This window comes from Nocardia sp. NPDC050630, assembly GCF_044457245.1.
Taxonomy (GTDB): Bacteria; Actinomycetota; Actinomycetes; order Mycobacteriales; family Mycobacteriaceae; genus Nocardia.
Window position 1 is genome coordinate 149,936 of the sequence record NZ_JBITGN010000002.1, and the last position, 43,089, is coordinate 193,024.

Sequence of the window (43,089 nt, forward strand, 5' to 3'; positions counted from 1 at the left end):
CGCGCCGCGCATCACGGTCGGAGGCGGTGTGCAGGCTGTATGCGAAGAATCCGGTGCCGATCACCAGCGCGATCGCCACGACCGCGGCCGCGACGGCAGCGGCGACGAGAACCCAGCGCGGCGGAGCGGACTGCGCAGCGCCATCGACAACCTCATCGGCGACGTTGGGTATCTCCAGCGTCGTCACCGGTTCGGCATCCTCGCTCGGACTGTCCGACTCGGCCTTGGTCACCTTGACGGTGACATCGACGGCTTTCGACAGCTCGACACCTTCGGTCTCGAGCGGGAGCGTGTCCTCCGGCGGCGGACCCGCCGAACGCACCGCCCGTCGCCTCGGCCGAGCCTTGACCACACTGGATTCACTCATGCCCGCACCTCGCTGACGCTCGGTTCCGGCATGCGCGAAGCACCCTGTGACATTGTTCGTTCGCTGCGCTCTCTCACTGCTGCTCCTGAAGCATCGCCTGCCAACTCGACGGTATCGTGCCGGATCCGTCCTTTCCGATATCCCCCTGACGGTACGTGCGTCCGTCCGGTCCCATGAACGTCCCACTGCCGGGATCCAATGTCGTACTGTGCGCGGCCGGGTGGGTCGACCCCTGGTCGCCGATCGGGTCGCCCGAGGGCGTCACCGGCTGCGGTGCACCGAATGCCGGGTTATTGCCTTCCGGCACATAGCCATTCGGATCGCGGCACAGCTCCGGCGATGGCGCCCGCTTACCCGGCACCTCCATACACGGCGTATTGCGGATACCGCGCACGGCCTCCTTGGCGTTCTGCGCCACCTTGCAGTACAGCCCCGGCTGCGTATCCGGAGTGTCGAGCTGGGCGGGCGAGCGGCGCTGTTCCGGCGTGAGGAAGCCGGTGGTGCAGCCGGGCGGATCGTTGAGCTCCAGATGGAAGTCCACGACGGCACCGTATTCGACGGGGCCGCGGATGGCCGTCAGGAACGCGGCGGTCAGCGGCGGAAAAACCACCAGGATCTGTTCCAGACCGGAGTGATAGGTCACCGCGACCTGACCAACGCTGACCAGATTCGACAGCAGAATCGGCAGGGTCGGGCGCAGGTCCTGGAACAGCGAACTCACCTGCTGCGCCGCACCGGGCGTCTTCTCGATGACATTGCGCAATGCCGGATCGTGGGCGCGCAGCTGGTCGGTGACCGTTGCCAGGTCCTGGGTCCACGACCGGATCGCCGCATCGGACTGATTCTGCGTATCCAGCAGCGGTCCGATCTTTTCCAGCAGATCCTTGGTCGGCTCGGCATTCGCCTGGGCCTCCTGCACCAGCAGCGATGCGGAATCGATGAACTTCTGCAGATCCGGTCCGGCCCCGTTGAAGGCTGTGAACGCATCGTCGATCACCTGCCGGAGCTTGGTATCGGCAATGCTGGACAGCAGACGATCGGAGCGATCGAGCACAGTGCCGATATCCTCGGGCAGCTTGGTGCGTTCCACCGGAACCACCGACCCGTCGGAAAGGTTGCCGCCCTTGGCATCAGCGGCCGGTACCAGATCGACGTACTGCTCACCGATGGCCGAAACACTGCGCACCCACGCGTCGACATCGGCGGGGATCTTGTAATCACTGTCAATGGACAGCTTCGCGTCCACACCCGCCGGGGTGAGCCGAACTTCTTCCACCTTGCCGACATTCGTGCCGCGGTAGGCGACATTGGCGGTCGGATACAGCCCGCCGGTGGCCAACAATTTGACCGTCACCTCATAGCGACCGATGCCGAACATAGCGGGCAGTCCCACGTAGGTACCACCCATCACCACCAAGCCGATCACCGTCAGCACCGAGAAGATGGCCAACTGGATCCGGACGAAGCGCGTGAGTTTCATCGGCCCGCACCTTCCTGCCCGACGGGCGGAACAGTGAGGCCGGGAATCGCGGGCAGACCCGGAATCGGGGGCAGCCCAGGGATACTCGGCGTCGGAGCCGGTGTCGCCGGTGGCTGCAACGGTGCCGTCGCCGGATTGCTATTGCCCTCCGCCGAACCGGCCAGACCGCCGAGTGCGCCCTCGACCCCGCCGAACCGACCGCCGAGCGGGGTGCCGGTGAGGAAGTTCGAATCCAACCGCTTGCCCGTGATATCGACGGTCATGAGCAGGTTCATGTAATCGCCCTTGACCGCGTGATCGAGATTCTTCATCGGGAAGGGGAAGGTGAAGATCAGCTTCATGACCTCGACCAGACTGTTCCCGGTGCTGGCCAGCGTCTCCAGCACGGGTGCCAGATTCGCCAGATTCGCCTTCAGATTGTCCCCTCCCTGCGCGATGATCCGCTGCACCACATCGCTCAGATCACCGAGGGCGGTAAGGGTATGCGTGATGTTCTCGCGCCGATCGGCGAGCACGGTGAGCGCCGGATGGATCTGTTCGATCGCCGCGGCCACCTGATCCTTCTGCTTGGCGAGCGTGCCGGTGAACCGGTCGAGTCCCCCCATCGCATCGATGATGTCTTTGGTCTGCGAATCCAGTGTGGTGGTCAGCTCGGTCAGCTGCGGCAGCAGATCCCGGATCGCATCCTCGCGACCGTTGAATGCGGCATTGAGTTCGTGGGTAATGGTTTCGAGCTGACTGATGCCACCGCCATTGAGCACCACCGACAGCGATGACAGGGTCTGCTCGGTAGTGGGATAGACATCGGCGCGATCCAGCGGGATCAGATCGCCGTTCTTCAGCTCACCCTGTGCCGGAACATCTTTCGGCGCGGCGAGTTCGAGGTGATTGCTACCGAGCAGACTGGTCTGCCCGATTCGGGCGGTCGCATTGGCTGGCAGCCGCACATCGTGGTTCAACCTGACGGTGACCAGCGCGTGCCAGCCTTCCACCTCGATCTTCGACACCGTGCCGACCGTCACGTCGTGCACGCGGACCGGCGAATTGCGGGTCAACGTGGTGACATTGGGCATCTGGATCTCGACTTCATAGGCATTCGGATCACTTCCGGCGGTACCGGGCATGGGCAGCGAATTGAGCCCGTCCCACTCGCAGCCGCTGACGCCGAGCACGACGGCCAATCCGATTGCCGCACCGGCCATTCGCGTGCGCATCATCGCCCTCCTCCCGGAATGGCCAGCCCGGCGATACCGTTCGGCACCGTGACCGGATCCGATTGCGGCACCGAATCACTCGGTCCGCGCGCGGCCAGACTCGGCGGGCTGTAGACGAGCTGATTCGGGAACGCGGTCTGGTTGGAAACCGGATTGGCAAGCAGCGGTGGGTAATTCATCATGAGCTGCTGGATGACCGGTGCCAGATATTGGCGGCACAGGGCAGCGCTCTGATCGGAACCGTTGGCGTCGTTCGCCTCGACCGCGCCGCACAGGAAGGCGAAGGGGTTGGCGAAGTTCGGCGCGACGACGGCACCGGTGAGGCTGCCCTGGGCCGGATCGTAGATCTGATAGAAGTTCACCAGAGACGTCGGTCCGGAATGCAATACCTGCTCGAGCTGGGGCCGCTTATCCGCGAGGATCTGGGTGACCTCGGCCAGCCGCTGCACACCTTCGGTCAGCGCCCCACCGCGCTCTTGAATGAACCGCTGTACATCACCGACGGCGATGTCGAGATTGTCCAGTCCGGCGCCGAGATCACCGGAAACATTCGCGAGCACCGACGAGACCGAGGCGAGTCGACCGCCGAATTGCACGATCTGGTCGTTGCTCTTGGACAGCACATCCACGAACTGCTGCAGATTGCGGATGGTGCCGAACAGATCGGTGCGCCCGTCCGACAACGTGCTCAACGTATGCGACAGCTCGCGTAGCGTATCGCGCAGCGCCTGCGCATTGCCACTGCCGAGATTGTCGGCGGCGGTATTCACGAACCGTCCGAACGAACCCTGCTTATCGTCGCCGACCGGTCCCAACGTGGTTGCCAACCTGGATAATTCGGCCTTGATGTCATCCCATTCGACCGGAACCGCGGTGTGCTCGATCGGAATCACACTGCCATCGTGCATCTTCGGCCCACCGGTGTAGGCCGGGGCCAATTGGATGAACCGCGCCGACACCAGCGATGGCGAAATGATGACCGCCTTGGCATCCGCGGGGATCTCGATACCGCGATCGAGCGTCATCGCGACGCGGACCTGGTCCCTACCGGGATCGATGGAGTCGATCCGGCCGACCGCGACCCCGAGCACCCGCACCTCGTCACCGGCGTACAGGCCGGTCGTGGACGGGAAATAGGCGGTGATCGAGGTCCTTCCGATCCGCGATATCAGTGACCACCCGCCGGCGATCACCAGCGCGGCGATGACGACCAGCGCGAGCACCCGCACCCACCGCGGTGCCGAACGAACAGTGCGCATTGCATTCATCGCGGCGGCTCCTGAATCGCGGGCTCGATCGACGGCAACGCGGGGTCGGTCAGATATGCGCGGAAGGAATCGGGCACATGCTGCGGCCAGACCAGCGCGTCGACGAGTATCTGCAGGCCGCGCGTAGTCGCGTTCGAGACATATGCCTGGAAGTACGGACCGCTGCCGACCTGTTCACCGAGCGCGGCCGAGAACGGGCCGAGTCCATCGAGCGCTTTCGACAGGTTGTCTTTATTGGATTGCAGCAGTGCCAGCACCGAATTCAGCCGGTCCAGTGTGGGTTTCAGCTGTGCCTCGTTGTCGTTGACAAGGCCGGTCAGCTGCTGGGCCAGCCCATTGATGTACACGATCAACTGACTGAGCGCGCCGCGCCGCCGATCCAGTTCGCCGAGCAACTCATTGCCGTCGACCAGCAGCGCATTGATCTGATTGCTCCGGTCAGCGAGCACCTTGGTGACGTTCTGCGCCCGGCGGAGCAACTCGGTCAGCGCCTGATCTCTGGCATTCAGGCTGCGCGAGAGTTGCGTGACACCGTCGAGTGCCGACCGCAGTGGGGCCGGAGTATTGGCGAAGGTCGTGGACAATGCGTCGAGGGTCTGGTTGACCTGGTCCATATCCAGGCCCTTGACGGTATTCGTCAGATCGCCGAGCGCGTCGGTGAGCGAATACGGCGAGGTGGTGCGGTCCAACGGAATGGTGTCGTCGGTGCGGGTCGAACCGCTGCCGGCCGGAGTCACCTCGAGCGATTTGCGGCCGAGTACCGTATTGGTTTTGATAGCGGCACTCGACTTATTGCCCAGCACGATTTCCTCGTCCAGTGTGAACCGCACGTAGACCTTCGCACCATCCAGCTTCACCTGCTCGACGCGTCCCGACTTCACACCCGCGACCTGCACGTTGTCACCGGGAACCAGTCCGCCCGCATCGGCGAAGTAGGCGGTATAGGTCGCGCCGGAGCGAATGAAAGGCAGCCGGTCGACCTGCAGTGCGGACAGCGACACCGTGGTCGCTACGACAATGCCGATAATGCCGAGCGAGACTGCGCGTGATCGGGTTTCGTTCATCGGGTCTTCGCACACCTTCCCGTCGTCTGCAACCCGGGCAGGGTGATGTGCAACGGCTTGCCGTCCGGCCCGTCGACAATGAAGTTCGTGCCGCACACGTACATATTCAGGAACGATCCGTAGGAACCGATCCGGACCAGCTTCTTATAGGTTTCGGGCAGCCGATCCAACACCCACTGAATGGTGTCGGAACCGTCGTCGAGCGTGGCGGCGAGGGTGCCGGTCTGCTCGATGGTGGTCTTCAGATCCGGGCGGGCCTGCTGCAGCAGATCGGTCAGGTCCCCGGTCGCGCCGGCGATCCGCGGCAGGGCGGCGCCGATCGGATCCTTATCGGCGGCCAAACCGCTGACCAGCCGCTGCAATTCCTCCAGGGTGGTGGCGAACTGCTGATCGCGGTCATCGATCGTGGCGAGCACGGTCTTCAGATTCTCGATCACGCTGCCGATCAACGCATCTCGATCGGCGAGGGTTTTGGCGAACGATCCGGAACTGTTCAGCAGCGCGACGAGCGTGCCGCCCTGCCCTTGGAAAACCTGGAGCAGCGCCTCGGTCAGATCGTTCACCTGGGCCGGGTCGAGGCCGCGCAACAGCGGTTTGAAGCCACCGAGCAACATATCGAGATCGAGTGCGGGCGAGGTGCGTTCGAGGCCGATCGTGGCGCCCTTGGACATCACCTTCGCGGTGCCCGGCCCCTCCAGCAGTTCGAGATACCGGTCCCCGACCAGGTTTTCGTAGCGGATGGTCGCCTTGGTGCTGGTGTAGAGCCGGTACTTGCTGTCCACATCGAAGTCGACGTGCGCGAGATTGTCCTTGCCGACATGCACCCCGGTCACCGAACCCACCGGCACACCGGCGATTCGAACCTTGGCGCCGTCCAATATGCCGGAGGAGCTGGTGAAGACCGCGTGATAGCCGCTCTCCTTGGCGAAGCGCATCTGACTGAACACCACCACCAGTCCGGCCAATACCAGCGCCATCACCAGCGTGAAGATGGTCAGCTTGACGGTTGTCGCGCGCGGTTTCACAGCTGCCCCACCCCCGGCAATCCGGCGAAAAGCAACTGGAACACCTTGGGCCCGTTCAGATGTGTGGTTGTCGAGGGCGTCCACACGTGCCCCTCGGAGGTGTCGGTGACCACGAAGTTCGCGTGGCTGTCCGGTACTCGGTCCAGCACGCCCTCGCAGTGGGGCCCGCCGGTGGCGTTCACCTTCGGTAGATCCTGCGGGTACTGGTAGGCATCGGCACCCGGCATGAAACTCGCGTTCAGCGGCACCGCGTCGTACCGTCCGCCGAAGATGTCCTCACCGATCGGGAGCACATTGGCCAGGCCGACGACCAGACAGTACAGCGCGGGCTTGTAGTCATCGAGCAGCTGGGTGGTCGGACGCAGCAGATCCAGCGCCGTCACCAGCGGCTGTTCGTTCTCGTGCAGCACCGAGCCGGTGGTATCGGCCAATCCGATGAGGTTGACCAGCATGGCATCGACGTTCTCCTGCTCCTCGACGAGCGTTGCGGCCGTCACGGTCACGTTGTCGGTCGTGCGCAGCAGATCCGGCACGGTATCGGCATACAGGTTGGTGACGCCGGTCGAGGAGACCAGATCCCGTTGCAGCGCGGGCAGACTCGGATTGATATCGCGCAGGTAGGCATCGCTGCGGGCGAGCAGATCACCGAGCTTCTCACCACGCCCCTGCAGCGCGGTGCCCAGTGCCGACAGTGTGGCATTGAGCTTTTCGGGCTCGATCTTCGCCAGCACATCGGTCAGATGCTGGAACAGCGTATTGAATTCGACGGTCACGGATTCGGCCGTCACGGTCGATCCGGGCTTCAGCGGTGTCGACGAAGGCTGGTCCGGCGCAGTGAAATTGATGTACTTGGCGCCGAATACCGTGGTGGACTTGATATCCACGGTCGCGTTGGACGGAACCATTTTCAGCAGTTCGGGATCCATCGCCAACGTCAGCTCGGCGCCCTCGGCGGTCTGCTTGATCTGCGAGACCCGTCCGATCTCCACACCGCGGATCTTCACCTTGGCGTCGGGATCGAGCACCAAGCCGCTACGTGGTGCCTCCACCATGACGGTCACCGTCTTGGTGAATCCGCCGACGAACATAACCATCGCGACGGACACGATCACGACCAGCGCGATCACCATGCCGAGCCCGGCGAGCTTGAGCCCGAGCCCGCCGCGCAGTGCCGCGCTGAGGCCGCTTCCCGATTGCTTCGTTGCCATACCGCTCTACCCGGAGAGATGGAAGTTGCCGGAGGTGCCGTAGATGGCCAGCGAGATCAGCAGTGTCACCGTGACCACCGCGACCAATGAGGCCCGCACCGCATTGCCGACCGCGATCCCGACCCCTACCGGTCCGCCCGCGGCGTTGTAGCCGTAGTAGGTGTGAATCATCATGACCGCCAGGGCCATGAAGATTGCCTGGGCGAAGGACCAGAGGATGTCGCTGGGGATCAGGAAGGTGGAGAAGTAGTGGTCGTAGACGCCCGCCGACTGCCCGTAGATGACCACGGTGGCGAATCGGCTGGCGATGAACGAACAGATCACCGCGAGCGCGTACAGCGGCACGATCGCGATCATGCCCGCGAGCACCCGGGTGCCGACCAGATACGGCACCGGCCGGATCGCCATGGACTCCAGTGCGTCGATCTCCTCGGCCACTCGCATGGCGCCCAGCTGCGCGGTCGAGCCCGCGCCGATCGTTGCCGCCAAACCGATTCCGGAGATCACCGGCGCCGCGATGCGCACATTGATGAATGCTGCGAAGAAGCCTGTCAATGCCTCGACGCCGATATTGCCGAGCGAACTGTAACCCTGCACCGCGATGGTGCCGCCGGTGAACAGCGTGAGAAATCCGACGATGACAACCGTGCCGCCGATAACCGCCAATGCGCCTGTGCCCATGCTGATTTCGGCGATCAAACGAATGGTCTCGGTGCGATAGTGCATCAGTGCGCGTGGGATGGAACCTATTGTCTGCGCATAGAACACCGCATGTTTACCCAGCGAATCGAGCGAGTTCGAAAAGCGACGCACTCGCCGAACGGTACGCGGGAAGCGGGATTGGATTACGAATGCCATCGGCTCACCGCGCCGCGAACTTGATACCGACGGCGGTGACCACGACGTTCACCACGAACAGGGCCATAAAGGCGAAGACAACGGTCTGGTTCACCGCATCACCGACACTCTTGGGACCGCCTTTGACATTCAGGCCGAGATAACAGGCCACCAGTCCGGCGATCAGCCCGAACAAACCGGCCTTCACTTCGGAGATAACCAGCTCGGGCAGATGGGTGAGCAGCGTGATGCCATTGACGAAAGCGCCCGGATTCACATCCTGCAGCAGCACCGAGAACAGGAAGCCGCCGACGATGCCGATGGTGCACACCAGGCCGTTCAACATCAATGCCACGAACATCGAGGCCAGCACCCGCGGCACAACCAGCCGGTGCACGGGGTCGATACCGAGGACGCGCATCGCATCGATCTCTTCGCGAATGGTTCGCGCCCCGAGATCCGCGCAGATCGCGGTGGCGCCAGCGCCCGCCACGATCAATACGGTGACAATCGGCCCGACCTGGGTGACCGCACCGAATGCCGCGCCCGCGCCGCTGAGATCGGCGGCGCCGATTTCGCGCAGCAGAATGTTGAGCGTGAAGCTCACCAGTACGGTGAACGGAATCGCCACCAGCAGTGTCGGAATGATCGAAACACGTGCGATGAACCAGGCCTGATCAATGAACTCGCGCCCTTGGAATGGACGTCGAATGCTGGCCCGCGCAACGTCGGCGACGAGTTCGAAGAATCCGCCGACTGCCCGCAATGGCACAGCAAGGACCTCGTTCATGCACGATCCTCCTTGCTCATCCTGCTGATTCCGCTCATCGCACGATGCCCCGCCCTGGCCACATCGCCGCAACGATTAGAACATGTTCTCATTGCTGCAGGAAGCTTTTTGGCACATTTGAACTGCCATTTTTCTCAAATTCGGCCCATGAATTTGTAACAGGTGTCATTTGAGGGTGGCCTAACCCTTGTGAGGCGTCACACACCGTTGACTCCCATGTCTACCAAGCGCCGCACCGGCGATCAACAACTGGTCGAGTGATCAGCTGGCGTCCGATGGCACCTGCCATCACAGAGTCAGTTGTCTAGATCGATCAAAGAGGACGCTGAAAACGTACGCCCCGTGGGGCGCTGCGCGAAGTAACCGCCGAGCGTGGCGGCGAGATCATTTACCGACCACTGATCATCGGCGGCATCGAAGCGCTGTTCGACCACCGGTGCGGCCATCAAGGCCACCATCGGTCCATAGACGACGAACAGTTGACCGTTGACCGCGTCGGCGGCAGGTGAAGCGAGATAGGCGACCAAGCGCGCCACATGGTCGGGCGACAGCGGATCGACGCGGTCCCGCGGCGCCGCACTGAAGACCGCCTCGGTCATCGCGGTGCGCGCACGCGGCGCGATCGCATTGGCGCGCACGCCGAACCGAGACAGCCCGCGCGCGGCAGAGAGCGTCAGCGCGGTGATACCGGCTTTTGCCGCACCATAGTTGGCCTGCCCCTCGGGGCCGAGCAGGCCCGCTTCGGAAGAGGTGTTGACGAGCCTGCCGTAGATCGGCGCGCCCGCCGCCTTGGACTTGGCCCGCCAGTAGGCGCCCGCGTTGCGAGTCAAGAGGAAATGGCCACGCAGATGGACGGCGACCACCGCGTCGAAGTCCTCGTCGGACATGTTGAACAGCATGCGGTCGCGGGTGATGCCCGCATTGTTCACCACGATGTCGACGCTGCCGAACGCTTCCTCGGCGGTGCCGATCAGGGCGTCGGCGGTGGCGCGCTCGGCAATGCTGCCCGCGACGAACTCGGCCTTGGCGCCGAGTGCGCGGATATCGGCGAGCGTCTCGGCCACCGCATCCGACTCTGTCAGGTCGTTGACCACCACCGATGCGCCTGCCCCTGCCAAGGCCAGCGCCTCGGCACGGCCCAGTCCGGCGCCGCCACCGGTAACGATGGCCACCCGCCCAGCAAGGCTCACATCCGTGTTGTCCGCATCGCTCACAGCTGCACCTCGCTGGCGCTCGGCTCCGCCGTGTGTGATCCACACGCTGTGTTTTCGGTTCGTTCGCTGCGCTCACTCACGGGCCGACTCTAGAACGTGTTCTCACCAACGGCAAGCCATCGGCTACTGCAACTTCAGCGCCGCCTTCGGGCATTGGGCGACCGCATCCTCGACATCGGCGAGCCGGTCATCCGGCACGTCGGCCGACACGATGTGCAGCACGTCCTCGTCATCGAGTTCGAAGACGTCGGGGGCGATTCCGACGCAGATTCCGTTGGCTTCGCATTGATCCAGATCGACCGTGACCTTCATGGGAACTCCTTAAACGCGACTCTGGTCGAAGCGTAACAACACCAGGTCATATCGGGTACCGCCATTGTGCGGATTCGGTAGCAATACTGGAACATGTTTCAGTTCGTATGCAATGATCGGTTGACCGACATCGAACGAGCATGAGGACTGCCATGCGCATTGCGTATACGCCGCAGCAGGAAGAGCTCCGCGCGGAGCTGCGCGACTACTTCGCGCGGCTGATCACCCCGGAGCGCCGAGCCGCGCTGAGCGCGACCACCGGCGAGTACGGCCACGGCAACGTCTATCGCGAGGTGGTCCAGGAAATGGGCCGCGACGGCTGGCTCACCCTGGCCTGGCCCAAAGAGTTCGGCGGCCAGGACCGTCCGACCATGGACCAGCTGATCTTCACCGATGAGGCGGCCATCGCGGGCGCGCCGGTGCCCTTCCTCACCATCAATTCAGTGGCTCCGACGATCATGCACTACGGCAGCGAGGAGCAGAAGAAGTTCTTCCTGCCCAAGATCGCCGCGGGCGAACTGCACTTCTCCATCGGTTATTCGGAACCGGGCGCGGGCACCGACCTGGCCAGCCTGCGCACCACTGCCGTGCGCGATGGCGACGACTACGTGATCAACGGCCAGAAGATGTGGACCAGCCTGATCGCTTATGCCGATTATGTCTGGCTCGCGGTTCGTACCGACCCGACCGCCAAGAAGCACAAGGGCATCAGCATGCTCATCGTGCCGACCACTGCCGAGGGCTTCTCCTGGACCCCGGTGCACACCATGGCCGGACCGGACACCAGCGCCACCTACTACCAGGACGTCCGAGTGCCGACGAGTTCACTGGTCGGACAGGAGAACGGCGGGTGGGCGCTGATCACCAATCAGCTCAACCATGAGCGCGTCGCGCTGACCTCGGCCGGACCGCTCATGGTCGCGCTGAACCAGACCACCGAATGGGCGCGCGATACCAAAGCTGGCGACGGTTCCCGGGTCATCGACCAGGAATGGGTGCGGCTCAATCTGGCCAGGGTGCAGGCCAAGGTCGAATATCTGAAGCTGCTGAACTGGGAGATCGCCAGCCGGGCCGATGCGGGCGGCGATGCCGCGCCACGGCCGTGGGATGCCTCGACATGCAAGGTCTACGGCACCGAACTGTCCACCGAGGCCTACCGACTGCTGATGGAGATCCTCGGCCCGCAGGCCTATCTGCGTCAGGATTCGCCCGGCGCCGAGCTGCGCGGACGGTTGGAGCGGTTCCATCGCGCCGCACTGATCCTCACCTTCGGTGGCGGCACCAACGAGGTCCAGCGCGACATCATCGCGATGACCGCACTAAAGCAACCCGCCGCGGCGCGCTGAGCAGAAAGTAGAGACCATGGACTTCACACCCACCGAAGCTCAGCTCGATCTGACCCGCCTGACCGCCGAGGTCTGCGCCAAGTTGGTCACCGCGGACCGGATCCGCGAACTCGACACCGAGGGCCGCTTCGACGAACCGCTGTGGCAGTCGCTCGCCGAGACCGGCGTATTGGCCGCCGCACTGCCGGAAGCGGTGGGCGGCGGCGATTTCGGCGCGCTCGAGCAGACTGCCGTGCTGCGCGAACTGGGCAAGCATGTCGCCGCGGTGCCGTATCTGTGGTCGATCGTGGTGGGCGCGGGTGCGCTCGCGCGTTTCGGCTCGGACGCCCACCAGGATTGGGCGCGTCAGGCGGGTGCGGGCAGCATCATCCTCACGGCTGGTCTCGCCGAGGAGCACAACTGGGAGCCGACCAAGCCGACCACTGTGGCCCATGAGGCCGATGGCGGCTGGCGACTCACCGGCGCGAAGACCACGGTGCCGTATGCCGATCGCGCGGCCCGAATCCTGGTCCCCGCCACGGCTTCCGGCGCACCCGCGCTGTTCCTGGTGGATCCCGTCGATGCCACGGTGCAGGTGACCGCCCAGCGCGTAGTCGACTTCAGCGCCGAGTTCGGCGTCGAATTCCACGACACCCCAGCAGAATTGGTCGCGACGGTGGCCTCCGGCGCGGAGATCCTGGACTGGATCCTCACCCGCGCCTGGCTCGGTCTGAGCGCGCAGCAATTGGGCACCTTGGAACGCGCACTGCAACTGGTCGCCGAATATGCCCGCGAGCGTGAACAATTCGGCAAGGCCGTCGGCAGTTTCCAGGCCGTCGCGCAGCGCCTCGCCGACGCCTACATCGACGTCCAAGGTCTTCGGCTCGCGGTCACCCAGGCCGCCTGGCGGGTTTCGGAGGATCTGGCCAGCGCCGAAGCCGTGCACACCGCCAAATTCTGGGCGGCCGACGCCGGACATCGCGTGGCGCACACCGTGGTTCACGTCCACGGCGGCGTCGGCATCGACCGCGACCACATCGTGCACAACTACTTCACCGCCGCGAAGCACAATGAATTCGCACTGGGCGGGGCAAGTGACCACCTGCGGGCCATCGGCTCCCTGCTCGCGGAAACTCCCGCCTGACCGAGCGCTAGCGACTGCTTGCAGGTCGCTCGAAAGGGACGGTGCCCGCATCACCGAATCGGCCCGCCGGACCTGCCACCGGCGGGCCGATTACTGCGCGACGCAGCCGTCACGCGGCCGCATGATCCTCGAGCAACCCGACGAAAAGTTGTCGGGTCGGCTCCGGCAGTGTAGTGCGGAATCGTTGGACGTGGATTTCGAATGGCTTGCCGGTCTTGCGATTTCGAAGCCGGATGGCCGGGTCGCGGCGGCCGATGTGTACCCGCCCGGTATTCCACAGGCGGTGAAAGTCGGGCTGTGCGCCCAACTCGCGCAGTAGCAACTGGACATCGGCTCGTGCACCGGCACGGCCCGCATAGGAGCGAAAACGTCCGACCATCAGATCCGCCTCGTGCTCCCATTCCTCGATCACCAGACGTGCCAGCGGATCGGTGAACATCCAACGCAGCGCGTGTCCGTTCGGCCGCAGGCCGGGAAAGGCCGCATCGAAGGCATCGTTGCAGTCGATGACGCGCCAGCCGTCATCGAACGCTGCCGCGAGATGCGGGGTCAATGCGTCGAGCGTCTTGCGCACGGATGGGGGGACCGGGCCCGGCTGCGGCACAGCGCCGCTGAATCGCTGCTGCGCAAGGTGATAGAGATGGATGCGCTCGTCCGGATCCAGTGCGAAGACATCGGCGAGCGCATCGAGAATCGATGGGCTCGGATTGAACGCGCCGCCCTGTTCGATCTTGGCGAGATAGCCGACGCTGGAGTGGATCGCCTCGGCGAGCTGTTGTCGACTCAGACCACCCGGATGCGCCGCGGTCGGACGCTGCCGCCGCATCCGCACGAATTCGGCGAGCGTCGGCACCTGTAGTTCATCCATGTTCCTCCTTCGGGTCGCCGCCCATGAATGACGTTATGCCTTGCCGCTCAATCCTTCTGGACCAATTCGCCGCCCGCGACCTCGATGAGCGCACGAGCCGCGCGATTGATCCGTTCGGCGGCATCGTCGAGATCCGGCTGTCCGGCATCGAGCCAGGCGATCACCGCATCCAGGATGAAGGTGGGGATGACCTGCGCGGCCCAGTCCTGCCATGGCCCCGCCGGCACGGCATCTGTGAGATACCGCTGCGCGATCATTGTCGAATAGCTGCGGACCATATCGATGACATCGCGGAATTCGGGCTCGCGCACCGCATGACGGAACAGCAAGCGGAAGGCGTCCGGATCCGCGGCCGCCGCCCGCAGCAGCGCGGAAATGCTGGTTCCGTCCAGCTTTTCGGTACCGACGGCGGCGCCGAGCCTGGTGTAGGCCCGTTCCAGCACGGCCCGGTACAGATCGGCCTTCGAGTCGAAATGGCGATAGAGGATCACGTGCGTAATGCCCGCCTCGGCGGCGATGTCGGGCAGGCCCGTCCCGCTGAATCCGCTGCGGGCCACCGCGCGAGTGGCCGCGGCGAGGATCTGCTCGCGCCGCTGGGCGCGCGGCATGCGCCGGACGGGTTGCGCCGAAGTCTCGGCGGACGTTGGGCTTTCGGGCACGGCATCACCTCCTTGTTCAAGTGGAATAGTACAAGTAATTATGTTTAAGCTTGCTTGTACAAGAGCTAGTTAGCAAGGAGTGCGCCATGACCACCGACTCATCGGAACTCGCATGCCCCTTCACCGGAACCGCTGCCGCGGCCGGCTCGATCAGCCGCGTCCGCACCGCGACGGGTGACGAAGCCTGGAAGGTCAGCGGCTATCACAAGGTGAAGGAGCTGTTCACCGATGTGCGTCTCGGCCGCTCGCACCCGACACCGGAGACCGCGGCACGTTCGTCGGAATCGGTATTTTTCGGCCGCCCGTTCGGGAACTTCGAGACCGAACCCGCCGATAACGCGCGCATGCGCGGGCTGCTCAATCCGCTGTTCTCAGCCAAGCGGATGCGCGCACTCACGCCCCGGGTGGAGGCTTTCACCAGCCAACTGCTCGACGATATGGCCGAAAAGGGCGCGCCCGCCGACCTGCACAAGGCCTTCGCGGAACCACTGCCGCTGCTGGTCATCAGCGAACTACTCGGTGTGCCCTATGAGGATCGTGCGCAGTTCCGGATCTGGAGCGAGGCACTGTTCGACACCAGCGATGGCGCGAAGTCGGGACAGGCCGGGGCCGAATGGTTTCTGTACTGCAAATCACTGGTCGAACGGCTGCGCCGAGAACCGGGCGAGGGGGTAATCGCCAAGCTGTGCGAGGTACCGGACCTGGCCGACGACGCCATCGCGACGCTGGCCATGGGGTTGCTCTTGGCCGGGCACGAAACCACGGTCGTCGAGATCGGCCTGTGCACTGTGCAATTGCTGCGAAATCCGGCGCAGTGGCAGAAGCTGGTCGAGCGGCCGGAGCTGGTGCCAGCCGCGATCGAAGAGCTGCTGCGCGTACACGATTCCACCGCCTTCGCCCGGTATGCGCGCACCGATATGGAGATCGACGGCGTCACCGTCCGGACAGGTGATCTGGTGCTGCTGGACGTCGATTCGGCCAACCATGATCCGGAGATCTTCACCGACGCGCGCCAACTCGACGTGACCCGCGCGCAGGGGCAGCATCTTGCGTTCGGCTACGGCCTGCATTACTGCACTGGTGCGCCGCTGGCTCGCATCGAATTGCAGGTCGCCTTCGCTCAGCTGGTCTCCCGCTTCCCGACGCTACATCTGACCGTCGATCCGGACACCCTGCCGGTGCGCGAGAATGTGGTTACCAAGGGCCTGACCGCATTGCCCGTCGCATGGTGACCATAGCCCGGATCGGCACCGCGATCGTCTGCGTCTTTGTCGGTGCATTGGCTCCGTCTACCGCTGTGGCCGAACCTGTTTCGTGCGCCCCGGCCGCCGCGACCATCGCCGCGGCCGCGGTCGTGCGGGATGAGGATTGGGCGGAAGGCTTGGCCTATGACGCGCACGGCGACCTCTGGGTCTCGCGCGTGCGACGCAATGAGGTGGTGCGCTACGACCCGTCCGGGCGGGTGCGCGCAACCGTGGCCATCCCATTTCCCGGCGCGGTGAAACTCGGTCCGGACCATCGGATATACGTGACATACGGCAACTTCCTCACCAATCTGGTGCCGGGTTCGACCGGTGGCGGAGTCGTCCGCGTCGATCCCGAAGCCGAGATACCGGAAGCCGAGACCTTCGTCTCCGGACTCGGGATGGCCAATGGCGCGGCGTTCGACGCGGCGGGCAATCTTTTCGTCGCCGACACCTCGACCGGAGTCGTCCGGATTCGACCCGATGGGCACATTGACACCGAATGGTCCAATCAGGCAAAGCATTTCGGTGCCGACGGAATTCTTGTCGACGGCGATGCGCTCTACGTCACGCTGTATCTCAGCCCGAACGGCCGCATCTTGCGCATCCCACTCGACGATCCGTCGCACGCCACCGTGGTCGCGGATCTAGCCGCTGGCCCCGGTGCACCACCACTACCGGATGATCTCGCCATCGGCCCGGACGGCCTGCTCTACGACGCCACCACCGCGGGCCGACTCGTGCGCATCGATCCGACGAATCACTCGACGTGCACCGTGCTGACGGACGAGCCGATGACATCGATTGTCGTATCGCGAAGCAGTGAACGGGAATTCCTGGTCGGCACAGCCAGCGGCAATCTGCTGCGGGTGCGCCTGCCCGAATGACTCTGGACCGAGAACTACCTGAGGAGTGACCGTGGACATAAGCTGCCCCGCCACGGGCGACACCATCCAGCGCACGCGCACCGCGCTCGGCCATGAAGGCTGGTTGGCCACCAGCTACGCGCAGGTCCGGACGTTATTCGCCGATCCGCGCCTCGGCCGTGCCCATCCAACACCGCAAACCGCTGCGCGAGCCTCGGATTCGATGTTCTTCGGCGGACCACTCGGCAACTTCGAGACCGAACCCGCCGATCAGGCACGGCTACGCGAATTGGTAGTGCCGTTCTTCTCGCCGCGGCGGATGCGCGAATTGCGGCCCAGGGTGGAAGAACTCACCACCCACTTGCTCGACGAGATGGCCGCGCAGGGCTCCCCCGCCGACCTGCACACCGCCGTCGCGCTGCCGCTGCCACTGTTGGTCATTTGCGAACTGCTCGGTGTGCCCTATGCCGACCGCGATCAGTTCCGCGCCTGGACCGAGGCACTCGGCGAACAGCACGACGCCGCCAAGGTGCAGCAGGGTGTCGCCGGATTATTCGAGTACTTCATGACATTGGTCCAGCGCAAACGGCACGACCAGACCGACGACGTGCTGTCGCGGCTATGCGCCCGCGACGATCTGTCCGACCAGGGCATCGCCACGCTCGGCCTCGGCTTGTTGTTCGGCGGCCATGAGACCACGGTCGTCCAGATCGGCGTCGGCGCCAAACGGCTGCTGGAAAATCTCGACCAATGGCAGGCCATGGTCGACGATCCCGAACTGGTGCCGACCGCGATCGAAGAACTCCTTCGGACGGCGGATGCCACCCAGATGCCCCGCTACGCACGCACCGATATGGAGATCGACGGCAATGAGGTCCGCGCGGGCGATCTCGTTCTGCTGGACCTGACGGCGGCGAACCATGATCCGACGGTCTTCACCGATCCCGACCGCGTTGATGTGACCCGAAAGGACGGCTCCCATGTGACCTTCGGCTACGGTGCCCGGCATTGCATCGGCGCGCCGTTGGCCCGCATCGAATTGCACACCGTATTCACCCAATTGGTGACCCGCTTCCCGAATATGCGCTTGGCCGTGGACGCGGCCGCGGTGCCGATGCGCACCAGCAGCTTTACCGGCGGTGTCGAGGAGTTGCCCGTGATGTGGTGAAAACCGTTGATATAACGGGTTCTTGTTAGGCTGCTCGCTTTCGGGGGACGCAGTCTGACAGGAGCACGGTTATGCCCTTCGTAACCTCCGCTGGCGCGAAAGTGCACTTCGTCGACAGCGGAGGAGCCGGGCCCGCGGTGGTGCTCGGGCACGCGTTCTTCATGGATCACGAGATGTTCGCGGACCAGGTGACCGCGCTCGCACCGCGATACCGCGTGATCTCGATCGATGCGCGCGGACACGGACTGACCGAATACGACAACGGCGCATACAGTTTCTGGGATCTGGCCCGCGATGCCTGGTCGGTGGTCGACCACCTCGGCATCGACCGGGTGGTCGTCGGCGGTGTCGGGCAGGGTGGATTCACCGCGCTGCGCATGGCCCTGCTGTGCCCGCCGCGCGTGGCTGGACTGATCCTGCTCGGCTGTTCGGCGCAGGCGTACAGCGACGTGCAGCGGATCAGCTATCGCCAGGTTACCGATGCCTGGATCGGGGCGGGGCCGTTGACGGTGATCGCGAAGATGGTGGCGGGCTTGATCATCGGTGGTGATCGGGCCGATCATCAACCGTGGCTTGCCAAATGGCTGAGCGATGATCGGGAACGCGTCGCCGCGGCGGCCGACTGTCTGATCAATGTGGACGACGTCTCGGATCTCATCGGTGATATCACCTGCCCGGCATTATTGGTCCGCGGCGCCTTCGATCCGGCCTTCGACCACGACGCCGTGGATTTACTGACAAAGGGTCTCGGTGGTCCCGCGGAATTCCACACCATCGCGGGCGCCGCGCACACACCGAACCTCACACATGCGTGTGAAATCGACCAGCTGATGCTGCACTTCCTCGGTCGACTCGGCCGGTAGTACTACTGGCGAGGGGTACTACCGGCCAGGGGGTGGCCAACGCCTGGTCCGGCGAAACTCTTGCCCACCGGGGCGCCCGCTTGGTCTATTCGATACGGCGGCGCCGCCAATTCCGTTCCGGTCGAACGTGATTCACACATATGCAGTGGTGTCGCCATTGTGCGATCCCGGCGTGGGTAGGACATGCAATGAAGGTTTCTTTTCTTTTCGGTGGACAGGTCAGTCTGACCGCCGAGGTCATCGATGAGTTCTGCGAGCGGTGTCCGTCCATCGCACTCGCCTACGAAGAGGCCGCCGCCGTAACCGGATTGTCGGTGCACGGCCTGCGTGCCAGGGAATCGGCCGCGGAAATGGTGAGCGAACCGGAGGACCGGCACAGCCTCGGCGCATTGCGCCAGGCCGCCTTCGCACTCGGTCTCGCCGAGGATCTGGCCGCAGGCGGTTTCGAACCGGAGGCTGCCGGTGGACTGAGCCTTGGTGCGCTGATCAGCACCTGTGTGGCCGGAGCGGTGGAGCGGCACGAATTGTTCGGCATGCTCCATCACCGCCGGCTCGTGCCGGAACTACCGGAAGGTGTTGCCGCCCAAGGGATGGGGTTGATGTACACGCCGATCGAGGACGACCCGGCGAACTATTGCGGTGAGCGCCGCCCCGGTGTGCACCTCGCCGTTGATACCGGTCCGATCGATGACGTGCATCGATCCTTCGTGATCTCGGGTTATCTCACCGCACTGCACGAGGTCCTGGCCGAAATCGAGGCATCCGCGGATACCCGCCAAATGTTCGTATTGGATGCGTACAAGGGCGCATTCCATTCGCCACTGCAGCAGCATGCCGCGGATTTCATGCGCGGCTTCGTCGACAATATGACCTTCCGCGATCCGAAATTCCCGGTCTGCTCACCGGTGCGCCAGCGCAGTTTGACCACCGCCGACGATATCCGAGATTTCGTGCTGCACAACAACTTACTGCCCGCCCGCTACGAGCCGTTGATCCAGGAAATGGATCGCATCGGCATCCGCGGTGGCCTGATCCTCGGCCCGGGCCTGCCGCAGCCCGCGGATCGGCCGTTCCCCATCGAATTGGTCGCCGAGCCGATTGATCTCGACCGGCGCCCCGAGATCGCACAGTTGCTGGCCGAGCGGGATGTACAAAGCGTATGAAGCGTTTCGCGCAACGCCGAGTGCTGGTGACAGGGGCGGGTTCGGGCATCGGCCGGGCCATCGTCTTACGGCTGCTCGAGGAGGGAGCGGAGGTGGTCGGTGTGAGCAGAACCGGCGATGGCCTCGCCAAGACCGCCCAGCTCGCGATGGATCAGGACTCGGGTGAGCGGCTCACCGTCGCGACGCTCGATATCGCCGACGAGGCGGCCGTCGAGCAGACGGTGCCCGACCTGATAGCCGGGATCGGCGGCCTCGATGTGCTGGTGAATGCCGCTGGAATCGTGCGCATGTCGCATACCCACGAGACCACGACCGAGGTGTGGAATACGGTCCTCGGCACCAATCTGACCGGATCGTTCCTGGTGACCCGGACCGCCCTGCCCGCACTGCTCGAGTCCGGGCGCGGGGTGGTGGTCAATATCAGCTCGAATGCCGCGTCCTATGCCGCGCCGTATCGCGCGGCGTACGCGGCCAGCAAGGGCGGACTGGAGGCTTTTACCCGGGTGCTGGCGCTGGAATACAGCAAGCGGAATCTGCGGGCGGTCTGCGTTTCGCCCGGCGGCATCGAGACGGCCATGACCTACAGCCTGCTCGATGTGCCACCGGACATCGATCCGAGTCTCCTGAGCAAGATGGCTCCGGCCATCGGGCCGCTGCTCGGCGCACCCGAGATGGTCGCCGGTGTGGTCGCGATGGTCGCCTCCGAAGATGGGGAGTTCATTACGGGAACGACGATTCACGTCGACGGTGGCGCGCACATCTAAGCGCTGATCGGCGTCGACATCAGATAGCGCTGCAGAGTCGGTGCGATATCGGCGATGATCTGCTCGCGGGTCAGCCCGACCACCGGTGGCAGCTCGAGCACATAGCGGCACAGCGCAAGCCCGAGCAACTGGGTGACGATCAAACCTCCGCGGCGCTGCGCATCGTGCGGATCGCCGAAGCGCAGCACCGCGGGCAACACCTGTTCGGCGAAAATCTGCCGAAAGCGTTCGCTGACCGCCTCGTCGGTAATCGATGAACGCAGCAGTATTACCAGCACTTTGTTATCGGGCTGGTCCTCCCAGATCGCCAGGAATCGGCGAATCAGCAACTCGCCGATGGCATCCGGATCGGCTGCGGCCAGATCCGGCAGGTCCAAGCGCACATCGACGGCAGCCGCGAAGAGTCCGTCCTTACTGCCGAAGTAGCGCATCACCATCGACGGATCGATCGCGGCATCGGCGGCAATGGCGCGGATGGTCGCCTTGCGAAAGCCCTCGGCGGCGAAGCGGGCACGCGCGGCCACCAGGATGGCCGCGCGGGTGGCATCGGAGCGACGCGCAGGTGGTTTATCAGGCACGATATTCATGCCAACAAGTGTAGGCCAACAACTGTTGACTTCTGAAAGGGGCGCGCGATACGGTTATGCCAACAAACGTTGGCCTACAGATGTTGACCTAGGAGTCCCGATGAACACCACCCCGCTGCCGGAGACCACGTCCGTCGTCATCGTCGGGGCCGGTCCGGCCGGACTGACCACCGCGATCACCCTGGCCGACGCCGGCATCGACTTCATACTGATGGACCGGCTCGCCGAGGGTGCGAACACCTCGCGCGCCGCGGTCGTCCACGCCAGGACCCTGGAGGTGTTGCGGGAACTCGGCATTGCCGAGGAACTCGTCGATCGCGGCATCGTGGTCCCGACCTTCCGCGTGCTGGACGGCAACCGCACACTGGCCACAGTGCCGTTCGGCGGACTGCCCACCGAGTACCCGTACACGCTGATGGTTCCACAGGACACCACCGAGGCCGTCCTGCTCGCCCGGCTGCGCAAGGCGGGCGGCGATGTGCACCGGCCGTACCGGATCACCAAGGTCATCGATGAAAGTGGCAGCGCCACAGTCGAATACGTCGACGGTGCGGGCGTGACCGGCACGATCCGCGCGGACTATGTAGTCGGCGCGGACGGTATGCACAGCGTCGTCCGGGAACAGGCCGGCATCGGCTTCACCGGCGCCACCTACCCGGAATCCTTCGTACTCGCCGATGTCCGCATGGACTGGCCCATCGCGCGTACGGAAGTGGCACTGCATCTTTCGCCGGAGGGCGTGACGGTGGTCGCGCCGCTGCCGGACGACACCGATCCGAATCGGTACCGGGTCGTGGCGACTGTTGCCGAGGCCCCCGAACACCCGACCGCCGAGGATATTCAGACCATCTTGAACACTCGCGGCCCCGGCGACAGCGTGAAAGTCCGTGAAGTGCTGTGGAGCTCGCGCTTCCGGGTGCACCACCGCGTCGCGGACCACTACCGCGCGGGCCGCCTCCTGCTCGCCGGAGACGCCGCGCACGTGCACAGCCCCGCCGGCGGCCAGGGCATGAATACCGGCATCCAGGACGCCGCCTTCCTCGGCCCCCTGCTGGCCCGAGTGCTGAACGGTGAACCCGACACCGTGCTGGACGCCTACGAAACCACCCGCCGCCCAGTCGCTCTCGGCGTCGTCGCCTTCACCGACCGAATGACCAAAATGGCCACCCTGCGCCCCCGCCCCGCCCGCCTACTCCGCAACACCGTCATGACGGTGGCAACCCGCATCCCAGCAGTCCGCACCAAGCTCGCCTTCCGCCTCGCCGAACTCGCCAACCGCTGACCCCGCCAACGAACTCAGCGCCGCGCACGGATTCGCACGCCACGCACAATTCGCCGAGCCAATCGGTGCGTGTCACGCGAAAAGGTGCGCGGCATTGCGCGATCAGTTGCCGGTGAAGGTGGGTTTGCGCTTTTCGGCGAAGGCTTTGGGGCCCTCTTTGGCGTCGGATGAGCGGAAGACTGCCATGCCGAGTTTTGCTTCGATTTGGAAGGCGTCCTCTTCGGGCATAGCCTCGGTTTCGCGGATCGTGCGCAGAATCGCCTGTACCGCGAGGGGGCCATTGGCGACGATCTGGGCGGCCAGTTCGAGTGCCTTGTCCAGGGCGGTACCGTCGGGCACCACATGGCCGATCAGGCCGATCTCCTTGGCCTCGGCGGCGGTGATGTGCCGACCGGTCAGCAGGATGTCGGCGGCCACGGTGTAGGGGATTTGACGGACCAGTCGTACCGCGGAACCGCCGAGCGGGAACAGACCCCAGCGCGCCTCGGACACACCGAATTTCGCGCCCTCCGCGGCCACCCGGATGTCGGTGCCCTGCAGAATCTCGGTGCCGCCCGCGATGGCAGGGCCTTCGACCGCCGCGATCAGCGGTTTGGTGAGCCTGCGGCCCTTGAGCAGCGCCTCGAGTTTCGTCGGATCGAAGCTGCCCGCGGCAGAGGCATCACCGGGATGCCGGGCGGTCATCGCCTTCAGATCCATACCAGCGCAGAACGCGCCACCGGCACCGGTCAGGATCGCGGCGCGGATATCGGGATCGTCGTCCACCTGATCCCAGGCGTCGCGCATGATCGCCATCATCTCCGCCGAAAGGGCATTGCGGGCCTCGGGCCGATTCATAGTGACGATGAGGACGTGATCGCGCTTCTCGACGAGGCAATCTGGCATTACTGATTCTCCTGACTTTCCAGGGGGATGGCAGGTTGGCGGAGTCGGCCCGGGTGGGCAAATTCGGCCTTGTCAGAAACAGTAACACGTTCTATTTTTAGCTTTGTGAGCTACAACATAGCGGACCTAGTCGAACACGCCATCGATCTGATGCCCGACCGCGTAGCGCTGGCCGACGACGGCCGCGAGGTGACTTACGCGCAGCTGGAGGAGCGTGCCAACAAACTCGCCAACTACCTGCTGCAACAGGGTGTCCAACCGGGGGACAAGGTGGGCATCTATTCACGTAATACGATCGAGGCCGTCGAGGCCATGGTCGCGGTCTTCAAAGCGCGCGCCGTGATGATCAACGTGAATTTCCGCTACGTCGAGAACGAGTTGCAGTACATCTTCGACAATTCGGATATGGTCGCGCTGATCCACGAGCGTCGCTACAGCGACCGGGTGGCCGGGGTTCGACCGAATACGCCCCTGCTGAAGACGGTCATTGTCGTGGACGACGATACGACCGGCACCATCCCGACCGCAGCCGATTCGGTGGAATACGAGACGGTGCTGGCGCAGTCGTCCGGTGAGCGAAACTTCGGTGAGCGCTCGGCCGACGACATCTTCATGCTCTACACCGGCGGCACCACCGGCCTGCCCAAGGGCGTGATGTGGCGGCATGAGGACTGGTGGCGCGTGCTCGGCGGCGGCATCAACTTCCTGACCGGCGAATACGTCGAGGACGAATGGCATCAGGCCAAGACCGGCGCGGGCAATCCACAGATGGTCCGCTTCCCGATTCCGCCGATGATCCACGGTGGCTCACAAACCGCGACCTTCCACAGCCTGTTCGACGGCGGTAAGGCCGTGATGATTCCGGAGTTCACCGGACACGGCGTGTGGCAGCACATCGACCGGCACAAGATCAACCTCATCTTCATCACCGGTGACGCCATGGCCCGCCCGATGATGGACGCGCTCGCCGAGGGCAATCCGGAAACCGGTGAGCCATACGACCTTTCGAGCCTGTACCTGATCGCCAGCAGTGCGGCGCTGTTCTCACCGACGCTCAAAGACCAGTTCCTGGAACGGCTGCCGAACCGGATGATCACCGATTCCATCGGCTCCTCCGAGACCGGCTTCGGTGGTCTCTCCGTTGTCGCCAAGGGCGCCAACCATACCGGCGGCCCGCGGGTGAAGATCGATGCCGCCACCCAAGTGCTCGACGAACAGGGCAATCCGGTGCAACCCGGCTCCGGGCAGGTCGGCTTCCTCGCGCGCAGCGGCCACATTCCGGTCGGCTACTACAAGGACGAGGCCAAGACCAAGGCGACCTTCAAGGAGTTCAACGGAATTCGCTACTCCATCCCAGGCGACTATGCCCGGGTCGAGGAGGATGGCACCGTCACCATGCTCGGCCGCGGTTCGGTGAGCATCAACAGCGGCGGCGAGAAGATCTACCCGGAGGAGGTCGAGGGCGCGCTCAAGATCCACCCCGAGGTCTTCGACGCGCTCGTGGTCGGCGTTCCGGACGAGCGGTGGGGACAGCGCGTGGCGGCGGTCGTGCAGTGTCGTGGCGACAAGCGTCCCACCCTCGATGAACTGCGTCCGGTGCTCACCCAGGAGATCGCGCCCTACAAGCTGCCGCGCAGCGTGTGGTTCGTGGATCAGATCAAGCGCAATCCGGCGGGCAAGCCAGATTACCGTTGGGCCAAGGCGCAAACCGAGGAGCGGCCGGCCGACGAGCATGTCGAGGCGAGCAGCAAGTAGTACCCGGCTGGGCATCGATATCGGCAAGGGCTGTTGCGGCAGCCCTTGCCTTTTACCGTTGGTCCTGCTGCGATAGGAGATCGAATTGACCACGCCCCTTGCGTTTTTCGCGGCAGTCGACGACGCATTCGAGCCTTTGCCATTCGCGTCGAGCGCGTGGTCGCCGAATATGGTCAATGGCCCCGCGGTCTGTGGGCTGCTGGCCAGGGCGCTGGAGACTCAGCATTGCGCGCAAGGATTCTCACCCGCCCGGCTGACCGTCGACCTCTTCCGGCCCACGTTGTACAAACCGGTGACGGTGGTGACCGAACTGGTGCGCGACGGCAATCGAATCCGAGTCGCCGATGCCGCACTGATGCAGGACGGCGAGGATGTGGCACGCGCCAGCGCGGTCTTCCTGAAGCGGTCGGTGCAACCGCCGGGTGAGCGGTGGAGGCGTGCGGAATTCCCAGAGCCACCTCCGGTTCCGGTCGCGAACGGACCGACGGCGCCGATGTGGAGCAGCGGTCTGGACGGCTGGTCGTCCAGGATCGGCGATCATCAGAACAGCGAACGCAAGCGCATGTGGCAGGCCCCGCTCTCGGTGGTCGAGGGTGAGCCGCCCTCGGCATTCGCCGGTGCGGCGATGATCGGCGAGTCGACAAGTCTCATGACCAATTGGGGCACCACCGGAATCGGCTTCATCAATACCGATCTGACACTGGCGCTGGCGCGTCCGCTGATCGGATCGGAGATCGGGGTCGAGGCCGACAGCCATATCAGCGCGGATGGCATCGCCGTCGGTAGTGCGACCCTGTTCGATCGGCACGGGTCCTTCGGCACCTGTGTGGTGACCGCGCTGTCCAATGCCGACCGGCAGATCGACTTCAGCAATGGCGATCCGCGCCGGAGAGTCGGCATGCTGTAAGGCCGTCAGCTGCCCGGATAGTCCATCCAGAACGGCTCCCACTGGTGGCCGTCGGGATCGATGAAGGTGCGGCCGAACATGCCGACCTGGGCCTCCTGTGCCCTGCGGTCCTCGTTGATTTCCTCGGTGGCGCCCGCGGCCAGCGCGGCATTGGTGAGTACATCGACCTCATGGGCGCTGGCCAGGGATAACGCGTAGGCGCCGCCGATGGTCGCGACCGTGTCCGCGATCTGACGCTTGCTGAATGTTGTGAAGAAGTCCCTGGTCAGCAACATGGCGCAGATATTGTCGTCGATGACGATGCAGGCGGCATTGTCATCGGTGAATTCCTGATTCACCTTCCAGCCGATCGCCTCGTAGAAATTCCTGGACCGGCCCAGGTCCGCGACGGGAAGGTTGATGAAGATCATCTTGCTGGGCATGCGGGATCCCTTACGTCGGCTTCGGCGGTCTCTATGTAGAGACGGATCGAGTGCGCGAAACTCATCGGTTCCGGCTGTTGTGTAGCCGGAAATCTAGTGATGATCTTGAAACCGCAGGTCGGCGGCGGTCTCGCCTTCGCTCGCCCAGGCGCACTGAACTATTGACGGACTGCGTCCGGCGCGCTCGATTGTGCCGATTCGGGTCTCGAATGTGTCGGTGGGCTGTGGCAGGGTGACACCCATGAACGACTCCGTCGGCCTCACCCCGGACGTCCTCGAATCTTTCGAAGGACACCGGCGGGAACTGTGCGCCTACGCCTATCGCATGCTCGGCTCCTCCTTCGAAGCGGAGGACGCGGTGCAGGAGACCTTCACCCGCGCGTGGAAGTCCTATGACTCGTTCGAGGGACGCGCCAGCCTACGGTCCTGGCTGTACAAGATCACCACCAATGTCTGCCTCGATATGCTCGACGGGCCACAGCGCCGAGCCCGGCCGATGGATCTGTCCGGTCCGTCGCGACCGGATTCGCCGATGCCCATGCCGCAGCCGGATTATGTCTGGATCGAACCGATCCCGAATGCATTGGCCTTCGGATCCGATCCGGCCGAGCACGCCTCCGCCAAGGACACACTGCGGCTGGCCTTCGTCGCGGCCTGTCAACATCTGCCCGCCACCCAGCGCGCGATTCTGATCATGCGTGAGGTGCTGCGGTTCTCGGCCAGTGAGACCGCCGAGGCGCTCACCATGTCCCCCGCTTCGGTGAACAGCGCACTGCAGCGTGCCAGGGCCACCATGTCGAAAGTGCAGCCCACGGCCACCGACACCTACGACGAAACCGATAGCGGCCAGCGCAAACTCGTCGACGATTTCGTGAAGGCCTTCGAGGCCTACGATTTGGACACTCTGACCTCGCTGCTGAAAACCGATGTGGCGCTGTCCATGCCGCCGATCGAACTGTGGGTCTCGGGCCCGGAGAATGTGGCCGCCTTCATGCTCGGCCACGGCAAGGGCTGCCGCGATTCCCGCATGATCCGCCTGGAAGGCGCCAACGGCCTCCCCGCCTTCGGCCACTACAAGCCGAGTGAAACCGAACCCGGCGTCTGGCTCCCGTGGTCCATCACCGTCCTGGAACTCGACGGCGACGCAATCGCAGGTCTCAACTTCTTCCTCGACACCGAAAAGCTGTTCCCACTCTTCGGTCTGGCACCGGAGCTGCGTGAACCGGTCGCGTGAGGTTGGTGGTCGCGCGGGGTTTCGGAGGGAGGAGCAGGGCAAAGAAAGGCTGCCGGGGGACGAGCAGGGCAAAGAAAGGCTGCCGGGAGGAACGAGCAGGCAAAGAAAGCCAGCCGGCACGAACGAGCAGGCAAAGAAAGCCAGCCGGCACGAACGAGCAGATCGGACCGGCGGACATCAGAACACACCAAGGCGAGCCCGGCCCTCTCGCACACCCTGTGAGCCTCACGGACAGCCAATGACCACCGCGCAGAACATATCCGCACAGCGCGCAAGTCATCGGGTCTGCGACAGCACTCCCCTACACCCGGTGAGTCGGCGAGCAGGCCGGAGAGCGATGGGCGGGCCACTGGACCGGCGAACGCCAGAACACACCAAGACAAGCCCGGCCCTCTCGCACACCCTATGAACGTCACACACAGCCAATGACCACCGCGCAGAACATATCCCCACAGCGCGAAAGCCATTGCCCCTGCGACAGCACTCCCCTACACCCGGTGAGTCGGCGAGCAGACCGGAGAGCGACGGCAGGCACCGGACCATCGCACACCAGAACTCACCAAGACAAGCCCAGCCCTCTCGCCCACCCTCTGAGCCTCACGCACAAGCAGTGACCATCGCGCAGAACATATACCCTCTGTGCGAAAGCCCTTGGCTCTGCGACAGCACCCCAACACCCGGTGAGTCGGCGAGCAGGCCGGAGAGCGACGGCAGACACCGGACCATCGCGCACCAGAACACACCAAGACAAGCCCGGCCCTCTCGCACACCCTATGAGCGTCACGCACAGCCGATGACCACCGCGCAGAACGTATACCTTCTGCGCGACAGTCATTGGCTCTGCGACAGCGCTCTCCTAGACCCGGTGAGTCGGCGAGCAGGCCGGACGAGCAACGCCCAGAGCGCCCAGCAGGCAGGACCAGCAGCCACCCCGGGCCAAGCCAGCGGACACCCAGGCCACACCAGCGGACCCCGCTGATTCGGTATCGCGCGCGCCGCGCGCCGCGCGGCGCGCACCGGTTCACCACACCAGTGAGCGCACGCTGGACCCGCGGACGCCACGGCGCACCAGTAACCCACCTGGCCCTCTCGCACACCCTATGAGCGTCACGCACAAGCAGTGACTACCGCACAGAACATATACCTTCTGCGCGAAAGCCATTGGCTCTGCGACAGCAATCCCCTACACCCGGTGAGTCGGCCAGCAGGCCGGCAGAGGAACGCCCAGAGCGGTCGAGGCGCCCAGCAGGCAGGACCAGCGGGGACAGGCAGACCAGACCAGCAGCCACCCCAGGCCAAGCCAGCGGGCACCCAGACCACACCAGTGAGCGCACTCTGGACAGCGGACACCAGGGCACACCAGGTAACCCACCCGGCCCTCTCGCACACCCTATGAGCCTCATACACAAGCAGTGACCATCGCGCAGATACTCTCTCCGCGAAAGCCATTGACGGGCGGGCCAACGGACCGGCGGACACCGGAACACATCAAGACGAGCCCGGCCGTCACGCACACCTATGAGCATCACGCGCCGCCAATGACTGCCGCGCAGAATATATACCCTCGCGAAAGTCATTGGGTCTGCGGCAGCAATCCCCCACAGCCGGCGAGTCGGCCAGCAGGCCGCAGAGCGCCGGGCGGGCACCGACCATCGCCCACCGGAACACACCAAGACGAGCCCGGCCGTCACGCACACTCTATGAGCGTCACGCACAAGCAGTGACTATCGCGCAGGGCGTATGCCTTCTGCGCGATAGTCACTGGGTCTGCGAGAGTGCTCGCTTATGCCGGGATGTAGCGGTCTCGGAGTTTGCGTTTGTAGAGTTTGCCGTTGGGGTCGCGGGGGAGTTCGTCGAGGTAGTCGATGGAGCGGGGCATTTTGTATTTCGCCAATTGGGTTGCGGCGTAGGCCAATAGTTCGGTGGTGAGTTCGTCGTTGCCCTCGACGCCCGCGACCGGCTGGACGACGGCCTTGACCTCCTGGCCCCAATCCGGATGGGGCAGACCGAAGACCGCGACATCCTCGACCTTCGGGTGGGTGGTCAGCACATTCTCGATCTCGGCCGGGTAGATGTTCACCCCACCGGAAAGGATCAGATCGGAGCGGCGGTCGTGCAGGTAGAGGTAGCCGTCCTCGTCGAGATGGCCGATATCGCCGACCGTGAAAAGGTCACCGACCCTCGACTCTTCGGTTTTCTCCTTGGCGTGGTGGTATTCGAAGCTGGACGCGCCCATGCGCATGTAGACCAGACCGGGTTCGCCAGTGGGAACTTCGGAGCCGTCTTCCTCGCTCAGTACCTTGATCACCGACCAGGGCCAGGCCTTGCCGACCGATCCGGGCTTCTTCAGCCAATCGGTCCCATTGATCACCGTGCCGCCGCCTTCTGTGGCCGCGTAGTACTCGGTGACGGTCGGACCCCACCACTCCAGCATCTGCCGCTTGGTCTCGGCCGGGCACGGCGCCGCACCGTGCACCATGCTGCGCAGCGACGAGACATCGTATTTGGCCCGCACATCCGCGGGCAGTGCGAGCAGGCGGTGGAATTGGGTCGGCACCATATGGCTGTGGGTGACCCGGTGCTTGTCGATGAGCCGCAGCATTTCCTCGGCGTCCCAGCGATCCATCAGAACTACCTTGTGCCCCAATTGGATCGAGATCGTCGCGAAGTTCAGCACGGCTGTGTGATAGAGCGGCGAACCGCAGATGTGCACGTGATCGTCGTAGGGCTTCAGCCCGAACAGGCCGAAGAAGGCGGGCGACTGCGCCGGTACGACATCGGGGTCGGTGCCGGTGAGCGGGCGCCGAACGCCCTTGGGCCGTCCCGTGGTTCCCGAGGTGTAGAGCATCGGCGCGCCGGTGGTCCGGTTGTCGGGGCGACCCGTGTCGGCCGCACCCAGCCACGACACGGACTTGAAGCCCTCGATCTCGCCGACCGCGAAGCGCGCGGTGGCGGGCAGTCCGGCCTCATCAGCGGCGGCGATCGCGGCGGCGGCGAACCGGTCACTGGCAATGAAGGCCTTGGCCTCACTGTCGGCGAGGATGTAGGCGACCTCCGGTCCGGTCAGATGCCAGTTCACCGCGACGATGTACAGCCCGGCCTGATAGGCCGCGAAGTAGGCAGCGACCGCCTCGACGCAGTTGTGCACCATGCTGACCAGCACGTCGCCGGGCTGCAGGCCGAGCGCCCGCAGGCCGGTGCCGTAACGGTTTGCGAGCGTGGCCAATTCGCGATAGCTCACCTCGCGGCCGGATGGATCCACCAGAGCGATCCGATCGGGTTGCGCGTTCGCGATGTTCCAGAGACCGAGAATTTCTGCTGACTCCATCGGGGGATGGTGCGGAGCCGACGGGGTGGGTGAATCAGTCACCCCTACGAATCTAGAACGTGTTCTACATCTGTACAAGGGGTGCGAGCCGATGCAATTGTTCGATATCTGGAACCGACACCAGCATTTCGGTGACACCCGCGGCTTCCCAGACCCCGAGTTGCTTACGCACATGCTCCTCGTCGCCGATGATCGCCGTATCCAAAATCAGCTCATCCGGCACGATCGCGGCGGCCTCGGCCTTCTTCCCGGATTGGAAGAGCCTGCCGATCTCGTCGACCTCGCGCTCATAGCCCATGCGTCGGTAGACCTGGGCGTGGAAATTCAGTTCCGGTGCGCCCATACCGCCGATGTAGAGCGCCATGATCCAGCGCATCCGTTCCAGCTCGCTCTTGGGATCGTCGGTGATCACCACCTGACAGCTCGCCGCGATTTCGAAATCGTCTCGCGAACGCCGCGCCCCGGCCCTGGCGAAGCCCTCGTCGAGCCAGTCGTTGTACATCCCGGCCAGCCGTGGCGCATAGTAGATCGCCAGCCAGCCATCGGCGATCTCGGCCGTCAGCGCCACATTCTTCGGCCCCTCGGCACCCAGCCAGATCGGCAAATCCGCTCGTAGCGGATGCACGATCGGCTTGAGCGGCTTACCGAGTCCGGTGGCGCCCGGCCCGGTGTAGGGCAGGGGGTACTGCGGCCCCTCGTTGGTGACCGGCGCCTGTCGCTCCAGGATGCGGCGAATGATGCCGACATACTCCCTGGTGCGTTGCAATGGCTTGGCGAACGGTTGGCCGTACCACCCCTCGACCACCTGGGGCCCGGAGACGCCGAGCCCGAGGATGGCCCGGCCGCCGCTGAGATGATCCAGTGTCAGCGCGTGCATGGCCGTCGCGGCTGGCGTGCGGGCCGACATCTGCACTACCGAGGTGCCGAGGCGCACCCGATTCGTCGACGAGCCCCACCACATCAGCGGCCCGAACGCATCCGACCCCCAGGATTCGGCCGCGAAGACCGCATCGAACCCGGCCGCCTCGGCGGCGACAACGATCTCACCGGCATTCGGTGGCGGCTGCGCCATCCAGTACCCGAGTTGCAATCCGAACTTCATGGCCGACCTCTTTCCACGCAACTTCTTGCCACCAGAATAAGAACCTGTTCTACTCGATATCGTGACTCAGGGGAATACCGCATCCGGCACTGTTACGGATGAGAGAGGGTCGGATTTGAACACCGGACCTGATGTACTCAGCGCACCCCTGCGGGTGCAATTCGACTACACGCGATCGGTCGGACCGACCATCGGCACCTTCCTGGCCGCGTTGCGCGCCCGCCGGATCGTCGGTGTGCGCGGCTCGGACGGGCGGGTACTGGTGCCGCCGCCCGAATACGATCCGGTCACCTCCGCGCCGCTGACCGAATTCGTCGATGTGGCCGATACCGGCACCGTCCAGTCGTGGACCTTTGTGCGCGATCCGCTGCCCGGTCAGCCGTTCGACCGCCCGTTCGCCTGGGCACTGATCAAGCTCGACGGCGCGGACACCACGCTGCTGCACGCCGTCGATGTTTCCACACCCGAGGACATCCATACCGGACTGCGCGTGGTCGCGCGCTGGGCCGACGAAACGATCGGCAGCGTCAAGGACATCGCCTGCTTCGAACCGGGCGAAACTTCCAACGCACCGGCACAATCCAGCGCGGACGGCGAGCCGATCGAAGTGCTCATCACCCCTGTCGACCTGCACTACATGCATAGCGCGTCGCCGCAGGAGACCATCTACCTGCGCGGTCTGGCCGAGGGCAAGCTGCTCGGCGGACGCACGGACGCCGCGGGCAAGGTGTACTTCCCGCCGCGCGGCGCCAATCCGACCGACGGCCGCCCAACCGACGAAGTCGTCGAACTGCCCGACCGCGGCATCGTGACCACCTTCTGCATCGTGAATGTGCCGTTCATGGGCCAGCGGATCAAGCCACCGTACGTGGCGGCATATGTGCTGCTCGACGGGGCCGATATCCCAGTGCTGCACCTGGTGCTCGGCTGTGACGCGAGCGAGGTGCGGATGGGCATGCGGGTGGAGGCGGTGTGGAAACCGCGCGAGGAGTGGGGTTTCGGGCTCAGCAATGTGGACCACTTCCGACCCACCGGCGAGCCGGATGCCGACTACGAGACCTACAAGCACCACCTCTGAGAGGCCACGTTGACGAACAACGCTCTGCCTACCGACCCCGCCGTCTCCGCACGCTCCGACGGCTACCGTCCCCCTAACGATATCGCGGTTGTGGGCTTCGCCCACGCACCGCATGTGCCGGAGACCTTCGGCACCACCAATGGCGTCGAGATGCTGGTGCCCTGTTTCCAGCAGCTCTACGCCCGACTCGGCATTACCAAGTCCGATATCGACTTCTGGTGCTCCGGTTCTTCGGATTACCTGGCGGGCCGGGCCTTCTCGTTCATTTCGGCGGTCGATGCCATCGGCGCGGTGCCGCCGATCAACGAATCGCATGTGGAAATGGACGCCGCGTGGGCGCTCTATGAGGCCTTCGTGAAACTCCGCTCCGGCCAGGCGCAGACGGCGCTGGTGTACGGCTTCGGCAAGTCGTCGGCGGGTACGCTGCGCCAGGTTCTCACCATGCAACTCGATCCGTATCTTGTCACTCCACTGTGGCCCGATGCATGGTCCATCGCGGGTCTGCAGGCGCAGGCCGGACTGGATGCGGGACGCTGGACCGAGCGCGATATGGCGGCGGTGGCGGCCGGTGATTCCGGTGATATCGAAAGTCTGCTCGCCGCACCGTATGTCGCCGATCCATTGCGCGCGCACGATGTCGCACCGGTCACCGACGGCGCGGCCGCCATTGTGCTCGCGGTCGGCGACCGGGCACGCGAACTGTGCGAGCGCCCCGCCTGGATCACCGGCATGGCGCATCGGGTGGACACCCCCAACCTCGGAGCTCGCGATCTGACCGTATCCCCGTCGACTTCCGCTGCGGCACAGTCGGTTACCGGTGGCGATACCAGTGGATTGGATATCGCTGAACTGCACGCGCAGTTCAGCCATCAGCAGCTGATCCTCGCCGAGGCCATCGGGCTGCGACCCGAGACCAAAGTGAATCCCTCGGGCGGCGCACTGGCAGGCAATCCGATGTTCGCGGCGGGTCTGGAGCGCATCGGCTTCGCGGCCGAAGCGATTATCGCGGGTACCGCGAATCGCGCGTTGGCCCATGCCAGCAGTGGTCCCGCCCTGCAACAGAACTTGGTAGCCGTTTTGGATTCGGAGGCGAGCCGATGAGTTTCCCCGCTGCGGTGCTCGGCACCGGACAAACCCATCACGTGACGAAACGAACCGATGTGTCCATGGCGGGCATGTGCCGCGAGGCAATCGATCGTGCACTCGTCGATGCCGGGCTCACCATCGCCGATATCGATGCGGTGGTGGTCGGTAAGGCGCCGGACTTCTTCGAGGGCGTCATGATGCCCGAGTTGTATCTGGCGGATGCGTTGGGCGCCACCGGAAAACCGCTGCTTCGCGTGCACACCGCCGGATCCGTCGGCGGCTCCACCGGTATCGTCGCCGCCAATCTGGTGCAGGCGGGGGTGCACAAGCGCGTACTGGCCATTGCCTGGGAGAAGCAGTCGGAATCGAATGCCATGTGGGCGCTGTCGGTTCCGGTGCCCTTCACCATGCCCGTCGGTGCGGGTGCGGGCGGCTATTTCGCCCCGCACGTGCGTTCCTACATCCGTCGATCGAATGCGCCGAGCCATATCGGCGCGATGGTGGCGGTGAAGGATCGCCGCAACGGCGCGAAGAATCCGCTGGCGCATCTGCACCAGCCCGATATCACGCTGGAGAAGGTGCTTTCCTCTCAAATGCTGTGGGATCCCATCCGATTCGACGAGACATGCCCGTCCTCGGACGGTGCGTGCGCCCTGGTGATCGGTGACGAGGATGCCGCGAAGGCCGTCGAGGCCACCGGTAAGAAGGTCGCATGGGTGCACGGCACCGCCATGCGCACCGAGCCGACCACCTTCGCCGGACGCGATCAGGTCAATCCACAGGCCGGACAGGACGCAGCGACCGCACTGTGGCAGTCCGCCGGAATTACCGACCCGCTCAACGAAATCGACGTCGCCGAGATCTACGTGCCGTTCTCCTGGTTCGAGCCGATGTGGTTGGAGAACCTGGGCTTCGTCCCGCAGGGCGACGGTTGGAAGCTCACCGACAAGGGTGAGACCGAGATCGGCGGCACCCTGCCGGTCAATCCGTCCGGCGGGGTGCTCTCCTCGAATCCGATCGGCGCCTCCGGGCTCATCCGATTCGCCGAGGCCGCCAAGCAGGTCATGGGCCGGGCCGGGGACTACCAGGTCGCGAATGCCAAGAAGGCGCTCGGACACGCGTATGGCGGTGGGTCGCAGTACTTCTCGATGTGGGTGGTCGGCTCGGAGCAGCCCAGCTGATGAACCGGTTGAAGTTCACCGTCGGCATTGCGCTGAGTCCGCTGGAGCAGCTACCGGAATTGGCGAAAACCGCTGAGGAGTGCGGCTTTTCGTCGATCGCCCTCCCGGATTCGCTGTTCTATATGCAGTCGACCTCGGCGAAGTATCCCTACACCGCCGACGGCAGCCGCTTCTGGGGCCCAGAGACGCCATGGGTCGACCCGCTCATCGGTGCGACCGCCATGGCCGCGGTGACCAGCCGCATTCGCTTCTACACAAATGTGCTCAAGCTCGGTTCGCGCAATCCACTGCTGCTCGCCCGCCAGGTGGGCTCGGTCGCCAACCTCTCCGGTAACCGGTTCGGGTTTGGCGTCGGAATTGGTTGGGCGCCCGAGGAATTCGAATGGTGCGGCGTGCCCTACGTCGCTCGCGGGGCAAGGGTCGACGAGATGATCGAGGTCATCAAGCTGGTACTCGGCGGCGGCATGGTCGAGTACCACGGGAAGTTCTTCGATTTCGAGCCGCTGCAGATGAGCCCTGCGCCGAGCGAGCCGGTGCCGTTCTACATCGGCGGCCACACCGCGCCCGCACTACGCCGGGCGGCCAAGGTCGGTGACGGCTGGACCTCGGCGATGATGACCTACGAAGAATTGTGCGCCACCATCGACAAGCTCGATACTCTGCGTGCCGAATTCGGGCGGGAGAGTGAACCTTTCGAGATTCAGGCGGTGTGCATCGACAAGTTCGGGCGCTCCGGATATCAGGATCTGGCCGATGCCGGAGTGACCGATGCGATCGTGGTCCCGTGGCTGGCCGACGGCATCGGCTTCGACGGTGAGCTGGCGGCCAAACAGGAGTCACTGCGCCGCTTCGCCGCGAAGAATATCGAGGAACCCATCGTCGCGAAGGCACGCGTATGAGTAATTCCGAACATCCAGCACGAGCCGCCGGACTCGCCTCGCAGGCGGCGGTGCGCACCAGGGACAAGCAGGCCTGGGTCGATCTGTTCGCAACCGACGGCATCGTCGAAGATCCCATCGGCCCTTCGGGTTTCGATCCGGAGGGCAAGGGCCACCGCGGTAAGGAGGCCATCGCGGCCTTCTGGGATATGGCCATCGCGAAGACCGACTCGATCGAGTTCCTGTTCGAGGACTCCTTCGCCTGCGGTAACGAAATCGCCTTCACCGGCCTGATCCGCACCAAGATGGGCGGACACCAGATCGACGCCGAGGGCGTATTCACCTACAAGGTCGACGAATCGGGCAAAATCGCCGCGCTGCGGGCCTTCTGGGAGGTCGACCGGGCCATGGCGACCGCCAAACCGATTACCTGAGCGCGCTGCCTCTCCCCTCGGGGCAGCACAACAATGGCCCCCGCACCGGCATTGGGCAAACCGGTGCGGGGGCCGTTGTCTGTCACCGAAGCCGGGGATCCAGGCGGCCGACACAAGCCTGGATCCCCGGCGATTCAGTGCGCGACCGGGCAGCCCGAGGCCTTGTAGTCGACCTGGAATTCCTTGACGCCGTTGAGCCAGCCGGAGCGCAGCCGCTTGGGGTCACCGAGCTTGGTGATATCGGGCATGGCATCGGCAATGGCGTTGAAGATCAGATCGACCTCCATGCGCGCCAGATTCGCGCCGATGCAGAAGTGCGCGCCGGTACCACCGAAGGACAAGTGCTGGTTGTCCTTTCGCATGATGTCGAACTTCTCCGGGTTCTCGAAGACATCCTCGTCGAAGTTGGCCGAGCGGTAGAGCATCACCACCCGCTGCCCCTTCTTGATCTGCACGCCGCCGAGTTCGGTGTCCTCCAGCGCGGTGCGCTGGAACGAGGTGACCGGGGTGGCCCAGCGAATGATCTCGTCGGCGGCAGTGGCGGGACGCTCCGTCTTGAACAGCTCCCACTGGTCCGGATGCTCCAGGAAGGCCACCATACCGTGGGTGATCGCATTGCGGGTCGTCTCATTGCCCGCGACGGCCAGCATGATCACGAAGAAGCCGAACTCCTCGGGAGTCAGCTCATCGCCGTCGACATCCGCCTCGATCAGCTTCGTCACGATATCGTCGGCCGGACATTCCTTACGCGCCGCGGCCATCTGGTAGGCGTAGCCGAGCACCTCGGCGGAGGCGGCGACCGGATCGGCCGTGCTCTCCGGATCGTCGTAGCCGGTCATATCGTTGGACCAGGTGAAGACCTTCCTGCGGTCCTCCTGCGGGATGCCGATCAGCTCGGCGATCGCCTGCAGCGGCAGCTCGGAGGCGACCTGGGTGACGAAATCGCCGGTGCCGTTGTCCACCGCTTCCTTCACGATGGCCTCGGCCCTGGTCTTGAGTTCGGCCTTCAGGCCGTTGATTACGCGCGGGGTGAAACCGCGCGAGATGATCTTGCGCAGTTTGGTGTGCTGGGGCGCGTCCATGTTCAACAGGACGAAGCGCTGCAGTTCGATCTGCTCGCGGGTGATGTCGTCGTTGAAGCGCGGGATCGCGGTGTTCTCGAAGGTGGAGAACACATCACTGCGGCGCGAGACCTCCTTGACGTCGGCATGCTTACTCACCACCCAGAAGCCCTCATCGTGGAAGCCGCCGATTTCCGGTGGCTGCGGATTCCACCAAATCGGCGCGGTTCGGCGCAGTTCGGCGTACTCCTCGACCGGAACACGCTCGGCATAAATGTCCGGGTCCGTGACATCGAACCCATCCGGCAGGTTCGGCCGGGCATTGCGCTGGTCTACCACCAGATGTCTCCTTCGACAAACTGAAACACGTTCTACAATCATTGAAGCATAGGCGGCATAATGAGGGAAGAACAGGACAGACTCCGCCGTATCGCACGTAAACACACGTTTCAGTTTCTGTCCCAAAAGAAAGGTTGGACATGGGCACACCCGTCATCGTCGAGGCCGCTCGCACCCCCATCGGCAAGCGCGGCGGCTGGCTCGCCGGTCTGCACGCCGCCGAACTGCTCGGCCTCGCTCAGCGCGGACTGCTCGAGAAGGCGCACCTGGACCCCGCATCGGTCGAGCAGGTGATCGGCGGCTGCGTCACCCAGGCCGGTGAACAGTCCAATAACGTCACCCGCGTCGCCTGGCTGCATGCCGGACTGCCGTGGCAGGTCGGCGCCACCACCATCGACGCCCAGTGCGGATCGGCACAGCAGGCCAACCATCTGATCGCCGGACTGATCGCGACCGGTGCCATCGATATCGGCATGGCCTGCGGCGTGGAGGCCATGAGCCGAGTTCCGTTGGGCGCCAACGTCGGCGAGAACGCGGGCCCGCGCCGCCCGGCCACCTGGAATATCGATCTGCCGAATCAATTCGAGGCGGCCGAGCGTATTGCCAAGCGGCGCGGCTTTACTCGTGACGATCTTGATGAACTCGGCGTCCGCTCGCAGCGACTGGCCGCACAGGCCTGGGCCGAGGGGCGCTTCGACCGCGAGGTGCTCACCGTCACCGCACCCGCCGTCGACAAGGAAGGCAAGCTCACCGGCGAAAAGCTGGACGTGACAAGGGATCAGGGCCTGCGCGATACCTCGCGCGAAGGTCTGGCCAAGCTGAAGCCGGTATTGGAGGGTGGAGTCCACACGGCGGGCACCTCCTCGCAGATCTCCGATGGCGCGGCCGCCGTACTGCTGATGGACGAAAAGGCCGCGCAGCGAGCGGGTTTGCGCCCGCGCGCCCGGATCCTCACCCAGGTGCTCGTCGGCGCGGAACCGGAATTCCATCTGGACGGTCCGGTGCAGGCGTGCACTCGACTGCTCGAACGCTCCGGAATGAATATTGGCGACATCGACCTTTTCGAGATCAATGAAGCCTTTGCGGCAGTTGCCCTTTCATGGGCTTCTGTACACAAACCAGACATGGACCGGGTAAATGTAAACGGCGGCGCCATTGCACTCGGACATCCGGTCGGTTCAACCGGATCTCGGCTCATCACAACGGCTTTGCACGAACTCGAGCGCTCCGGCGGCAGCACCGCGATGGTGCTCATGTGCGCGGGTGGCGCATTGGCGACCGGCACCATCATCGAGCGGTTGTAGCGGATTCAACCAATTGTGCTCCAAAGTTGAACGTTCATCTCAATGAGGCCAAAACGTGTCGTACGCCACACAAAGGCCAGCCCAGCCGCCTAGATGACTCATCAGCTATCTTTTCGCTATCATAGACCTGTCGGGGAAGACCGCTGCGACGGGCCAGAACCGGTTCACACCACGTGTTCTCAAGAGCCGTTGGCGTGACCCGCAAACGCAACGGTCGCAGTCACTTCGCCGGAGCGGTACCTAGAAGCTTCAAGGAAATCCTGAATCAGGCGTAGGTTTTCAGTTACTGAGCCGCTAATATCAATGATACGTATCCGAGATAACGACTGTTAGTACAGCGAAGGGAATTGGGCGGCTCACAATGGCTGATTTCGCGGCGCGGCTGAACAAGCTGTTCGAAACCGTGCATCCCCCGGGGCGCAAGCCGCACACCAACGCGGAGGTTGCGGCTGCGCTGACGGCCTCCGGGCATCCGATCTCGAAACCGTACCTCTCGCAGTTGAGGTCGGGACAGCGGACCAACCCGTCGGACGAAACGGTGGCTGCACTGGCCAAGTTCTTCAAGGTCAAACCGGACTACTTCTTCAACGACATCTATGCCGCCAAGATCGATCACGATCTGGAGTTGCTGTCCCAGCTGCAGGGCTACGGGCTGCGACGGTTGTCGAGTAGGGCGTTCGATCTGTCCGAAGAATCGCAGAACCTTCTCACGTCCATGGCGGAGAAATTGCGGGCAAGTGAAGGTCTGCCCGAAATTCCTCCGGACGGTACCGAATAGGTTCTCCCGCAGTGCAGTACGGTGCGGCCCGCAGGGTCGCACCGTACTTCGTCATGGGGTATTGCCGCTTCTCGACTTGCACCACCCATGAATTGTGGGCTTGGCAACGAGCGCGGGATGCGATAAAAGTGCGCCCGAAGTGACCGGTATGCAACGAAATCAGTTGTGCGGATACGTCGGTAGACACATGGAATCCGGCATGGCCATCAGCCCACCCGGATTCCTTGCTATGTCAACCATATTGAATACCAGGACCGAGTCCTTCAGAATGCTTCGGACTGATCGGTTTTGATTGCACACGATCAATTTCGGGCAGCGGCACCGACGCCCGCTTCGTAGGCACGCGCGATTGCCTGAACCCACCCTCGGGGGCTAATCCCCTCGGGTGGAGCAATCCATCGCGCGTCTACTACGACATCGCCCAAAGGGTTTCGCGCCCATTGCGCAACGCGGTCCGCACGCGCCGATACCAGTGGCGGTGGCGGACCCGCTGCGACCAATTCGACGCCGCCGCCGGATTGCAGATACAGCGCGTCCATGATCTGCGCGACCTGGTCGGATGCCTTGAGCTGCGTCGAGGTGCCCGTCTGTTCGTGAGCGCCCACCTCCGGAAACCGGCCGACCATGATGTGGTGCAGTTTCTTGATCTGCCGCAACAGGATTCGCGCGCGCACCCACAACTCCACCACGATCCAGACCGCGCCGAAGGCGATGAGCAGTGCGGCCGCCTCCCAGATCGGCCAACCCCAGTCCGGCTCACCGGCCTTCGCGGGCGACGCATCGATGCAGGCCCGGCGGACCTGCAGCACGGCCAGCACCGCGATAACCGCGGTGCCCGCGGTGTAGATGGCGATACCGCGACCGAGGATGGTCCAGTCCAGATTGCGCACACCGGTGATGACGACGAACACACAGCCGAGCGCGACGATTATCCAACCGAAGGTGGTGGACCAGAACAGATTCACCGCCATGGCGAGCACACCGAGGCCATAAATGATGAAGGCGATCTGGCGCAGGTTGGTACGCGAGACCACCGGCCATGCCGCCGAGGCGACCACCGAAGTCGCGGTCGAAAAGAGAATCCAGGCCGAGGTGACCACGCCGTCGGAAAGCATGCCCGAATGCAGGCCGCGCGGTAGCAGGTTGTCCAGCGCCAGTGCGACTTCGGGCACCGCGATGGTGGCCGCGACCGCGACCGCCGCGACCGCGACGACGATGGCGACCCGGGCGGTCGTCGCTGGCTTCACCAGCACGCGCCCCACACGAGCACCGGAGGCAACCCAGACCAGCATGGCGGTCAACCAGAGGGTCATCCCAGCGCCTCATCGAATCGAAGGACCGAGACGCCTGCGCCTCGGCTGTTGAATACCCGCAGTCGCGTCATCAACATGGCGGCGAAGGTTTCGGCCTCCCATTCGGCGAGTTCGTCGGCGCCGTCGTCGACGATCTGCTGATGCGCGCGCTGACTGAGCATGTAGGCGATGAGATCGTCACTGGCTTCCAGCGTCACCTCCGGCGCGGGCGCACCCTCGTGATCGAAAATAATATGGCCCAATTCGTGTGCGAGCGTGTGGTCGCGGCTCGGCAGTGCGGCAGCGAGCACGATGACATCGCGATCCGGATAGAAACGGCGCTGACCGCAGACACCGGGAGCCAGTTCGGCACTGGCGATTTCGATCTCGCGGCGCCGCTCGCTGGCAATGGAGGCAACGACCTCCTCCAGGGTGGTCGCATCGAAATCCGCGGCGACGGCGCATACCGCGTCGACCGCCGCCGCGACCCGCCGATAGGCCCGGAGTCCGCTTTGCGTCCTGCTCTCACTCATCGAAGACCCCCTTACGACCGCGGTCCGAAGAATTCGGCACGAGCGGCATCGATGCGGGCCTGCGCGGCCGACGCGCTCTGGAAACTCACTGCGCCGGAACCGGTTCCGGCAAGCGCGAGTGCGATCAGGCCGCCGACGACGCCCAGTACGTTGGGCTTCGGCAGACCGTCGTCGGAGCTGGTCGGCCGGACGTCCGGATTCGGCTTGGCCGACACCGCAGTCGGCGCCGGGGGCGGCGGTGCCTGCTCGAGACCCGGGGCGAGTGGCGCGGCCACCGGGACCGGCGCGAGCTGTGGTGCGACGAGCGCGGGCGGAACGATGATCGGTGCGGGCGGCACCGCGGGCGGCAGCGGCAGCGGGATCAAGAGCAGCAGCAATGGCGAGGCGGAACCGACTGCCCCGGAACCGACACCGGCCGAACCCACCGCAGCGGAACCGACTGCGGCCGAACCGACTCCCGCGGAACCGACACCGGCAGAACCGACTGCCGCAGAACCCGTACCCGCCAGTGCGGAGCCTGTACCGATACCGGCAGAACCCACTGCGGCGGAACCAGTTCCGAGTACCGCAGAGCCCGCGCCGAGGGCGGCCGAACCAGTACCCGCCAATGCCGAACCCGCACCGACACCGGCAGAACCCACTGCAGCAGAACCAGTTCCGAGCACCGCAAAACCCGTACCGAGCGCGGCCGAACCAGTACCCGCCAATGCCGAACCCGCACCGACACCGGCAGAACCCACTGCAGCAGAACCAGTTCCAAGTACCGCAAAACCCGTACCG

41 protein-coding genes (1 of these 41 running past the window's edge) are annotated in these 43,089 nt (G+C 64.4%); 19 read left to right on the forward strand and 22 right to left on the reverse strand.

All coding sequences use genetic code 11. The annotated features are described in order from the left end of the window. The 11 genes from ACIBG0_RS08140 to ACIBG0_RS08190 form a co-directional block, all read right to left on the reverse strand. Positions 1-367, reverse strand: partial view of a hypothetical protein gene (locus ACIBG0_RS08140; RefSeq protein WP_397030499.1) — the 5' portion only. It extends 365 nt beyond the left edge of the window; only the first 367 of its 732 coding nucleotides appear in the window; its start codon is at positions 365-367; the stop codon falls past the left edge of the window. 73 nt (positions 368-440) lie between these two features. Next, positions 441-1,847, reverse strand: a complete 1,407-nt coding sequence (locus ACIBG0_RS08145; protein WP_397030501.1) for an MCE family protein — start codon at positions 1,845-1,847, stop codon at positions 441-443. After that, positions 1,844-3,064: an MCE family protein gene (locus tag ACIBG0_RS08150; RefSeq protein WP_397030503.1), complete on the reverse strand. Its 1,221-nt coding sequence runs from the start codon at positions 3,062-3,064 to the stop codon at positions 1,844-1,846. The genes ACIBG0_RS08145 and ACIBG0_RS08150 overlap by 4 nt, the downstream gene beginning before the upstream one ends. Next, complete coding sequence (locus tag ACIBG0_RS08155; RefSeq protein ID WP_397030505.1) at positions 3,061-4,329, reverse strand: MCE family protein; 1,269 nt, start codon at positions 4,327-4,329, stop codon at positions 3,061-3,063. The genes ACIBG0_RS08150 and ACIBG0_RS08155 overlap by 4 nt, the downstream gene beginning before the upstream one ends. After that, entirely contained in the window at positions 4,326-5,393 is a 1,068-nt protein-coding gene (locus ACIBG0_RS08160; RefSeq protein WP_397030507.1) for an MCE family protein, read from the reverse strand. The genes ACIBG0_RS08155 and ACIBG0_RS08160 overlap by 4 nt, the downstream gene beginning before the upstream one ends. Continuing rightward, positions 5,390-6,418, reverse strand: coding sequence for an MCE family protein (locus tag ACIBG0_RS08165; protein ID WP_397030508.1), 1,029 nt, complete (start codon positions 6,416-6,418; stop codon positions 5,390-5,392). The genes ACIBG0_RS08160 and ACIBG0_RS08165 overlap by 4 nt, the downstream gene beginning before the upstream one ends. Then, on the reverse strand, positions 6,415-7,626 hold the full coding sequence (locus tag ACIBG0_RS08170) for an MCE family protein (protein ID WP_397030510.1): 1,212 nt from the start codon (positions 7,624-7,626) through the stop codon (positions 6,415-6,417). Before ACIBG0_RS08170 ends, ACIBG0_RS08165 begins: the two co-directional genes overlap by 4 nt. A gap of 6 nt (positions 7,627-7,632) precedes the next feature. Then, entirely contained in the window at positions 7,633-8,484 is an 852-nt protein-coding gene (locus ACIBG0_RS08175) for an MlaE family ABC transporter permease (RefSeq protein ID WP_397030512.1), read from the reverse strand. A gap of 4 nt (positions 8,485-8,488) precedes the next feature. After that, complete coding sequence (locus tag ACIBG0_RS08180) at positions 8,489-9,253, reverse strand: ABC transporter permease (protein WP_062988486.1); 765 nt, start codon at positions 9,251-9,253, stop codon at positions 8,489-8,491. 296 nt (positions 9,254-9,549) lie between these two features. Next, the gene (locus tag ACIBG0_RS08185) at positions 9,550-10,467 is read right to left on the reverse strand and encodes a 3-oxoacyl-ACP reductase (RefSeq protein ID WP_397030514.1); all 918 of its coding nucleotides are present in this window, start codon (positions 10,465-10,467) and stop codon (positions 9,550-9,552) included. A gap of 123 nt (positions 10,468-10,590) precedes the next feature. Continuing rightward, on the reverse strand, positions 10,591-10,779 hold the full coding sequence (locus ACIBG0_RS08190; RefSeq protein ID WP_062988489.1) for a ferredoxin: 189 nt from the start codon (positions 10,777-10,779) through the stop codon (positions 10,591-10,593). A gap of 152 nt (positions 10,780-10,931) precedes the next feature. On the opposite strand from ACIBG0_RS08190, the gene ACIBG0_RS08195 reads away from it, so the two are divergent. Both ACIBG0_RS08195 and ACIBG0_RS08200 read left to right on the forward strand, forming a co-directional pair. Then, a complete protein-coding gene (locus tag ACIBG0_RS08195) occupies positions 10,932-12,125 on the forward strand; it encodes an acyl-CoA dehydrogenase family protein (protein WP_397030517.1) in 1,194 nt (397 codons plus the stop codon). 16 nt (positions 12,126-12,141) lie between these two features. Next, positions 12,142-13,248 carry an acyl-CoA dehydrogenase family protein gene (locus ACIBG0_RS08200; RefSeq protein WP_397030519.1) on the forward strand — a complete coding sequence of 369 codons (1,107 nt, stop codon included), beginning with the start codon at positions 12,142-12,144 and terminating at the stop codon, positions 13,246-13,248. A gap of 109 nt (positions 13,249-13,357) precedes the next feature. On the opposite strand, the gene ACIBG0_RS08205 is transcribed toward ACIBG0_RS08200, so the two are convergent. Together ACIBG0_RS08205 and ACIBG0_RS08210 are read right to left on the reverse strand one after the other, a co-directional pair. After that, on the reverse strand, positions 13,358-14,116 hold the full coding sequence (locus tag ACIBG0_RS08205; RefSeq protein ID WP_397030521.1) for a helix-turn-helix transcriptional regulator: 759 nt from the start codon (positions 14,114-14,116) through the stop codon (positions 13,358-13,360). 47 nt (positions 14,117-14,163) lie between these two features. After that, complete coding sequence (locus tag ACIBG0_RS08210; RefSeq protein ID WP_397030523.1) at positions 14,164-14,775, reverse strand: TetR/AcrR family transcriptional regulator; 612 nt, start codon at positions 14,773-14,775, stop codon at positions 14,164-14,166. Positions 14,776-14,861: 86 nt separating this feature from the next. Here ACIBG0_RS08210 and ACIBG0_RS08215 point away from each other — a divergent pair, with 86 nt between their 5' ends. The 6 genes from ACIBG0_RS08215 (at position 14,862) to ACIBG0_RS08240 (ending at position 20,843) form a co-directional block, all read left to right on the forward strand. Further along, on the forward strand, positions 14,862-16,007 hold the full coding sequence (locus tag ACIBG0_RS08215) for a cytochrome P450 (protein ID WP_397030524.1): 1,146 nt from the start codon (positions 14,862-14,864) through the stop codon (positions 16,005-16,007). Further along, the gene (locus ACIBG0_RS08220) at positions 16,001-16,906 is read left to right on the forward strand and encodes an SMP-30/gluconolactonase/LRE family protein (RefSeq protein WP_397030526.1); all 906 of its coding nucleotides are present in this window, start codon (positions 16,001-16,003) and stop codon (positions 16,904-16,906) included. The genes ACIBG0_RS08215 and ACIBG0_RS08220 overlap by 7 nt, the downstream gene beginning before the upstream one ends. Positions 16,907-16,937: 31 nt before the next feature. Then, a complete protein-coding gene (locus ACIBG0_RS08225) occupies positions 16,938-18,053 on the forward strand; it encodes a cytochrome P450 (RefSeq protein WP_397030528.1) in 1,116 nt (371 codons plus the stop codon). 71 nt (positions 18,054-18,124) lie between these two features. Beyond that, positions 18,125-18,916 (forward strand): alpha/beta fold hydrolase, encoded by a 792-nt coding sequence (locus ACIBG0_RS08230; RefSeq protein WP_397030530.1) that lies wholly within the window; start codon positions 18,125-18,127, stop codon positions 18,914-18,916. Positions 18,917-19,104: 188 nt separating this feature from the next. Then, complete coding sequence (locus ACIBG0_RS08235; RefSeq protein WP_397030532.1) at positions 19,105-20,079, forward strand: hypothetical protein; 975 nt, start codon at positions 19,105-19,107, stop codon at positions 20,077-20,079. Beyond that, complete coding sequence (locus ACIBG0_RS08240) at positions 20,076-20,843, forward strand: SDR family NAD(P)-dependent oxidoreductase (protein WP_397030534.1); 768 nt, start codon at positions 20,076-20,078, stop codon at positions 20,841-20,843. The genes ACIBG0_RS08235 and ACIBG0_RS08240 overlap by 4 nt, the downstream gene beginning before the upstream one ends. Here ACIBG0_RS08240 and ACIBG0_RS08245 read toward each other — a convergent pair. Beyond that, a complete protein-coding gene (locus tag ACIBG0_RS08245) occupies positions 20,840-21,430 on the reverse strand; it encodes a TetR/AcrR family transcriptional regulator (protein ID WP_397030536.1) in 591 nt (196 codons plus the stop codon). The genes ACIBG0_RS08240 and ACIBG0_RS08245 overlap by 4 nt on opposite strands. 100 nt (positions 21,431-21,530) lie before the next feature. On the opposite strand from ACIBG0_RS08245, the gene ACIBG0_RS08250 reads away from it, so the two are divergent. Beyond that, entirely contained in the window at positions 21,531-22,712 is a 1,182-nt protein-coding gene (locus ACIBG0_RS08250) for an FAD-dependent oxidoreductase (protein WP_397030537.1), read from the forward strand. Between the two features lie 102 nt (positions 22,713-22,814). Here the strand turns inward: ACIBG0_RS08250 and ACIBG0_RS08255 are convergent, their stop codons facing one another. Continuing rightward, positions 22,815-23,597, reverse strand: a complete 783-nt coding sequence (locus ACIBG0_RS08255; protein ID WP_397030539.1) for a crotonase/enoyl-CoA hydratase family protein — start codon at positions 23,595-23,597, stop codon at positions 22,815-22,817. Positions 23,598-23,702: 105 nt separating this feature from the next. On the opposite strand from ACIBG0_RS08255, the gene ACIBG0_RS08260 reads away from it, so the two are divergent. Together ACIBG0_RS08260 and ACIBG0_RS08265 are read left to right on the forward strand one after the other, a co-directional pair. After that, a complete protein-coding gene (locus ACIBG0_RS08260) occupies positions 23,703-25,352 on the forward strand; it encodes an acyl-CoA synthetase (protein WP_397030540.1) in 1,650 nt (549 codons plus the stop codon). Between the two features lie 85 nt (positions 25,353-25,437). Then, positions 25,438-26,259 carry a thioesterase family protein gene (locus tag ACIBG0_RS08265; RefSeq protein ID WP_397030542.1) on the forward strand — a complete coding sequence of 274 codons (822 nt, stop codon included), beginning with the start codon at positions 25,438-25,440 and terminating at the stop codon, positions 26,257-26,259. Between the two features lie 5 nt (positions 26,260-26,264). Here the strand turns inward: ACIBG0_RS08265 and ACIBG0_RS08270 are convergent, their stop codons facing one another. Then, positions 26,265-26,681, reverse strand: coding sequence for a VOC family protein (locus ACIBG0_RS08270; RefSeq protein ID WP_397030544.1), 417 nt, complete (start codon positions 26,679-26,681; stop codon positions 26,265-26,267). 241 nt (positions 26,682-26,922) lie between these two features. Here ACIBG0_RS08270 and ACIBG0_RS08275 point away from each other — a divergent pair, with 241 nt between their 5' ends. Then, positions 26,923-27,915 (forward strand): sigma-70 family RNA polymerase sigma factor, encoded by a 993-nt coding sequence (locus ACIBG0_RS08275; RefSeq protein WP_397030545.1) that lies wholly within the window; start codon positions 26,923-26,925, stop codon positions 27,913-27,915. Positions 27,916-29,698: 1,783 nt separating this feature from the next. On the opposite strand, the gene ACIBG0_RS08280 is transcribed toward ACIBG0_RS08275, so the two are convergent. Both ACIBG0_RS08280 and ACIBG0_RS08285 read right to left on the reverse strand, forming a co-directional pair. Next, positions 29,699-31,243 (reverse strand): acyl-CoA synthetase, encoded by a 1,545-nt coding sequence (locus tag ACIBG0_RS08280; RefSeq protein WP_397030546.1) that lies wholly within the window; start codon positions 31,241-31,243, stop codon positions 29,699-29,701. Between the two features lie 64 nt (positions 31,244-31,307). Continuing rightward, positions 31,308-32,345 carry an LLM class F420-dependent oxidoreductase gene (locus tag ACIBG0_RS08285; RefSeq protein ID WP_397030547.1) on the reverse strand — a complete coding sequence of 346 codons (1,038 nt, stop codon included), beginning with the start codon at positions 32,343-32,345 and terminating at the stop codon, positions 31,308-31,310. Between the two features lie 115 nt (positions 32,346-32,460). On the opposite strand from ACIBG0_RS08285, the gene ACIBG0_RS08290 reads away from it, so the two are divergent. From ACIBG0_RS08290 to ACIBG0_RS08310, 5 genes are read left to right on the forward strand one after another with little or no spacing between them, the layout of a single operon-like run. Next, positions 32,461-33,423 (forward strand): Zn-ribbon domain-containing OB-fold protein, encoded by a 963-nt coding sequence (locus ACIBG0_RS08290; RefSeq protein WP_397030548.1) that lies wholly within the window; start codon positions 32,461-32,463, stop codon positions 33,421-33,423. Between the two features lie 24 nt (positions 33,424-33,447). Further along, a complete protein-coding gene (locus ACIBG0_RS08295) occupies positions 33,448-34,524 on the forward strand; it encodes a thiolase domain-containing protein (protein WP_397031172.1) in 1,077 nt (358 codons plus the stop codon). Next, positions 34,521-35,690 (forward strand): thiolase domain-containing protein, encoded by a 1,170-nt coding sequence (locus tag ACIBG0_RS08300; RefSeq protein WP_397030549.1) that lies wholly within the window; start codon positions 34,521-34,523, stop codon positions 35,688-35,690. Before ACIBG0_RS08295 ends, ACIBG0_RS08300 begins: the two co-directional genes overlap by 4 nt. A gap of 8 nt (positions 35,691-35,698) precedes the next feature. Beyond that, the gene (locus tag ACIBG0_RS08305) at positions 35,699-36,589 is read left to right on the forward strand and encodes a TIGR03619 family F420-dependent LLM class oxidoreductase (protein ID WP_397031174.1); all 891 of its coding nucleotides are present in this window, start codon (positions 35,699-35,701) and stop codon (positions 36,587-36,589) included. Beyond that, complete coding sequence (locus ACIBG0_RS08310; protein WP_397030550.1) at positions 36,586-37,002, forward strand: nuclear transport factor 2 family protein; 417 nt, start codon at positions 36,586-36,588, stop codon at positions 37,000-37,002. The genes ACIBG0_RS08305 and ACIBG0_RS08310 overlap by 4 nt, the downstream gene beginning before the upstream one ends. A gap of 134 nt (positions 37,003-37,136) precedes the next feature. Here the strand turns inward: ACIBG0_RS08310 and ACIBG0_RS08315 are convergent, their stop codons facing one another. Continuing rightward, positions 37,137-38,444 (reverse strand): cytochrome P450, encoded by a 1,308-nt coding sequence (locus ACIBG0_RS08315; RefSeq protein ID WP_397030551.1) that lies wholly within the window; start codon positions 38,442-38,444, stop codon positions 37,137-37,139. Between the two features lie 98 nt (positions 38,445-38,542). Here ACIBG0_RS08315 and ACIBG0_RS08320 point away from each other — a divergent pair, with 98 nt between their 5' ends. Together ACIBG0_RS08320 and ACIBG0_RS08325 are read left to right on the forward strand one after the other, a co-directional pair. Then, the gene (locus tag ACIBG0_RS08320; RefSeq protein WP_397030553.1) at positions 38,543-39,706 is read left to right on the forward strand and encodes a steroid 3-ketoacyl-CoA thiolase; all 1,164 of its coding nucleotides are present in this window, start codon (positions 38,543-38,545) and stop codon (positions 39,704-39,706) included. A gap of 361 nt (positions 39,707-40,067) precedes the next feature. Beyond that, entirely contained in the window at positions 40,068-40,484 is a 417-nt protein-coding gene (locus ACIBG0_RS08325) for a helix-turn-helix domain-containing protein (RefSeq protein ID WP_011207048.1), read from the forward strand. Positions 40,485-40,786: 302 nt separating this feature from the next. Here ACIBG0_RS08325 and ACIBG0_RS08330 read toward each other — a convergent pair whose 3' ends face one another. The 3 genes from ACIBG0_RS08330 to ACIBG0_RS08340 are packed head-to-tail and all read right to left on the reverse strand — an operon-like array spanning position 40,787 to position 43,049. Next, a complete protein-coding gene (locus ACIBG0_RS08330; protein WP_397030554.1) occupies positions 40,787-41,797 on the reverse strand; it encodes a hypothetical protein in 1,011 nt (336 codons plus the stop codon). Continuing rightward, positions 41,794-42,309, reverse strand: coding sequence for an ImmA/IrrE family metallo-endopeptidase (locus ACIBG0_RS08335; RefSeq protein ID WP_397030555.1), 516 nt, complete (start codon positions 42,307-42,309; stop codon positions 41,794-41,796). The genes ACIBG0_RS08330 and ACIBG0_RS08335 overlap by 4 nt, the downstream gene beginning before the upstream one ends. Before the next feature lie 11 nt (positions 42,310-42,320). Beyond that, a complete protein-coding gene (locus ACIBG0_RS08340; protein ID WP_397030557.1) occupies positions 42,321-43,049 on the reverse strand; it encodes a hypothetical protein in 729 nt (242 codons plus the stop codon). Positions 43,050-43,089: the final 40 nt, after the last annotated feature.

Bases quoted from the DNA above. Each gene is read 5' to 3' on its own strand.
- ACIBG0_RS08145 (WP_397030501.1), bottom strand. From the start codon at position 1,847: ATGAAACTCACGCGCTTCGTCCGGATCCAGTTGGCCATCTTCTCGGTG.
- ACIBG0_RS08150 (WP_397030503.1), bottom strand. From the start codon at position 3,064: ATGATGCGCACGCGAATGGCCGGTGCGGCAATCGGATTGGCCGTCGTG.
- ACIBG0_RS08155 (WP_397030505.1), bottom strand. From the start codon at position 4,329: ATGAATGCAATGCGCACTGTTCGTTCGGCACCGCGGTGGGTGCGGGTG.
- ACIBG0_RS08160 (WP_397030507.1), bottom strand. From the start codon at position 5,393: ATGAACGAAACCCGATCACGCGCAGTCTCGCTCGGCATTATCGGCATT.
- ACIBG0_RS08170 (WP_397030510.1), bottom strand. From the start codon at position 7,626: ATGGCAACGAAGCAATCGGGAAGCGGCCTCAGCGCGGCACTGCGCGGC.
- ACIBG0_RS08175 (WP_397030512.1), bottom strand. From the start codon at position 8,484: ATGGCATTCGTAATCCAATCCCGCTTCCCGCGTACCGTTCGGCGAGTG.
- ACIBG0_RS08180 (WP_062988486.1), bottom strand. From the start codon at position 9,253: ATGAACGAGGTCCTTGCTGTGCCATTGCGGGCAGTCGGCGGATTCTTC.
- ACIBG0_RS08190 (WP_062988489.1), bottom strand. From the start codon at position 10,779: ATGAAGGTCACGGTCGATCTGGATCAATGCGAAGCCAACGGAATCTGC.
- ACIBG0_RS08195 (WP_397030517.1), top strand. From the start codon at position 10,932: ATGCGCATTGCGTATACGCCGCAGCAGGAAGAGCTCCGCGCGGAGCTG.
- ACIBG0_RS08200 (WP_397030519.1), top strand. From the start codon at position 12,142: ATGGACTTCACACCCACCGAAGCTCAGCTCGATCTGACCCGCCTGACC.
- ACIBG0_RS08205 (WP_397030521.1), bottom strand. From the start codon at position 14,116: ATGGATGAACTACAGGTGCCGACGCTCGCCGAATTCGTGCGGATGCGG.
- ACIBG0_RS08215 (WP_397030524.1), top strand. From the start codon at position 14,862: ATGACCACCGACTCATCGGAACTCGCATGCCCCTTCACCGGAACCGCT.
- ACIBG0_RS08220 (WP_397030526.1), top strand. From the start codon at position 16,001: ATGGTGACCATAGCCCGGATCGGCACCGCGATCGTCTGCGTCTTTGTC.
- ACIBG0_RS08230 (WP_397030530.1), top strand. From the start codon at position 18,125: ATGCCCTTCGTAACCTCCGCTGGCGCGAAAGTGCACTTCGTCGACAGC.
- ACIBG0_RS08235 (WP_397030532.1), top strand. From the start codon at position 19,105: ATGAAGGTTTCTTTTCTTTTCGGTGGACAGGTCAGTCTGACCGCCGAG.
- ACIBG0_RS08240 (WP_397030534.1), top strand. From the start codon at position 20,076: ATGAAGCGTTTCGCGCAACGCCGAGTGCTGGTGACAGGGGCGGGTTCG.
- ACIBG0_RS08245 (WP_397030536.1), bottom strand. From the start codon at position 21,430: ATGAATATCGTGCCTGATAAACCACCTGCGCGTCGCTCCGATGCCACC.
- ACIBG0_RS08250 (WP_397030537.1), top strand. From the start codon at position 21,531: ATGAACACCACCCCGCTGCCGGAGACCACGTCCGTCGTCATCGTCGGG.
- ACIBG0_RS08255 (WP_397030539.1), bottom strand. From the start codon at position 23,597: ATGCCAGATTGCCTCGTCGAGAAGCGCGATCACGTCCTCATCGTCACT.
- ACIBG0_RS08270 (WP_397030544.1), bottom strand. From the start codon at position 26,681: ATGCCCAGCAAGATGATCTTCATCAACCTTCCCGTCGCGGACCTGGGC.
- ACIBG0_RS08275 (WP_397030545.1), top strand. From the start codon at position 26,923: ATGAACGACTCCGTCGGCCTCACCCCGGACGTCCTCGAATCTTTCGAA.
- ACIBG0_RS08280 (WP_397030546.1), bottom strand. From the start codon at position 31,243: ATGGAGTCAGCAGAAATTCTCGGTCTCTGGAACATCGCGAACGCGCAA.
- ACIBG0_RS08285 (WP_397030547.1), bottom strand. From the start codon at position 32,345: ATGAAGTTCGGATTGCAACTCGGGTACTGGATGGCGCAGCCGCCACCG.
- ACIBG0_RS08300 (WP_397030549.1), top strand. From the start codon at position 34,521: ATGAGTTTCCCCGCTGCGGTGCTCGGCACCGGACAAACCCATCACGTG.
- ACIBG0_RS08310 (WP_397030550.1), top strand. From the start codon at position 36,586: ATGAGTAATTCCGAACATCCAGCACGAGCCGCCGGACTCGCCTCGCAG.
- ACIBG0_RS08315 (WP_397030551.1), bottom strand. From the start codon at position 38,444: ATGATTGTAGAACGTGTTTCAGTTTGTCGAAGGAGACATCTGGTGGTA.
- ACIBG0_RS08320 (WP_397030553.1), top strand. From the start codon at position 38,543: ATGGGCACACCCGTCATCGTCGAGGCCGCTCGCACCCCCATCGGCAAG.
- ACIBG0_RS08325 (WP_011207048.1), top strand. From the start codon at position 40,068: ATGGCTGATTTCGCGGCGCGGCTGAACAAGCTGTTCGAAACCGTGCAT.
- ACIBG0_RS08330 (WP_397030554.1), bottom strand. From the start codon at position 41,797: ATGACCCTCTGGTTGACCGCCATGCTGGTCTGGGTTGCCTCCGGTGCT.
- ACIBG0_RS08335 (WP_397030555.1), bottom strand. From the start codon at position 42,309: ATGAGTGAGAGCAGGACGCAAAGCGGACTCCGGGCCTATCGGCGGGTC.